Raw genomic sequence first — 57671 nt, forward strand, 5'->3', positions numbered from 1 at the left:
GTTCGACGACCGGCCCGGCGTCGAGGGCGCCTACCTCGGGCTCGGCCTGGACGCCTGGGGCAACTTCTCGGCCGACACCGAAGGCCGCGGCAACGGGTGCCCGGCCGACCAGCGGGCGCCCGAGCACCTGCGGGACGACTTCAACCGCGCGCCCGACAACGTGGTGCTCCGCGGGCCCGGTTCGGGCACCGAGGGCTACTGCCTGCTCGCCACCACCGCCACCGACGAGCAGATCGGCACCGAAGGCACCGACACGCTGTGGGGCACCGACTTCCCCGAGGAGCTGAACGCGGACACGCTCGAGGAGTCCAAGCAGCTCGTGAAGCTGAAGATCACCGACGACCCTCTGCCCGAGGTCACGGTCGACATCGACTTCCAGGACGGCGAAGGCTGGCAGCGGGTCCTGGAGACCACCATGCCGACCGAGGCGCCCGAGACGTTCAAGTTCGGCTTCGCCTCCTCCACCGGCGGCGCCAACGACGTCCACCTGCTGCGCCACCTGCGCGTCGAGACCTTCGAGTAGACGCTCGCGGGAGGGGCCCCGCGGGCCTCTCCCGCGCTCAGTACTCCATGAGCTGGCGGGCGGCCTCGGCGATCGAGCCCGACAGCGAGGGGTAGATCGTCAGGGTCCGGGCGAGCTGCTCGACGGTGAGGCGCTGCTCGACGGCCAGCGCGATCGGCGTGATGAGCTCGGAGGCGCGGGAGGCGACGACGACGCCCCCGGCGACGATCCCCGAGGAGTTCCACGCGAACAGCTTCACGAAGCCCTCGGTGCGGTCGACCATCTTGGCCCGCGGGTTGGACGACAGCGGCAGCAGCACCACCCGGCAGTCGGCCTTGCCCGCGTCGACGTCGGACTGGCTGACGCCCACCGAGGCCAGCTCCGGGTCGGTGAAGACGTTCGCGGCGACGTTGGCGAGCTTGAGGGGCCGCACGGCCTCACCGAGCGCGTGCCAGATCGCGATGCGGCCCTGCATGGCCGCGACGGAGGCGAGGGCGTGGACGCCGGTGACGTCGCCCGCGGCGTAGACGCCGGGGACGTTGGTGCGCGAGACCTTGTCGACGGGGATGAAGCCGCGCTCGTCGACGGTGACGCCGTATTCGCCGAGGCCGAGCTCGCCGGAGTTGGGGATGGAGCCGACGCAGATGAGCGCGTGGCTGCCGGTGACGACGGTGCCGTCGTCGAGCTCGACTTCGACGCCGGTCTCGGTGCGGCGGGCCGCCGCGGCCCGGGAGTGGTTGCGGATGTCCATGCCCCGCTTGCGGAAGACCTTGCCGACGGTCTCGGCGGCGTCGGCGTCCTCATGGGGCATGACGCGGTCCCGCGAGGAGATGAGGGTGACCTCTGAGCCCATGGCGAGGTAGGCGGAGGCGAACTCGGCGCCGGTGACGCCGGAGCCGACGACGACGAGGTGCTCGGGCAGCTCGTCGAGGTCGTAGAGCTGGCGCCAGGACAGGATGCGCTCGCCGTCGACCGGCGCGGACGGCAGCGTGCGCGGCGTGGCGCCGGTGCACAGCAGGACGATGTCGCAGTCCATGTCGTAGGCCTCGCCCTCGAGCGGGGTGACGCGCAGCTCGTGGACGTAGTTGTACTGCTGGTCGACGCGCAGCGCGCCGTGGCCGTAGACGATGTCGACCCCGGCGGCGACGACCTTCTCGGCGATGTCGGCGGACTGCTGGGTGGCGAGGCGGCGGACGCGGCCGTTGACGGCCTTGGCGTCGATGGTGGTGTCGACGGCGCCGACGCCCATCGCGGCGCTCTCGTGGATCTCGGTGAGCACGTTGGAGGCCGCGATGAAGGTCTTCGAGGGCACGCAGTCGGACAGGACGCACGCGCCTCCGGTGCCGGTGGCCTCGATGAGGGTGACCTCGGCGCCGAGCTGGGACGCCACGAGAGCGGCCTCGTATCCGGCGGGACCGCCTCCGATGATCGCTACTCGTGCCACTGTTGCGCCTTTCGGTGTCGGGGATGCCGCTGTGCGGGCAGGTTCCAGGGTATCTTCGAGTCGTGCATCTCTATGCCGCCTATGGCTCGAATCTAGACCCCGCCCGCATGCGGGCGACGTGCCCGCGTTCGCCGCTGGTGGGGACGGGCTGGCTCGAAGGCTGGCGTCTGACCTTCGCGGGCGCCGACCTCGGGTGGGAGTCGGCGGTGGCGACGGTGGTGGAGGCCCCCGGTGAGCGCGTGTTCGTCGCGCTCTACGACCTCGACCCGGCCGACCGCGCGGTGCTCGACGAGCTGGAGGGCTTCAACTCGGGGCTGTACCGGAAGATGCACTTGCAGGCGGTGACGCTGGAGGCGAACCGCCCGGTGTGGCTCTACGTCTTCGAAGGCTTCGAGGGCGGCATGCCGAGCCAGTGGTACCTCGACGAGATCATGCGCGCCGCCGAGTCGGCGGGCGCGCCGCAGGACTACGTGGAGGAGCTGCGCAAGCGCCCGACCGCGGAATGACGTGAGGTGAAGGAGGCGGCGGGTTCCCGCCGCCTCCGCTTCCGTCTCAGAACGCCGGGCTGGCGGCCGCGGCGAGCGCGGTGTGGACCATGACGCGCACGCCGTGGGCCAGCGCGGTCTCGTCGATGTCGAAGTTGCCCTGGTGGATGTCGCACGCCACGCCGGGGCGGCCGACGCCGAGGCGGGCCATCGCGCCGGGGACCTGCTCGAGGTAGTAGGCGAAGTCCTCGCCGCCCATCGACATGGGGGCCTCGGCGACGGCCTGCTCGCCGAGCGCGGCGGCGGTGGCCCCGGCGAACATCGCCGAGGCGAGCCGGTCGTTGACCACTGGCGGGACGCCCCGCCGGTAGTCGATCTCGCATTCGACGCCCGCCGAGCGGGCGACCGAGCGGGTGATCTCCTGGACGAGGTCGGGGATCATCTGCCAGGTCTCGCGGCCCTGCATGCGGATGGTGGCGCGCGCAAGGGCCTCTTCGGGGATCGCGTTGGCGGCCTCACCGGCCTGGACGGCGCCGAAGACGATCGCGACGGCCTGCCTGGGGTCGATGCGGCGCCCGACCAGGGCGGGCATGTCGACGATGACGCGGCCCATCGCGTTGATGATGTCGGTGGTCAGGTGCGGCCGGGAGGTGTGGCCGCCGCGCCCGCGCATGCGGATCTCCATGACGTCGCAGGCGGCGGTGAGGGGGCCGTTGCGCACGCCGATCTGCCCGGCGGTGAACTGCGGGTCGCAGTGGAGGGCGAAGATCGCGGCGACGTCGGTGAGCGCGCCGTGCTTGATCATGGTGGGCGCGCCCGAGGGGAACTGCTCCTCCGAGGGCTGGAAGACCAGCCGGAAGCGGCCGGGGAGCTCGCCGCGCGCGGACAGCTCGCCGAGGACGCGGCCGACGCCGATGAGGATCGCGGTGTGGGCGTCGTGGCCGCAGGCGTGGCACACCCCGTCGACGGTCGAGCGGTACGGGACGTCCTTCGGGTCGTGGATCGGCAGGGCGTCCATGTCGGCGCGGACCGCGATGACCCGGTCGCCGTCGCCGATGTCGCAGGTCAGGCCGGTGCCGTCGGGGATGAGTTGCGGCTTGAGCCCACCGGTGGCCAGGCGCGCGGCGACGTAGTCGGCGGTGTCCTGCTCGTGCCGCGACAGGCGCGGGTTGGCGTGGATGTGGCGGCGGTCGGCGACGAGGTCGTCGTAGTGGGCGTCCAGCCAGTCGTCGAGGAATTCGGGCAGCGATGTTGGCATGGCGGGCGGCTCCGATGCGGTGGGACCAGGTGAAGCGCCGAGCGCGGGCAGCGCAGCGGGTACCAGGAGGCGGGGCTCGGGCGACTTCGCACCGGACAGTTGGGCCTCATTGGATTTGGTGGCTGTTCCCATTTCGACGACATTCTCCGCAGTGAGCGTGTACATTCCTTCGCGCCTCTCAATTCGCATCAGTGAATCAGCGCCAAAGGAGACCGATTGGGCAAGCTTAAACCCGATCGCTCTCCGTCGCGGCGGACGCCGGGTTGAGCGACGCCGCCGCACCGATCCGCATAGGCGTGGCACACCGCTCGCCGCGGAAACGAAACATATTGGCACTCAGCGTGATCGATGACTGCGCGCATGGTGGCGCGCCAGCTGCTGACCGTACGTCCGAGGACGCCGTTGTGGTGCATAACGCTTGCCGAGACCAAAAGTTACGGGCTCTGATCCGAATTTCAATGACCGGATGCGCGCCACTTGTCCGCCGCAGCGCGCCCTCGACCAGTATTTACCCTGTTCGCAATGGCGTCATCAGACAGATTGTGCGCTTCCGCCATTCAGTGACAATGGGACTACAAACTGTCGGCGGGGACGTATCGACCCCATTCCTCCGCCAGTGTTCCGCATACCTCACCGACCGTGGCGCCCGCGGCGAGCGCGGCTTTCAGAGGGTGGAGGACGTTGTCCGCGCCCCGGGCCGCATCGCGCAGCGCGGCCAGCGCCGCCTCCACGGCCGCGGCGTCGCGGGCGGCCCGGCGGGCGCGGAGCCGCTCGACCTGGGCGGCCTCGATCGCGGGGTCGACCTTGAGCGGCTTGTAGGGGGCGTCGCCGCCGTTCGCGGTGTAGGCGTTGACGCCGACGACGATCTGCTCGCCGGAGTCGATGCGCTTGGCCGTCTCGTAGGCGCTGCGCTCGATCTCGCCCTTCTGGAAGCCGGCCTCGATCGCCTCGGTCGCCGAGCCGTGCGCGAACACCGCGTCGATGAGGCTCTCGGCCTCGGCCTCGATCCGGTCGGTGAGCGCCTCGACCGCGTAGGAGCCGGCGAAGGGGTCGACGGTCTCGCACAGGTCGGTCTCGGCGGCGATGACCTGCTGGGTGCGCAGCGCGAGCCTGGCAGAGGCGTCGGTGGGCAGGGCGATGGCCTCGTCGTAGGCGTTGGTGTGCAGCGACTGGGTGCCGCCCATGACGGCGGCGAGCGCCTGGACGGTGACCCGGGCCAGGTTGACCTCGGGCTGCTGCGCGGTGAGCTCGACACCGGCGGTCTGGGTGTGGAAGCGGAGCTTGAGCGAGCGCGGGTCGGACGCGCCGAAGCGCTCGCGCATGATGCGGGCCCACAGGCGGCGGGCGGCGCGGAACTTGGCGACCTCGGTGAGGATCGCCGAGCGGGCCACGAAGAAGAACGACAGGCGGGGGGCGAAGGCGTCGACGTCCAGACCGGCGGCGAGCGCGCAGTTCACGTACTCGATGCCGTCGGCGAGGGTGAACGCGAGCTCCTGCGCGGGGGTGGCCCCGGCCTCGGCCATGTGGTAGCCGGAGATCGAGATCGTGTTCCACCGCGGCAGCTCGGCGGCGCAGTACGCGAAGGTGTCGCTGACCAGGCGCAGGCTCGGCGCGGGCGGGAAGATGTAGGTGCCGCGCGCGATGTACTCCTTGAGGATGTCGTTCTGGACCGTGCCGCGCAGCTCGGCGGGGTCGACGCCCTGCTCCTCGGCGACGAGCTGGTAGAGCAGCAGCAGGACCGCGGCGGGGGCGTTGATGGTCATCGAGGTGGAGACCTCGCCGAGCGGGATGCCGTCGAACAGGGCCCGCATGTCATCGAGCGAGTCGATCGCGACGCCGACCTTGCCGACCTCCCCGGCGGCCTCGGGGGCGTCGGAGTCGTAGCCCATCTGCGTCGGCAGGTCGAAGGCGACGCTCAGCCCGGTGGTGCCGTGGGCGAGGAGGTCCCGGTAGCGCCGGTTGGACTCGGCGGCGGTGGCGAAGCCGGCGTACTGGCGCATCGTCCAGGGCCGGGAGGTGTACATGGTGGGGTGGATGCCGCGGGTGTACGGGAACGATCCGGGCTCGCCGAGCCGTTCGGGCAGGTCGGCGTCGAGGTCTTCGGGGCCGTAGACGGGTCGGATCTCGACTCCGCCGCGGCCTTGCGTGGGCGGCTGCATCCCACCGATCCTAATGGCTCGGGGAGCGGCGCGGGAGGCTCGATTTCGTGAACAGGGCGCACCGAGTGAGGGCCCGGCATGCGGACCGTGGCGACGACACGGCAAACTAGTGAAGAGCCCTCGCGAGGAGTTGCCGAATGACGTATTCAGCAGACTACGGACGCGGCGGTCCCAATGCTTGGGAGGACCCCCGCTCCGGGCGCGTGCCGCCCCGGCGGTACTCCCCTGATCCCGCTGAGGCCTATGGCGTCTCGGGCGACGCCGACTCATCATACGGCGCGGCCCCGTCAGAGCCGCACCGCTCCCCCGGCGGCCGCTTCGTCGACAACGCCGCCTACGACAGCGCTTCCCACAGCAGTGCTTCCCACGACGGCGGCTCCTACAACCGGGACCCGTACGGCGGCGGCTCGGGCGCCTACCGACAGCAGCGCTCCTACGGCGGCGACAGCGGCGGTCACGGCAACTACGGGCAGAGCTTCGCCGTCGGCGAGGACGACTACGGCCGCCAGGCCCAGTCGTCCTTCGGCTACAACAGCCCCGGCGGCCACCACGCCTCCCCCGGCGACACGGTCGGCGACCGGTACCGGCTCATCGACCTCGTCGGCAAGGGCGGCAACGGCTCGGTGTGGCGGGCCGACGACACGGTGCTGCGGCGCGAGGTCGCGCTCAAAGAGGTGTTCCTGCCGCCGGACCTGCCGCCGGGCGAGCGCGAGCAGCTCATCGAGCGGTCCAGGCGCGAGGCGCAGATCGCCGCCACGCTGTCCCACCCCTCGGTCATCCGCGTCTTCGACGTCGTCGAGCACGGCGGGCTGCCGTGGATCGTCATGGAGCTGCTCCAGGCCCGCAGCCTCGCCGAGATCCTCACCGCCGACGGGCCGCTGCCGCCGCGCGTCGCCGCGAAGATCGGCCTGGCCCTAGTCGGCGCGCTCCAGGCCGCGCACGAGGCGGGGATCATCCACCGCGACGTCAAGCCCGGCAACGTCCTCATCTCCGTCGACGGCCGCTGCGTCCTGTCCGACTTCGGCGCGGCCCAGATGAACCAGGCCTCCGGCGGCACCACGCCCGGCAAGGTCCTCGGCTCGGCCCACTACATCGCGCCCGAGCGGGCCGTGGGGCAGCCGGCCGAGCCGGCCAGCGACGTCTTCAGCCTCGGCGTGACGCTGTACGCGGCCGTCGAGGGCCGCCCGCCGTTCGACCGCGGCGACGCGGTCTCGACGATGCGCGCCGTCGTCCAAGACCCGCCCGAGAGCCCCCGCCACGCCGGGCCGCTCACGGCGCTGCTCGGCGGGATGCTCGCCAAGGAGCCGCAGCAGCGGTACCCGCTCGCGCAGGTCCGCCAGGAGCTGGCCGGGCTGCTCGCCGGGCCTCTCGCGGGCAACACCGGTCCCATGCCCGCCGGGAGCGCGCCGCCGCGCATCAACGAGCCGACCAGCGGCTACCGGGAGGTCGCCTCGCCGGAGCGGCCGCGGCCGCCCGCGCGCGAGCCCGAGGAGGCCCCGCGGGAGCGGCCCGGCACCGGCGGCACCGGCACCGGCAAGAAGATCGCGATCGCGGCGGTGTGCCTGGTCGTCGTCCTCGGACTGGGCTACCTGGTGTACCGCTGGCAGTTCGGCGGCGACGACGGCGGCACCGCCGCCGAGGACCCCGGCCAGGCCACCGAGGAGGCGCCCGCCGAGAGCGGCGCCCCCGACGAGGGCGGCGGCGAGGACACGAGCACCGAGCCGAGCTTCGAGACCGCGGCCCACGAGGGCGACGGCTTCAGCGTCAACTATCCGTCCACATGGGGCGAAGGCTTGGCGCAGGACGACTTCGTCACCTACTTCAACACCGAGGACGACACCCAGTGGGTGCGGTTCTACTCCGGCTCCGACCGCGGCGCGGGCGACCCCGAGGGCTACCTCGCCGACTTCTACGAGAACGGCCTGGACGACACCACCGACCTCGAGCAGCTGCGGCTCGAAGACGTCGAGTTCGGCGGGATGAGCGGCGCCGTCCTCGAGTACACCGGCACCGACATCGAATCGGGCGCCGAGCGGCACTCCATCTGGGCCATCGTGGACGCCGGGGACGGGACCGCCTTCGGCGTCTTCATCGCCGGGCCCGCCGACTCCTGGGAGCTGTCGCAGCAGGTCTACGACGAGGCGATGCGGTCGTTCCAGACCGGGTGATGCCGCACCGTGCGCAACAGGCGCCCCGGGCGCACCGGGTGTGCGAGGATTTCGGCATGGAGTCCTCGCAGACACGTGAACTGACCGGCGATCTCGACGCGCTGCGCGCCGAGGCGCTCACCTGGATCACCGACGACCCCGACAAGAGCGACCGCGACGAGCTCTACCGGCTGCTCGACGCGCTCCCCGCGTCCGAGGCCGAACTGGCCGACCGCTTCGCCGGCCGGCTCCGCTTCGGCACCGCCGGGCTGCGGGGCCCCTTGCGGGCGGGCCCGAACGGCATGAACCGGGCGGTGGTCCGCGCCGCCGCGGCGGGGCTCGTGCGCTGGCTCGACGCGAAGGGCGAACCGGGCCCGGTCGTCGTCGGCTACGACGCGCGGCACCGCAGCCGCGAGTTCGCCGTCGAGACCGCGCGCGTCGTCACCGGCTCGGGGCGCGTCGCCCTGGTCATGCCGGGGCCGCTGCCGACGCCGGTGACCGCGTTCGCGGTGACCAGGCTCGCGGCCGCCGCGGCGGTGCAGGTGACCGCCAGCCACAACCCGCCGCAGGACAACGGCTACAAGGTCTACCTGGGGCGGGCTCTGGGCGGCGAGCTCGGGGCGGGCGCGCAGATCGTGCCGCCCGCCGACACCGAGATCGAGGCCGCGATCGCCTCGCTCGGGCCGCTCTCGGAGATCCCGCTCGGCGACGACGGCGAGGTCCTCGGCGAGGACATCGTCGAGCAGTACCTGGCCGCGGTCGCCTCCGTGGTGGACCCGGACGACCCGAAGCGCCTCGCGTCGGTCGCCACGCCGATGCACGGCGTGGGCGGGCGGACGCTGGTGCGGGCCATGGAGAGGGCCGGTTTCCGGGCGCCGGTGCTGGTGGGCGAGCAGGCCGAGCCGGACCCGGACTTCCCGACGGTGGCCTTCCCGAACCCCGAGGAGCCCGGCGCGATCGACCTGTTGAAGGCCCTCGCAGCCGAGGAGGGCGCTGACGTGGCGATCGCGCTCGACCCGGACGCCGACCGCTGCTCGGTGGCCGTGCCGACCGGCGACGGCACGTGGCGGCAGCTGACCGGCAACGAAGTGGGCGTGCTGCTGGCCGACCACTGGATGCGCAAGGGCCACAGTGGGACGTACGCGACGACGATCGTCTCCACGACGCAGTTGCAGGCCATGTGCAAGGCGCGCGGCTTCGGCTACGAGGAGACCCTCACCGGCTTCAAATGGCTGGCGAGAGCCGGGGCGGATCTGGCGTTCGCCTTCGAGGAGGCCTTGGGCTACTGCGTGGCGCCGGAGTTCCTGCGCGACAAGGACGGGATCTCGGCGGCGCTGGTGGTGTCGGAGATCGCGGCGGGGCAGGCGGCGAAGCTGTCGACGCTGGCCGACCGCCTCGACGAGCTGGCCGAGGAGTTCGGGGTGTACGAGACGGGGCAGCTCTCGATCCGCGTGGAGGACTTGAGCGAGATCGACGCGTGCATGAAGCGCCTGCGGGCCACGCGACCCGCGGAGCTGCTGGACGAGCCGGTGACCGAGTGGGTCGACCGGCTGCCGGACGCCGACGTGGTCACGATCAGTACTGCGAACGCCAGGGTCGTGGCCCGCCCGAGCGGCACCGAGCCGAAGCTGAAGGCCTACCTGGAGGTCCGAGAAGACGCCGGGGACGATCTGGAAGCGGCGAGGGAACGCGCAAGGGCGTCCCTGGCGGCATTGAGAGCGGAGGTGGCGGGCCTCCTGGGCGTCCCGCACTAGCACACGAACACCGAAACGGGCCGAGCGCGTTAGCGCTCGGCCCGTTTCTTTCACGTGAATGTGACTGCTCGCATATTTTGCCGATTTGCCATCACTTTTCCTCATACGAACGAGTTAGCCCCGCTGTCAACCGATCACCGCTGATGGCAAATCTAGAATCAAAGAGGAGGAAGCGGGACGCCGCCTCAATATCGTCTTGAAGGCGTTGCAGGGCGATTCCGCGAAGATCTTGGAGACGATCATGGCGAAGACCCCGTACAAGTACCACTCGGTCTGGGCGGACAGCCTCCGTGAAGAGGGCCGTAACGAGGGCAGCCTGCGGGAGGCCCGGAAGTCATTGCTGGTGGTGCTCAGCAAACGCTCCCTGGGAGTAACGCCCGTGCAGCGCGAGCGGATCGAATCCTGCGAGGACCTCGACCAGCTCGAGACGTGGCTTGCCAATGCAGTCACCGCCGCCTCCGGCGTCGACGTCTTCCGCTGATGGGCGGGTATCCCTACCACGAGCTCTATTACCAGAGCCTCCAACGGAAAAGCGACCTCAAGCGCACCAGGAAACGGCTGCTCGAAGGTCTCGACGCCCGTTCGGTGGCGACCACTTCAGAGCAGCGGCGACGCGTCAACCTCTGCGAGGATCTGGAGCGGCTGGAACGGCTGCTGGACAAGGCCTACGCCACGGATATAGGTGCCGACCTGTCCACCGAACTGAACGACCTGCCCGAACTTCCCCCCGTTCCCGAGTGGATGGCTGCATGGGGGACAGGATCTGGCAGGCGGATTGGACGGACGGCTTCCTCGAAGGCTTCCGGCTCAGCTCCAGAGGAACCGAGGAGGAGGCTCGGCTGTACGCGGAGCAGGAGCTCTTGGACCTGCAGCTCATGGCCCGGCGACTCGGGGCCACCGACAGGGGCTGGCGCTACATCAAGGGCTGCGGGGACCTCGACCAGGTGCGGGAATGGCGGTCCGTAGTTCCGAATGCCGACAGCCTGGAGGAGATCTTCGGGTTCGACATCAATGACCTCGCGGAATGGCCGCGATCGGACTGATCGGAACGGCGCGGGGGCGGACGCCCGCCCCCGCGCCGTCTGCTCAGAAGCGGCGATAGGCGCCGAATTGGCGGTCTCCGGCGTCGCCGAGGCCGGGGACGATGTAGGCGCTCTCGTTCAGGCCGGGGTCGACCGCGGCGGTGGTCATGCGCATCGTTATGCCAGAGGCGCTCAGCCGCTCGATGCCCTCGGGGGCGGCGAGCACGCACACCACGGTGATGTCGGTGCAGGCCCGCGAGGCGATCATCTCGCAGCAGCGCAGCAGCGAGCCGCCGGTGGCGACCATCGGGTCGAGCACGATCACGTGCCGCTCGGACAGGTCGTCGGGCAGCGACTCCATGTAGGCGTACGGCTCGTGGGTCTCCTCGTCGCGGGCGAGCCCGACGAAGCCCATCGAGGCGTCCGGGATCATCGCCAGCGCCGCGTCGGCCATGCCGAGGCCCGCTCGCAGCACCGGCACCAGCACCGGCGGATTGGCCAGCCTGTAGCCCTTCGCGGGGGCCACCGGAGTGCGGATCGCGTACTCGGCGACGGCGACGTCGCGGGTGGCCTCGTAGACGAGCATGCTGGTGAGCTCGTGCAGCGCGGCCCTGAACCGGGGGGAGTCGGACCGCTCGTCGCGCATGGCGGTGAGCCTCGCGGCGACGAGCGGGTGCTCGACGATCTGTACATCCACGGTTCCCAACCTTAACGGCCGGGCCTCCGAGCTAATGTGAGCTGGTCGGCACACGAAGGCGACGCGAATCGCGGGGACGGATATCATGGGGTTATGAGTGATCGGGTCATGGGATCAATTCTGAGCGGCGCCGAGGCCGTCGCGTTCGCGCGCTCCCTGCCGGGCGTGGACGCCGTCGGCCTCGAGGCGCGAGCGGCCGGCCTGGGCACCCGCTCGATCAAGAAGGAGTCGAAGGCGCACGCGATCGACCTGGCCATCGGCATGATCGACCTCACCACCCTCGAAGGCGCGGACACGCCGGGCAAGGTCCGGACGCTGTGCGCCAAGGCGGTCCGTCCCGACGGCGACGCCCCGCCGGTCGCGGCGGTGTGCGTCTACCCGGCGATGGCCGCCACCGCGGCCGAGGCCCTCAAGGGCTCGGGCGTCAAGGTCGCCTCCGTCGCCACCGGCTTCCCCGCCGGGCAGGTCCCGCTCGACGTCAGACTCGCCGACACCGAGGCGGCCGTCGCCGCCGGGGCCGACGAGGTCGACATGGTCGTCAACCGCGGCGCCTTCCTCGCCGGGGACCTGGAGCGGGTCTTCGACGAGATCAGGGCCGTCAAGGCCGCCTGCGGCGAGGCCCGCCTCAAGGTCATCCTCGAGACCGGCGAGCTGGTCACCTACGACAACGTCCGCCGCGCCTCGCACCTGGCGATGCACGCGGGCGCCGACTTCATCAAGACCTCCACCGGCAAGGTCGGCGTGAACGCCACCCTGCCGGTCACGCTGCTGATGATGCAGGCCGTGCGCGACTTCCGCGCCGCCACCGGCGTCCAGGTCGGCGTCAAACCGGCGGGCGGCATCCGCACCACCAAGGACGCGATCAAGTACCTGGTGTGCGTCAACGAGGTCCTCGGCGAGGACTGGCTCTCGCCGCACTGGTTCCGCTTCGGCGCCTCCAGCCTGCTCAACGACCTGCTCATGCAGCGCCAGAAGCTCACGACCGGCCACTACTCCGGTCCCGACTATGTGACGGTGGATTGACGATGTTCGAGTACTCGCCGGCCCCCGAGGCGGTCCGGCCCGACATCCGGGAGCACTACGGCCTGTTCGTGGACGGGAAGTTCGTCGACGCCGAGGACGGATCGACGTTCAAATCCGTCAACCCCGCCACCGAGGAGACCCTGTTCACGGTCGCCGAGGCGGGCGAGGCCGACGTGGCCTCGGCCGTCGCCGCGGCCCGCCGCGCCTTCGAGACCGTGTGGGGGCCGATGAGCGGCGCCGAGCGCGGCAAGTACCTGTTCCGCATCGCCCGGCTCCTCCAGGAGCGCTCGCGGGAGTTCGCCGTCGCCGAGTCGATCGACAACGGCAAGCCGATCAAGGAGACCCGCGACTTCGACGTCCCGACCGCGGCCCAGCACTTCTTCTACCACGCCGGGTGGGCCGACAAGCTCGACTACGCCGGGCTCGGTCCCGATCCGCGGCCGCTGGGCGTGGTCGGGCAGGTCATCCCGTGGAACTTCCCGCTGCTCATGCTCGCCTGGAAGATCGCCCCGGCGCTCGCCTGCGGCAACACGACGGTCCTCAAGCCCGCCGAGACCACGCCGCTGACCGCGCTCATGTTCGCCGAGCTGTGCCAGGAGGCCGAGCTGCCGCCGGGCGTGGTGAACATCCTGCCCGGCGCGGGCGCCACCGGAGCAGCGCTCGTCCACAGCCCTGTGGACAAGATCGCCTTCACCGGTTCGACGGCCGTGGGCCGCTCCATCGCGAAGGCCGTCGCCGGCTCGAAGAAGCGGCTCACGCTGGAGCTGGGCGGCAAGGCCGCCAACATCGTCTACGACGACGCGCCGATCGACCAGGCCGTCGAGGGTGTCGTCAACGGCATCTTCTTCAACCAGGGGCACGTGTGCTGCGCCGGTTCGCGTCTGCTGGTGCAGGAGTCGATCGCCGAGGACGTCCTGGAGCGCCTCAAGGACCGCGTGGCGACGCTGCGCGTGGGCGACCCGCTCGACAAGAACACCGACGTCGGCGCGATCAACTCCGCCGAGCAGCTGACGCGCATCGAGGCGCTCGCCGAGACCGGCGCGGCCGACGGCGCCGAGGCCTGGCAGCCGGAGTGCGAGCTGCCCGAGCGCGGCTTCTGGTTCCGGCCCACCGTCTTCACCGGTGTCCAGCAGTCGATGCGCATCGCCCGCGAGGAGATCTTCGGGCCGGTGCTGTCGGTGCTGACCTTCCGCACCCCCGACGAGGCGATCGCCAAGGCCAACAACACTCCGTACGGCCTGTCGGCCGGGGTGTGGACCGAGCAGGGCTCGAAGATCCTGTGGACGGCCGAGCGGCTGCGCGCGGGCGTGGTGTGGGCCAACACGTTCAATCGGTTCGATGCGGCCAGCCCCTTCGGCGGCCTGAAGGAGTCCGGTTACGGCCGCGAGGGCGGCCGCCAGGGGCTGGAGGCGTACCTGAATGTCTGAGCAGAGCAAGCCGAAGCGCACCGGGTCCAAGCGCGCCGCCGCTCCCGCGCGCCTGCGCGTCAAGAAGACCTACAAGCTGTACGTGGGCGGGAAGTTCCCCCGTTCGGAATCCGGAAGGAGCTACGCCGTGACCGGTCCGGACGGCGCCGAGCTGGCGAACGCGGCCCTGGCCAGCCGCAAGGACGCCCGCGACGCCGTCGCCGCCGCCCGCAAGGCGCAGCGGCCGTGGGCGGGCCAGACCGCCTACCTGCGGGGGCAGATCCTCTACCGGGCCGCCGAGATGCTGGAGGGCCGGGCCGGGCAGTTCGCCGAGGAGCTGGCCGAGGCCACCGGCGCCGAGCCGCACGCGGCGCTCGGCACCGTCGAGGCGGCGGTCGACCGCCTCGTGCACTACGCGGGCTGGACCGACAAGGTCGCCTCGGTGCTCGGCGGCGCGAACCCGGTGGCCGGGCCATACTTCAACCACACCAAGCCCGAGCCGCTCGGCGTCGTCGCCGTCGTCGCCCCGCAGGACGACCCGCTGCTGGGCCTCGTCGAGGCGGTCGCCCCGGTCGTCGCGACCGGCAACACCGCGGTGGTCGTCGCCAGCGAGGACCGGCCGCTGCCCGCGATGAGCTTCGCCGAGGTCCTGGCGACCTCGGACCTGCCCGGCGGGGTGGTGAACCTCTTGAGCGGCAAGGTCGCCGAGATCGCGCCGCACCTGGCGAGCCACGCCGACGTCAACGGCGTCGACCTCGGCGGCGTCGGGGACGAGGCGCTCGCGGCCGAACTGGAGGCCGCGGCGGCCGGGACGCTCAAGGTGGTGCGCCGCCCCGGCGCGGGCGGCTCCTCGCTGGACCGGGTGCGCCGCTGGGTGGAGTACAAGACGGTGTGGCACCCGGCGGGGATGGCCGCCGGCGTCGGAGGCGGCTACTAGGAGGCCGCCCGGCCACGAGCCGGGCCCCGGGCCTTCGGGCTACCGGTCTCCCTGCTCCCATTTGGCGACGAGCGCTTCGGCGGCGTCGAGGAACGCGTCGATGTTGCCTGAGATGTTCGGGTCGTAGCTGGTCAGCCTTCCGACCACGATCGCCTGAGTGGACAGGACGTCCTCACTTGAGAAGCGCTCGAAGAGGTGCTCCTCTCCGGCGGTCGCCCGGAGGACGCCTTCGACGGTCCAGGAGTCGAACGAGATACCGGCCGCTTTGTAGTCACGGCGGATCCTGTCCACGAACGCCGCGATGGACTGCGGCGTGAGGTCTCCTCGGAAGTGGTCGTCCAGCAGCACGGCGAAGAGGGCTGCGTGAAGCAGGCGGTAGCCGCCCCAGTCCCGATCCGGGAGGGCATCGCTGAGCTCTTGCGCTCGGTCGATGTCACCGGTTGCGAATGCCTTGAGCTGTTCGCGCTGCTCAGGCGTAGTGCTCGGCATCGCTCCCTCTTCCTGCGACGGGGTTGCTGTCGGTCCGGATGTTACAGCGGTCCGGAAGTTCGTATCAGCGCCTCGGTGTCGACCGACGGAAGAGCGAGGGCGGCGGGCAGGCCGGCGGGACGGCTGCGGCATGCCTGTACCGAGTCGGTGACCGAGCAGGGATGGTTCCATGACCGGGCTGTTCAACATCGTCGTGAACGATTCGACGCTCCCGGAAGGACGTTCCTGTGGACACCCCCGATCACGGCACTGGCAGCCCAGGCAATCCCGGCGGACCCGGCGACCCCGGTCATTCAGGCGGCTCCGGCGGCCCTGGCGATCCCGGCGGATCCGGACCCGGTGCCGGGCCGTGGCCGCTCGCGGCTTCCCAGTGGCCTGCTCCCCAGTGGCCCCGACCGGTCCCGCCGCCCACCGCCGCCCGCTCGCGGGGACGGCTCTGGTTCTGGGCCGCCTACACGACCATCGTCACCGTCGCCGCGGTCGCGGCCGTCTTCGTCGTCGTGTCGTCGCAGCCGGACGTCGGCGAGCTCTCCAGCGACCCGGCCGCCGCCATCGCCGGCGCCCCGGCGATCGAACTGAGCTACACCTACACCGCGCCCGACGGCACGGAGTCCACCGGGCGGTTCACCATCACCGACGACGGCCACGCCACCGGCACCGTGCTCGACCAGTTCGCCGGCGCCGCCACCGTCCACACCACGCCCGACGGGTCCGCGGTCCTGGGCGACGAGGCCTGGTGGCAGCGTCGAGCGCCCTCCCAGTCCGGAGCCGTCAAAGACCAGTGGGTGCAGCCGGACGCCGGGACGGCGCTGCCGATCGACCCGGCCGCCGAATTCGACCCGACGTCCCTGGCGGAGCTCATACGAGCGATCGGCGAGCAAGGGACCGTCGACGCGGACATGACCATGTCCCAAGGCGTGCCGGTGGTCGCGACGACATGGCGGGACTGGACCCTGGTCCGCACGGACGCCCACCCGAGCGAGCTGCTGTCCCTGTCGGGCCCGCTCGACTCCGAGCTGTTCCACACCGCCGCCGCGCCGGACGCCACCGGCGAGACCGAGGAGGCCGCCCCCTCGATCTGGGACGGCGAACCGGTCGACACCGTTCGCGCGCAGGCCGTCGCCACCGACCTCGGCAACATCGTGCTCAAGGACGTCATACCCGGCGGTCAAGAGGTCAAGCAGCGCGTCCGGGAGGAGACCGGCCGCACGTTCAACGGCCAGAACGCCGATCCCGGCTCGACCGAGGCCACCGAGGCCCCCGCCGAGGCGCAGCCGCTGCCGCCGCTCACCGACTTCCCCGTGACCGCGCCCGAGTTCACCGCCGTCATCAACGCCCCGTACTGCACGACGCCGACCTGCCCGGTCTCGGCGACCGTCACCAACGTCGGCGACGGGCCGGGCACCGCGCAGGTCACCATGAGCGTCATCCCCGGACTGTCCCCGGTGACCGACGTGCTCGGCCCCATCGATCCCGGCAAGTCGGAGACCACGCCGACCAAGAGCATCCCCAACCCGGCGCCAACGCCCGCCCCCGGCCAGACGAGCACCGGGACCGCGCAGGTGCTGGTCTCGATCTACTCGCCCGAGATCGGCGGTTCCACTCCGGAGCGGTACAACTCGCTGGTCGAGAAGCTCGGCGGCCCGGAGCAGCAGCCCGCGCTCGACCGGGTGCTGGCCCCGCTCGCCGAAGCCGCGAAGACCACGATGGTCGAGGCCATGCACCGGATGCTCGACGCCGAGACTCCCGTCGACGACACGCTGACGGCGGCCGAACAGGCCGTGGAGGCGGACCCCGCGCACGGGAACTACTCCGAGATCCCGCTCGTCCAGCGCCTCGCCGCCGCCGGTGACCGCTTCACCTCGTGGGGCGCGGTCTCGCAGCAGCTGGCGAGCGTCGACCCGGTCGAGCTCCCCGCCTACCTGCCGGGCATCACCACCGCGGTCGAAGAGCTGGCGAACCCGGCCGCCCCGACCGTGTCGCTCACCTACCTCCCGACCGATCTTCCGGCCGAGATCCCGGCCGAGGCGGCGGCCCCGATGGACGCGGTGGTCGTCAGCGACTACCCCGAAGAGCAGCCGACCAGATGCACCGGCATCACCGCCGTACCGGATGCGGATCCGGCCGCCGGCATCGCCCGGGCGATCGCGAACGCCGCCGAACAGGCCGAGGGCTGCACCGTGTACGCACGGCTGGTCATACCGCGCACCGACCGAAGCCTGTGGACGGCGACGAGTCCCGAGCTGGAGGCGTGGCTGCAACCGGCGACCGGTCTCATCTGCGACGGCGGCGACCCCGCCTTCGAAAGTCTCACCCTGGTCAACGGCACCGGCACTCACCAGTGGCCGCTCTCCTCCCTGTGCGCTCTGGCCTCGGCGCCGAGCACGCAGGAGATCATCGAACGGCTCAACGGCATGGGGCTCGAAAAGCCGGTCCTCACCGAGCTGGCCGCCAAGAACCTCGTCACGCTGAGCCCGGACGATCAGATCACCGCGATCAACTGGCGCGATCCCGAGCGCGACTGCACACCGACCTACACCGACGGCGGCGTCAAAACCGACGAACCCGCCAGCAGCCCGAATTATCACGACGGCCCGAAAGCGGTCTTCGCCTCCGCATATCTGTGCAAACCGCTGCGGAAGGGCACGCCCGCAGGCCAATTCGTCCTGTGGGACTGGCCCAAGGACGAAAGCGGTCTGGCCGCCGAATCGAAATCCGTCATCTACCACCGCTGTCACCTGGTCGCCAGGGAGCTCGGTGGGTACGGCAGCACCGAGGCCGATCTCGGCAACCTGGTCACCTGCTTCTGGGGGACCAATCAGGCGATGCGAAACGGTATAGAGCGGTTCGCTCGCCGACAGGTGGCGCAAGGCGAGCACCTCTTTTACCTGTCGGTGCCGCAGTTCGGAGGCCCGGACGGCGAGTTGAGCGGCATCCGCGTCATCGCGGTCGGCAACAAGGGCTACTTCAGCGACGGCTGCTACACCAACGAGTTCTTCGATCCGACGGTGATCGCGGACTCCGCCTGTTGAGGCACCGCGCGGCACCGCTCTCGCGCCGTCGGCCGTCCGGCGCGAGAGCGGCCCCCAGGGGCGGCTTCCGACACGCGTGAGCTGTGGTCGTAGGCTGTTGCACAGCCGACGACTACGGGAGGAACGCGACATGGCAGCCGCATCCGACGATCGGGCCCGGAGCGCCGAGGCCGACAAGCTCTGGAACGAGACCAGTGTCGACCCGGTGGAGATCCACCTGGGCAAGGACTCGGGGTACACCCTGCGCGCCTACCGCATGTCCGACACCCTCCCCGCAGCTCCCGCCTCGGGCCCCGCCGAGGACGCCGAGCAGGAGGAAGAGGTCGTCGAGCTCAAGGAGCGGCCCGAGCGCGAAGCGCAGCCCGACGTCGCCGAGAACCCCGAGGACGAGGACCACGAGGCGCCGCCCGAATCGGACTTCCTCGACGAGGAGGAAGAACTCGACGCGCTCGACGCCGTCCCCGAGGAGGTCCCGCTCTTCCTCACCCGCAAGGGAAAACTACTGCTGTTCCGCGACACCGAGTCACTGGTGCGCTACGTCAAGGAGTCGGACGACAACGATCTGGCGGTCATCGAGGAATACGCCGACCTCCAGAAACGCATTTCCACCAGCGCCATTGCATGTGACGAAGACGACACTTATGAATTGGACCTGGTGACCGCGAATCTGCGCGGCGGTCACGACTCGTGGGAGCCCGAGCTGCTCATCAAGGCCGCCGAGATCGGCCGCGACCTCGGCTATGCACTGCGTCTCGAGTCGGTCGTCAGCGCGCTCGCGCCCGGTTCCCCCTTGGACGACATGGACGAGGCCTTCCGCGTCATTGTGGACGGCGGGATGCGAGGCATGCTCGCCAAGCGCCGCCTCCGCAAGACCGGCGCCGAGCAGGCGGCGATCGCCTGGCGGGGCGTCATCGCCAAGATCAACGGTGCCGTGGACTGGCGCGGTGAGGCCGAGTAGCGGCGCCACCCCTCCCCCGACTCCTCCTCCGACCCCTTCGAGGCGCCGAGCGAGCCACGGTGCCGATCCGGTCACGACTCGACATCACTCAGTAATTCCATAAAGGACTCGCACAAATCCATAAGCCCGCCGCCTGACGGTTTTGCGTGCTATACCCGCAATTCCTATGATGACCCGCACTCGCCTCCGGCTTGCGGATCAGAGTATTCTGCGCAAAACTGATAACGGACTTATAAACGGGCCGGGCGAAAGTCCACGCCGACAGGGTTGGTGTCCGCGCGGACTCGCCCTACGAGAGGAGCTCTGCGGGTGCAAGTTTTCTGCGGCATCACCACGGACCAGCAGTCCGACGGGACCCCGTCGGGCCACAGCGACACCATGTGCGCCGTCGCCCTCGTCGTCGCCGGAGGCGGCCTGCTCGCCGCCGACACCTTCGGCGACGATCCGCGCGGCTGGGTCCGATTCGCCGGCCTGCTCGCCCGCCAGACCCAAGGCTCCCCGCTCTCCATCGCCGTCGACGGCGAGGTCGGCCAGCTCGCCGAGTTCGCCGCCGCCGCCGGACACCTCGTCGTCCAGGCCTCCAGCCCCGCCGCCCGCTCCAAAGACGCCCTCGACGACGCCATCGCCCTCGCCCGCGGCCTGGCCACCGGCGAGATCCAATGCGCCCAACCCTTCGCCCCTCGCAGCGAGGTCGCCTCCCTGCGCCCCATCCTCGACACCGTCTCGGCCGCCTCCCGCGCCCGCCACGACGCCGCCGAGGCCCTCACCTGCCTGCTCCGCGCCGTCTTCCCCGCGGCCCTGGCCGCCTGGGACGACCCGAGCGAGGCCAACGCCGTCGCGATCCTCACCCGCCTGCCCCAGCCCGGCGCGCTCCAGTCGATCTCCACCGAGGAACTGGCCGCCGACCTGGCGACCGTGGCCGACCCCGGCCAGGTGGCGGCGATGGCCGGAGCCCTGACCGAGGCGATCCGCGAGATCGGCGGCGGCGACGACCCCTCGGTCGCGCCGTCCGTGTCCTCCACCGCCGAGGCCGTCTCCGCCTGGGACCGCTCACTGGAAGGCCTGATCGGGCTCCTCCAGGCCAAACGGCCCCGACCCGAGGTCCAGGCCGCCCCGGCGCTCGAACGCACCGAGAGCAGGCGCAGGAGGCGCTCCGCGGAGCCCCCGGAGGTCGAGCCCCAGCAGGCCGAGACCCGCCTGGTCGACACCCACCGGACCGACACCCATCGAACAGTGCGGCTCCCCGGCGACCTCCCCGACCGCGAGAGCCTGCGCGCCCTCGACCCGGCCTCGCAGCTCCACTCCATCGTCCAACCCGACCTCGAGGCCACGCAGGTCCTTCCAGACGAGCCGCCCGTCGAGCACGACGGCTCGACGACGCGCAGCATCCGGCGCCGCCGCTCAGAGCCCGCCGAACTCCCCCAGTCCGAACCGGTCCTCGAAGGACGCCGCCACCCGTGGCAGCCCAAGGAGGAGACCTTCGAAGACCTGTCGGACCTCGCGAGCCTCGCCGGCGACGACGACGGCCTGCTCATCTTCGGCCAGGCCAAGAGCGCCTGGTTCAAACGCCCCGAGAGCGAAGAGCCCGAACCGGAGAGCTGGAGCCTGCCCGGCGACGACGGCTGGCGCACCGCCCGCCACGTCACCGAGGCCCCCGAAGCCGAGGAGGCCACCACCGCCTCCGGCCTGCCCAAGCGCAAACCGCAGGCGAACCTGGTGCCCGGCTCCGTGGTCGCCGACGACGTCGGCCGCTTCGACGAGCCGATCGAGCGCGACCCGGAGCTGCTGGCGCAGAACACCTCCGGCTACTTCAAGGGCTGGGGGCGGGCCCGCGGCGGCCCGCGCGCCACGATGGCGTCCCGCCAGGCTGAGAGGATGGCGAGCCGATGAGCGCGAACCTCGGCGTCTACGAGCGCTCGCTCAGCATGCTGCTGGGCTCGCTCGTGGCCCGCACCCCGGGGCTCTCGCACGCCGTGCTGGTGAGCGTGGACGGGCTGCCCCTGGCGGTCTCCTCAGGGCTCCCCAAGGAACGCGCCGACCAGCTGGCCGGCATCGGCTCGGGGCTGCTGTCGATGGGCGAGGGCGCCGGCCGGGCGATGAACCACGGCCCCACCCAGCAGGTCATCGTCGAGATGGCCGAGGGCGTCCTCCTGGCCGCCCCGGTGGGCCCCCAGATCTGCCTGACGCTCCTCGCGGTGTCCCGGTGTGACCGCGAGCAGCTGGGCTACGAGCTGGGCCAGTTCACGATGCAGGTGGGGCCGCTGCTGAACGAGGCCCTGACGAACACCGGGTCGATCCCGAAGGTCGTCTAGCGAGCATGCGTCGAAGGCCCCGAGGCTTCGCCTCGGGGCCTTCGACATCGGTCCAGGTGGGTCGGGTCAGCCTAGACTTGCCGCCTGTTCTCGTCCGCCGGTCCGGGTCAGTGCTCGGCCCAGGAGGCCGGGAGCCGTGGGCTCACCCGGGCCGGGTCTCTACCCGGCTGCGTCGCTAACCGACACCGACGGTGCGGGTGCGGCGCATCGACAGGACGTACTCGACGAGCTTGATCAGGACTTGCTTGGTGGACTCGCGGTTGCGCGCGTCGGTGTACATCAGCGGCACGTCCTGGGAGACCTGGAGCGCGTCGCGGATGTCCTGGAGGTCGTGCAGCTGCTTGCCGTCGAAGCAGTTGACGGCCACCAGGTACGGAAGCTTGCGGTGCTCGAAGAAGTCGATGACCGAGAAGCAGTCCGCCAGGCGGCGCGTGTCGACCAGGACGATGGCGCCGATCGCGCCGCGGACCAGCTCGTCCCACATGAACCAGAACCTGGTCTGGCCGGGCGTGCCGAACAGGTAGAGGATCAGGTCCTGGTCGATCGTGATGCGGCCGAAGTCCATCGCCACGGTCGTCGTGGCCTTGTCGGGCACGAGGTTGTTGTCGTCGACGCCTTCGGAGGCAGAGGTCATGATCGCCTCGGTCGTCAACGGAGTGATCTCGGAGACCGAACCGACCAAGGTCGTCTTGCCGACGCCGAAGCCGCCGGCGATGACGATCTTGGCAGAGGTCACGCGAGAGGTGTCTGCGGGTGAGTTCATTAGGGTCTAAAGCCTCCTGAGTCCACTGAGAACGCGCTCGAGGAGTTCGGTTCCGACCGATTCATCGGCACCGGGATCGTCGCTGAATCCAGTCGGTTCGTGCACTGCCAACAAGCCATCGGCCGCCATGTCGGCGACCAGCACGCGCGCCACGCCCAAGGGCACTTCCATGCGGGCGGCGATCTCCGCCAGCGACTGCAGCCTGCCACCGCAGAGATCGACGATCACCTTCTGCTCGCGTCCGCCGAGGAACTGCCCCGAGCGTCCGCGTGCGGTGGTCTCGACCAGCGCTTCAAGGGCGATCTCCAATTGGGGTCGCGTGCGGCCGCGCGTGACCGCATACGGCCTGACGAGTGAGCCGGTCGGCTCATCACCACCGAGGACCATTATCCACCTCCAACCGCCGCCGCCGGATCCCACAGTCCGGCGATCGACAGCCATGTCAGTTTTCCGTAAACCGCCGCCTGGGGCGACAGCGGTTCCGTCGCCTGGGGGGACGACGGAGGGGTTGTTCAGTTCGTCCCACTCGCGCTGCTAACCGCAAGTGGAGCCTACCGTGCCGGAGCCTCGCGCGCCAAACCCGTCCGCGGCCGGGGCCGGCCGCCGGGCGGAACCGCGCGCGGGGCACGCGGCCCGTCAGCTGCGCGCCGACGGGGTCAGGGCCTGGCCGACCCTGTCCACGAGCAGAGCCATCTCGTAACCGACCTGGCCCACATCGCAGTTCTTCGAGGCCAGTACGGCGAACGAGGATCCGTCGCTGATGGACATCAGGAACAGGAATCCGTGGTCCATCTCGACGACCGTCTGGAGCACCGCGCCGCCTTCGAAGCAGCGCGAGGCCCCCTGAGTGAGGCTCACCAGACCCGAGGTGACGGCCGACAACTGGTCGGCCCGGTCCCGCGGCAGGTCCCGTGAGGACGCCAGCAGCAGACCGTCGGCGCTGACCGCGACGGCGTGCGCCACTCCGGGCACGCGCTCGGCGAAGCCCGCCAGCAGCCAGCCCAAGTCCTGGACCGAAGTTCCACCAGTGCTCATCGTTTGCGCTCCTTAGCGTCTGCCGTGTTGTAGCTCAGCGACTCAGTTACCGTCATTGCCACGTCCTCGCTGCACCCCACGGTGATAGGCCGACAGCAGTCCCCGAATGCCTTCGGGGTTGCGCTTCTGCGCGCTGACAGTCTCCTGTGATTCCTCCACGCCGCCGGGGACGAGGCGTTCCATCGGGCGGCGTTTGGGGAGTCCCGCCGAGGTGGTCTCGTCGGAGGTCTCGGCGAAGGCGTTGTCGACTCGGCTCCAGCCGTCGTCGGCGGCGGTCCGCCAGGCGTAGGAGGAGGAGTCGGCGTCCGGCTCGGTCTGGAGGCGGCGGCGCTCCAGTCCGGACTCGGCCGGGCTGTGGGTCTCGGCCGCCGGCCGACGCGCGGGCTCGGGCTCCTCGGCTGTCGGGGGCGAGTAGTGCATGTTCGCGCCTTCCGTGGGCTGCGGAGAGGACTGCGAGGCCGCTTCCCATGCGGGGGCGGTGGGCTCGGCCTCTTCTGCGTCCTCACCGTAGCTCGGTTCGGGCTCCGGCGTCACCTTCGGCGCGTCGTCGACGGCCTTCGGGGCGGGCGTGACCGCCTTGAACCAGGCCGACTCGACCTCGCGGAAGATCGGCAGCTCCGTCGTCGCGTCGAGTGCCGAGACCCGGTCGGACCGCATCGACTTGCGCGGCGCCTCGGTGCCCGAGCCCGCGGCGGTCTCCGGCCACGACGGAGGCGCGGGCTCTTCGGCCTGCGGGGCGGCCTCGAGTTGGATCTTCGGCAGCGCGACGTGCTCCGAGGAGACGATCTCGCCGGTGACTTCCATCACCTTGCCGTTGGCGCGGCGCTCGTCGGCCAGCCCGCCGGGCCGGAACATGAAGCCCGGCTCGGGATCCTGGACGGCGTGCTCGCCGGTGAGCGGCTCGGCGTGGCTCGGCTGCCGCGGCGGCGCCGACGGCTCGCTGGGCCGGAAGGAGGGGGGCGGCGCGCTGTGCTGCTGCGGCGGGGACTGGGGGCTCGGCGGGGCGACGGTGTCGAACAGCCCGGCGGGGCTCTCGGGGACGCGCGGCAGGGCGCCGGTGTCCGGGCCCATGCCCGACATGAGCTCGCCGCGCGGGCCGGACTCGCCGAGGACCGGCGGCTCGCCGCCGTCGGGCCGGGAACGCTCGGGCAGCCTCGGCTCGGACAGGACCGACTCGCCGAGGACGACCTCGGCGACGGTGCCGCGCTGCTCGCCGGGACGCAGCTCGACGCGGACGTTGTGGCGCTTGGCCAGGCGCGCGACCACGACCAGGCCCATCATGCGCGAGGAGGCCAGGTCGATGACGTCGGCCGACTCGGACAGCTGCCGGTTGATCTCCTCGATCTGGGCCTCGGGCATGCCGATGCCGGCGTCGGCGATGCGGACCCGGATGGCGCCCATGGGGCTGTCGGCGGTGCGCATCTGCTCGGCCTCGACCAGGACCCCCGACTCGGGCGGGGAGAACGCGGTGGCGTTGTCCATCAGCTCGGCGATCAGGTGGACCAGGTCGTTGACCGCCGCGGGCTTGATCTCCCGGTCGGACTCGAGGCGGCCGAACTCGATGCGGGTGTACTGCTCGACCTCGGACTGGGCGGCCTGGAGGATGTCGCCGATGGGGGCCGGGTGCCGCTCCTGGCGGGTGGAGTCCGCACCGGCGAGGACCAGGAGGTTCTCGTCGTTGCGGCGCATGCGGGTCGCCAGGTGGTCGAGCTGGAACAGCTCGGCCAGGCGGTCGGGGTTCTCCTCGCCGCGCTCGAGGTGGTCGAGGTGGCCGATGAGCCGGTCGACCAGGTTCTGGGAGCGGCGGGCGAGGTTGATGAACATCTGGGAGACGTTGGCGCGCAGGGCCGCCTGCTCGGCGGCGATGCGGATCGCCTCGGTGTGGACGATGTTGAACGAGTGGGCGACGTTGCCGATCTCGTCGCGCTGGTCGATGTCGATGACCGCGCCGGTCTCGGCGGCCACCTCGTCCGGGGACCGGCCCGCGATGGTCTCGGCGTCGCGCATCTGCGCCACCGCCTGGGGCAGGCTGACGTGGGCGACGTCGAGCGCGCCCTCGCGGAGCCGACGCAGGCCGTGGTTCATGTTGCGGGCGATGACGAGGGCGATCACGGTCGCGACGACGAAGGCGGCGAGGATGAGGACGGCCTCCAGCAGCAGCTGGAAGATCTGCGCGTCCCGGTCGGAGCGGGCCTGCTCGAGGACCTCGTTGGACTCCTCGTCGATGTAGTTCAGGCCGTTGTCGAGGATCGCGTCGTAGGCGGCGATGATCTCGGCGTTGACCGTGAGCGGGGTGGTCGTGCCCGCGTTGACCGTCACGTCCTCGAAGTCGAGCGCGGCCTGCGCCTCGGGGGTGCTCAGACCGCCGGGGCGGTAGAAGAAGGCGAGCTGCTCGTCGCGGCTGGCGATGGTCTTGAACTCGGCCTCGGCCTGGACGCGCAGCTCGGCGAAGCCGACGAAGCTCTTCCAGCGGGTGCTGTTGAAGAACTCGTTGCCGTCGCCGACGTTGACGGCGATGGCGCGCTCCTCTTCGAGCTGCTCGAGGACGATGGTGGCCGAGGCGATCGCCTGGAGCTGGCGGGCGATCTCGGGGTCGTTGACGATGCGGGCCGAGACGTCGGTGATCGTCACCAGCTCGGAGACCAGGCGCTGGAAGGCGCGGGAGGTCGCGTCGATCGAGGTGGTGTCGGGGTCTTCCTCCGCCGCGGCGCGGATCTCGAGGAGGCCCTCGTACTGGGTGTCGACGGCGGCGATGCGGTTGGTGATGTCCTCGGAGATGTCCGGCAGCTGCTCGGCCTGCTCCTGGAAGGCGGTGAGGGCGTCGTCGGTGCGCGTCGCCTGGGCGTCGACCGCCGCGCGGTCGTAGTCCGCCGGGTCGATGTCGGCGACGTAGCCGCCGCCGCTGCGCAGGTGGGTGATGAGGAGGCTGCGCTCGCGCTGGAGCTCGTAGCGGAGCTCGGCGGTGACGGTGTTGAACTCCACCAGGCTCACCATGTCGTCCGACTCGAATACGCGGTCGGCGAGGTCGTAGAGGCGAAGACCCGCGACGGCCACGAGGACGAGGAGCGGCACCAGGAGGATCAGTCCGAGTTTGGACCTGATTCGCATGTCGGCGATGCGGGGCAGACCCAACGGCCCTCGTCGAGCCGCTGAACCCGCTCGGTTCGAGCTGCGCTTGCTCACCTTGTCTAGCCTCCTGGGGTGGTCCTCTGTGTCAGACCGGCGCCGGGCATGTGGGCCGGTTCTGTCTCGGGCCGACGGCGCGCGCCGGCTGCCTTCCGGCCGCCGGGACGCGGCGGAGTCGGCATGTGAAGCCCAGCAGATTCCATCATGACGAAAGAGGGCTCCGAAATCCAGGGGCGTACTGGAGTTCCCAAGTCGACGACGTTACCGACGACTCCCGGACACGATCCAGTCTAAACCACATAATTTCGGACACATGCATATGCCGTATTCATCTGTTCAGACCGCAAATCGAGCCGCACGGCCGACCGGGCCTGCCCTGTCGTAGGGTGTTCGGTGCGCTAGCCGGGCGGAGGGCGCGGAACGCTCTGATAGGACACCCCGGAATCGGAGATTCGCACATTTTGTCCGACGGCCCCGGTCGGGCATGGGGCAATGTGGTCTCCGAGCGCATCGAGACAGCGCACTGAGAAGAGGACGCCCATGGAGACGTACGACCTGTCGGCCGCACTCGAGCACCGTCACTTCACGTACGGCCGGCTCACCCAGGCGACGGGCCTCGCCTTCGCCGGGGCCGGGTCGTTCCCGGGACCGGCCGCCGCCCGCCGCGCCCGAGGCACCGCCACGGCGGCCGGCCGGACCTGCCCGGCGTCCTCGGCGTTCGGCGGGATCGGCGAAGCCAGTGGCTCCCATGACGCACTTCATCGCGATGATCGGCTTCAGCGTCGTCGGCTCCCGGATCGCCTACGACGTGAAACCGACCGCGGCCTCCTTCACGCCGGCGGTGCTCGCCGTCGGCCTCGGAGCGGCCGTCACGGGGACCGGGCGCGCTGGCTGGCCGCGCCTGGCCCTGGGCGGCCCGGTGTGCGGCGCGGGCGTGGTCGGCATGCTCCGCGCCGGGGTGGCGTCGACGAGCGCCAGCGGCTCGACGGGCCGAGCGGTCGTCGGCGTGGATCCCTTGGCGCTCTTGCCGCCCGGCCTGCCGTCGGCGACGGTGGCGATCGTCGGCCCGGGGTTCGGGGTGCCGCAAGCGCCGAACCCCGAGCATGAGGCCGGTGGGACGGAGCCAACGGTCCGTCTGGCAAGCGCCACCAGACTGTAGTCGTATAACGTTTCGAATCGCGCAGATCGCAAAAGTGAAACATTCCAGTTACGGGTGTCGACCTTGGGAGGAAGACCGCGGATGGAACACCTCAATCACTTCGCCTATGGGTGGATCAATCCCTTCATGGGTTTCGGGTTCGCATTCGCCGGTTCGCTGCTGGCGCTGATGTGCATGACGCAGGCGCGCAAGCAGTCCGGGTCCGTGCGGGCCACGGCGAGGCGGGTCCGGTGGATCACGCTGGCGGCGCTCGCGCTGGGCGGCACGGCGATCTGGATGATGCACTTCACGGCGATGATCGGCTTCCGGGTGACCGAGTCGGACATCGCCTACGACCCGATGATCACGTTCGTGAGTCTGGCGGTGTCGATCGCGTCGGTCTTCTTCGGACTGGCCGTCGCGGGCATGGGGCAGCGGAACACGGTCGCGAAGATCCTGATCGCGGGGCCGCTGACCGGCCTCGGCGTGGTGTTCATGCACTACTCGGGCATGGCGGCGATCAACATCTCCGGCGAGATCACGCACGAGCGCACCTACTTCTGGGCGGCGGTGGTGATCGCGGTGGTGGCGGCCACGGCGGCGCTGGCGTGCGGGATGTACCTGGACGGCTGGAAGTGGCACATGGCCGCGGCGGTCGTGATGGCCTCGGCGATCTCCGGCATGCACTACACGGGCATGGCGGGCGTGCGGGTGGAGCTGACCGACCGCGGACGGAACGCGGTGGACGGGATCGACCCGATCATGCTGATCCTGCCGATCCTGGGCGTGGCGACGGTGTGCATCATCGTGCTGCTGTTCGCCTTGATGGGCGCGACGCCGAAGACCGTCTCGCGCCGGGAGCAGCTGGGCATCTCCATCGACGAGGACGGCAAGAAGTCCGAGGTGGCGCCGGTGCCGCCGGACGTCGCCAAGGCCCGCCGCTCGGCCGCGCCGGGAGTGCGGCGGGGAGCCGTGCCGCAGCAGGCCGGCGCGGTGCGCCAGCGGCAGTACTCCTCGTGGGGCGCGGGCGCGAACCACGACCGATGAACCGGGGCGGGCGCCGACCGCGCCCCAAGGCATAGACGAAACCATATGCGAAGCGGCCCTTGCCGAGGGCCGCTTCGCATATGCCTTATATATAGGGTCCGCTACGCTCCGCCAAGGGTTCGTGCCTCAGCGGCCTCGGCTTCCGGGTGCGGGCCGCCCGCGGCGCCGGGCCCGTCCGGCGGAGGCGGAATCCCGGGCGAGCGCATGGCGAAGGGCCGGGAGCCCCGCGGCTCCCGGCCCTCGCTCGTGCCTTGGCCGGCTCAGACGCCGGCGTAGGAGTGCAGGCCGTCGAAGACCAGGTTCACGGCGGTCAGGTTGAACAGCATGACCGCGTAGCCGAGGATCGCGATCCACGGCGCGTTCGCCTTCGCCGACCGCCCGGAGACCCTCGCGTGCAGGTAGGCCGCGTACACGACCCACGCGATGAAGGCCCAGACCTCCTTCGGGTCCCAGGCCCAGTAGCGGCCCCACGCGAAGTGGGCCCACACCGCGCCCGCGAAGATCCCGAAGGTCAGCAGCGGGAACGCGAACACGTGGATCTTGAACGTCAACCGCTCCAGGGCCGTCGCGTCCGGCAGGCGCTCGGCCACGTTGAGGGGGAAGCGGATCGCCTTGCCGTCCGAGACGTTCCGGTCGTAGCGGCGCTTGAGCAGGTGCAGGATCGCGAACACGCAGCCGATGAGGAGCGCGCCCGAGGCGGCGATCGCGGCGGTGACGTGGATGACGATCCAGTACGAGTCCAGCGCGGGCACGAGCGGACCGGCCTCGGTGTAGACCCGCACCGAGGTGCCGAGCACCATCGTCACCGCGAAGGTCGCGAACAGGCCGAGGCGGCGCGGGACGTGCCTGGACGAGACCAGGACCAGCCAGGTGATCATCCCGGCGAGGGCCACGCCGACGGTGTACTCGAACATGTTGCCCCACGGCCACCGTCCCGTGTAGACCACGCGGGTGACGATCGACGCGGCCAGCGCGGCCGTGCCGAGGTAGGTGAGGACCAGGCCGAGCCGTCCGGCGCCGCGCGCGGCGGCCGGGGTGATGGGGGCTCCGGCGGCGGGCTCGGAGGCGCGGTCCTTGGCGGCCCGGTCGACCACGGCGTTGCCCGCGGCCACCAGTTCCTTCTCGCTGACGCGCTTCTCGGCGCGCCTGTCGAAGGCGTATTCGAGCGCGTAGGCGAACATCGCCGACGCGTAGACGAGGATGGTGGCGACGAACAGCGCGTTCGCCGCTTCAGCTCCGGTCATGACGTACTCCCGATGGATGCTTCGGAGTCGGTTCTGGGCTTGGGCGGCCGGAAGTCGGGCGCGATGTCGGCGGTCAAGGCGTCGCACTCCTCTTCCAGGCCGTCGTAGTCGTTGCGGTTGAGGCCGGCGACCTCGACGGAGCCGTCGGGGTTCCACCGGATCCAGTACCGCCTGCGCCGCACCGTCAACGCCGGCAGCAGCGCCCCGATGAGGATCACCGCGCCGACGAGCACGATGGGGCCGCCGGGGTCGTAGCGGACCTGGAGGACGGCGTACTGCTCGACGCCGTCGAAGGTGAGCGTGGAGCCGTCGTCGAGCTCCATCGTGTCGCCGACGCCGATGACCTCGGCCTCGTCGTTGAGCTGTTCGAGCTCCCCGGAGGCGACCTGCTCCTCGTTGACGCTGTAGACCGACTCGGGCAGGCCGTCGCCCATGCCGAGGTCGCCGCGGTAGGCGGTCAGGGCCAGGACGGGGTTGTTCAGCTCGGGCTCGCTGCCGAGCAGCATCGCCGTGGAGTCGTCGTAGGTCGGCACGAGGATCGCGTCGAAGCCGACCTCGGCGCCTGAGTCCACCTCGCCGGTCTCGGGGTTGAAGTTCGCGTCGGGGAACTTGAAGGCGCCCTCGGAGTTGAGGGCGGCGTCCATGGACAGGAACGGCTGGTGCCTGGATTCGCTGTTGCCGTACCGGTCGGTGTAGGTGACCACGGCGGTGTAGCCGTGGCCGATGAGGAAGACGTTGGCGCCGTCGATGTTCAGCGGGTGGTTGACGCGCAGGTTGTAGGCGTCCTCGTCGCCGTCGACGGTGTAGGTGACTTCGGCGTCGTAGGACGTGGGGCCGCCGTCGGTGAACTCGGCTTCGAAGTCGTCGAGCTGGAGGCAGAAGCCGGGCAGGCTGGTCTCCGAGACGTAGGCGCCGAGGCCGTACTCGTCGTACTGCTGGAGGTTGTTGCAGAACGCCTGGTCTTCGCCTTCGGAGAGGATCCGGTTGCCGTACCAGCTGAACAGGCTCCCGACGGCGACGCCGACGAGGACGAAGATGATGCTGGCGTGGAACAGCAGGTTCCCGCTCTCGCGCAGGTAGCCCTTCTCGGCGGCGACGGTGACGGCGCCGTCGTCGGCCTCGCGTCTGACGGTCCGGAAGCGGTGCTGCTTGAGCGCGGCCCTGGCCCTGGTCTCGTTGACCTCGCCGTCGAGGCGGCGGTGGTAGGGCAGGATCTCCATGCGCCTGGGCGCCTCGGGCGGAGCGGCGCGCAGGGCCTTGAGGTGGACGCCGAGCCTGGGGACGACGCAGCCGATGAGGCTGATCATGAGCAGCAGGTAGATCGCGGAGAACCACGGCGAGGTGTAGACGTCGAAGGCCCACAGCCGGTCCAGGAACGGCGCGAGATCGGGGTGCTCGGCGTAGTAGCCGTCGACGTCGGTGGGGCTGATCGAGCGCTGCGGGAACGTCGAGCCGGGGATCGCCGCGAGCGCGAGCGCGAGCAGGAGCAGCAGCGCGGTGCGCATGGAGGTGAGCTGGTGCCACCAGCGGCGGGCGAAGGAGCGGATCTTCTTCTTCACAGCCAGATCTCCCCCGCTCCGACGGTGGCCCTGAGCCAGTTGGTGAACTCGGTCCAGGCGCCGGTGACCAGCATGAGGCCGACGACGATGAGCATGGCCCCGCCCGCGATGGAGATGGCCCTGCCGTGCCGCTTCATGAAGTCCAGGGCCTTCGCGAGGCGGTGCATGCCGACGGCGAAGAGCACGAACGGCAGGCCGAGTCCGAAGCAGTAGGCGATCATGAGGCCGACGCCGCGGGCGGTGCCGTCCTGGATGACCGCGAGGCTGGTGATCGCGGCGAGCACCGGCGAGGTGCACGGGATCCACGAGAGCGCGAAGACCGCGCCGAACAGGGGCGCGCCGGCCAGGCCGACGGCGGGCCGCCAGCGCGGCGCGAAACCGCGGTCGGCGGGTATGAGGCCGATGAACATGAGCCCCATGGCGATCATGAAGACGCCGACGACGGCCTCGAGTGTGGAGCTGTTGGTGAGCAGGGCCCGCCCGGCGCTCTGGAGGGCGAAGACGACGGTGGTGTAGACGGCGGTGAACCCGGCGACGAACAGGAGCGAGCCGGTGAGGATGCGGCCTCTTCTGCTGCCTGCGGCAGCGTCGCTGCCGCCTCTGCGGTGTGCGGCGAGTTCCTCGCCGGAAAGGCCGGTCACGTAGGAGACGTAGCCGGGCATGAGGGGGAGCGTGCACGGCGAGGCGAAGGACACCAGGCCGGCCAGCGCGGCGATGCCGAGTGCGAGGAGGAGCGGCCCTGAGGCGGCGGTTTCGGCGGGGTTCACTGTTCGAGCACCTGGTTGACGTCGGCGATGAGGGTCTCGGCGTCCTTGAAGTCCTCCCGCCAGACGCTGAAGACGCGCTGCTCGCGGTCGATGACGAACGTGGCGGGGATCGTCGTCGGGGAGATGTCGTAGTCGACGAACTGGAGGGCGATCGCGCCGCTCGCGTCGTCGAAGGACGGGTAGGTGACGCCGTAGCGCTGCTCGAAGGCGAGGGCGGCGTCGACGGTGTCGCGGATGTTGACGCCGACGAACTCGACGTCCCGGCCTTCGCTGCTCCCCTGATTCTGCTCCGCAAAGTGCTCGTGGGCCTCGACGAGGTACTCGGCCTCGGAGCGGCACGGCGGGCACCACGAGCCCCAGAAGTTCATGACGACGATCGAGCCGGCCCAGTCGGCGGTGTCGAGCGGCTCGCCGGTGAGGCTCTCGCCGGTGACGACGGGCGCCTCGGGGCGGTCGCCGGGGTCCTCCCAGCGGTAGTTGGAGCCGTCGCCGGAGACGAAGCGGTCGCGGTTGATCTCGTTGACCCGGTTGGTGTCGTCGCCGCCCGTGCAGGCGGCGAGGCCGAGCAGCGGGACCGCCGCGAGCAGCGAGCGCCGCGGCAGCGCCGTGCGAGTGTGCGTCCGGGGCCCGCCAGGCATGCTCAGGCTCCCTTGGCCCGTCGTGCCGCCTCGGACTTGAGCAGCAGGTGCGCGGCGGGCTCGGAGTACTCGACGCGGACGAGCTCGGCGCCTTCGTAGACGAAGCTGGTCAGGGACGCCAGTGAGCACTCGCGGTTGCGCGGGTCGTGCCAGAGCCGTCTGCGCTCGGCGAAGCGCCGGGCGATCCAGATCGGCAGCTGGTGGCTGACCAGGACGGCCTCGCAGCTCTCGGCGGCGACGCGGGCGGCCTCGACGGCGACCGTCATGCGCCTGGCGATGTCTAGGTAGGCCTCGCCCCAGGACGGCTTGAACGGGTCGCGCAGCCGCCACCAGTACCTGGGGTGGCGCAGGGCGCCGTCGCCGACGCCGATTCGTTTGCCCTCGAAGGAGTTCCCGGCTTCGATGAGGCCGTCGTAGGTGACGGTGTCGGTCTGGTGGGAGGCCGCGATCGGCTCGGCGGTCTCCTGGGCGCGTTGGAGCGGGGAGGCGCCGACGTGCACGATGTCGCGCCCGGACAGCTCCTCGGCGACGGCCAGCGCCATCTCGCGTCCGAGGTCGGACAGCCCGAATCCGGCGATCCTGCCGTACAGGATCCCGTCCGGATTGTGGACTTCACCGTGCCGGAGCAGGTGAACGATGGTCTTGGAGCCGCTCATGACCGCACCCTAGCCGCCGCTTCGGCGGCCTGTGGGAGGACCTGTTCGATGTGTGACAGGGCTTCCTCGTCCATCGCGGCGGAGACGAACCAGCATTCGTAGGCGCTCGGCGGCAAGTAGACGCCGCTTTCGAGCATGGCGTGGAAGAACGCCCCGTACGCCTCGGTGTCCTGGGCGGAGGCGTCGTCGAAGTTCCGGACGGGTCCTTCGGTGAAGAACACGCTGAACAGGTTCGAGGGCGCCGAGACGCAGTGCGGCACGCCCGCCTTGGCGAGCGCCTCGCCCGCCATGCGGGCGAGGGCCTCGGCGGTGGCGTCGAGCCTGCGGTAGACCGCCTCGTCGCAGGCGCGGAGCGTGGCGAGCCCGGCGGCGACGGCGAGCGGGTTGCCCGAGAGGGTCCCGGCCTGGTAGACGGGCCCGGCGGGGCTGACGAGGTCCATGAGCTCGGCCCGGCCGCCGAAGGCGGCGGCCGGGAGGCCCCCGCCCATGACCTTGCCGTAGGTGTAGAGGTCGGCCGGGGCGGCCAGGCCGCCGGGGCCGACGCGGAAACCGGTCATGACCTCGTCGGAGATCAGGAGCGCGCCGTTCGCGCGGGCGATCTCGTACAGCCGCTCGTTGAAGCCTTCGAGCGGGGCGACGGCGCCCATGTTGCCGGGCAGGGCCTCGGTGATGACCGCCGCGACGGCGCCGGGGTGGGCGGCGAAGGCGGCCTCGACGGCGTCTGCGTCGTTGTAGGGGACGACGATCGTGTCGGCGGCGGCGGAGGCGGGCACGCCGGGCGAGTCGGGGTGGCCGAGCGTGGCGACGCCCGAGCCCGCGGCGGCGAGGAAGTAGTCGGCGTGGCCGTGGTAGCAGCCGGCGAACTTGACGATCTTGTCGCGGCCGGTGGCGGCGCGCGCGAGCCGGACGGCGCTCATGGTGGCCTCGGTGCCCGAGGACACGAGCCGGACCTTCTCGCAGGGGGTGCGCGAGACGATCTCCTCGGCCAGTTCGATCTCGCCGAGGGTGGGCGCGCCGTAGGAGGTGCCGCCCGCGGCGGCCCGGGCGAGCGCGTCCACGACCTCGGGGTGGGCGTGCCCGAGGATGAGCGGGCCCCAGGAGCCCACGAGGTCGATGTAGGTGTTGCCGTCGACGTCCCTCATGCGGGCGCCGCGGGCGTCGGCCATGTACACCGGGTGGCCGCCGACGCCTCGGAAGGCGCGGACCGGGGAGTTCACGCCGCCGGGAATGACCCTGGCGGCGCGTTGGGCATAAGTTGCGGAAGTGCCGATGTCGAGCGGCTGCGGTTTCGCTTCGGTCACCGGATCAGCCTCTCACATCCGCGGGAGGGCGCGGACCGGTCCGGCTCCGGCGATGCGCGCGACACGTCCCCGTGCCGGGGCGACGGGCGCCCCGGCCGATCGGGGACCGCGGTCGTTCGGCATGGCACGGCACGGCGCGTCGCCGGAGCCGGGTGGTCCTCTCAGCGGGCCCGCACCAGGTCGAGGTCGAGCTTGACGACGTTGGCGATCCGGCGGGCGAGGCTCGGCGGCACCTGCGCCGGCTCGCCTCGGCCGCACAGCAGCCACCGCAGCGGCGTCGGCACCCGGTACAGGGCCTGCTCCATCGCGGGCCGCTCGATGACGACCAGGGCGACGTCGACGAGTTCGACGAGGGCCTCGAGGCTGCCGTCGCGCTGGCGGCACAGGTCCAGGACCTCGTCGACGGTGGCGCCGTCGCCGCGCGCGGCGAGTTCGAGCAGCACGGCCCGGGCCGGGCCGGAGATCATCGCGACCGCCTCGTCGATCGCGGCCCGGAACCGTCCGCCCGCGTCGAGCACGGCGACCGGGTCGTCCCGCAGGCGCCGCAGCGCCGTCTTCGGGGAGCCGAACGCGGTGACGTCGGCCAGCGCCCGCAGCGCGGGCACGAAGCCCTCCACCGAGGCGGCCAGACCGCGGCAGTCCGCGGCGGTCCAGGCCGCGCCGCGGTCCTCGCAGAAGCCCGCGAGCATCGCGGCGGCCACGTCGATCGGCGGCGGTTGCAGGGCCCGCTTGGCCTCGCCCGGCAGTTCGAGCGGGCGGACGCCCGCGGCGAGGATCGTCACCTCGGGGCATTCGCGCAGGAGGCGCTCGACGGCCGGGCCGTGGGCCCGTTCGACGTCGTCGAGGACGATGAGCGCCTCGCGGTGCCTGAGGTGGTCGATCGCGGTCTCGAGCGCGCGCCCGAACGCGTCGACGGGCCGCCCCACGGCCTGGAGCAGCGCCGCGCCCAGGTCCTGGCCGGGGCGGCAGTACCGGACGCCGTCGGCGTGGAGCGGCACGCGGCGCCTGGCCCAGGCTCTGACCAGCGTGGTCTTGCCGCATCCGTCGAGGCCGGTGACGGTGACGAGGCGGTGGGTGGCGAAGGCCCGGTCCAATTCGCGGTACTCCTCGGGCCGGTCGACCGGGGCCTTGAGGTCGGCGGGCAGGTTGTGGCGGTGCGGGCGGATCGGCGGCGGCGGGAACTCGCTGGGGAGCCCGGGGGCGCGCAGCTGCACCAGTTCGGTGGTGCCGGGCAGGCCCCGCAGCTCGAAGAAGCCGAGGCGTTCCAAGGACCGCCCGCCGAGCCCGGCCGCGGCGGCGAGCTGAGCGGAGGCGAGGATCTGGTCGCCGTGCGCGGCCGAGCAGATCCTCGCGGTGCGGTGGACCTCGGGCGTGGCATAGCCGCCCGCCGAGGGCCAGGCCTCGCCGGTGTGGAGCCCCATGCGCACCCGCGGGCGGATCGGCCCCTTGCCGAGTCCGAGGTCGGGCCAATCGGCGCGTCTGAGGGCGGTCTGGATCTCGACGGCGGCCCTCGCCGCGCGGGCCGCGTCGTCGAAGGCGACGAAGAACGAGTCGCCCTCGGTCTCGATCTCGGTGCCGCGGTGGACCCGCAGGACTTCCCGGATGAGCGCCCTGTGCCGGTGCAGGACGACCCGGTAGGGCTCGGCGCCGAGCCCCGAGGCGAGCCGGGTGGAGCCTTCGATGTCGGTGAACATGAACGTCACCTCGCCGGCGGGGAGCACGTCGGTGGCCGCCGCCGTCGGCCGGTGAGCTGTCGAATCGCAATTGCCGGGCAGAGAATAGGCTGTGTTTGTCGCGTGCAGTGCCGTTGTCGTATCCACGTGTCGATCAACTTTCGTTCAGCCCCCGTATGCCGGGCTGCGGCGCGCTGCTGCGCGCATACGCGGCCCTGCGGCCTCACAGTGTCTCCCCCATCTCAGTCGGTTACCGGATGTGATGGGCAGTCAGACGCCGCACGACCGGCTGGGTCGCATTCGGCGGCGGCTGCGAGGCTGTTTCGCCCGCGGATCTGCTCGTGGCAACCATGGATCCCATAGGAGAACGATCATGGACGCCCCTGGTCGCGGCCTGGCTCGTCTGAAACAGCATTGTTCGCCGGAAAGCACCTGCCGCGCGGCGGAATGTGGAGAATTGTTCGCGGACAGGCGTTGCCCGGGTGGCGGGCATAGGGAATACTCGCCTTCAGTGCCGGTGCCGGTGTCATCACGGTCGCCGACGCCCTGGTTCGAGTCTCCGGGCGGCGCACATCGCCGTGCCGGTCGTGGCACCCGGCCCGGGTCTCCGGGCGGCGCACATCGCCGGAGGACAGAAAGGGATACTCGCTTCCGTGTGGTTCGCACTTCTGCTCCGAAAGCTCCTCCTGCTGCCCTGGAAGGCCCTCAAAGCGGCCGGCCGCGGCATCCGCGCCTGCGCCCGGGCGCTGCGCACGTCCGCGGGGCGGCTCGCCGTCCAGTGCGCCGTGACGGCCCTGGCGGTCGCCGCCGCCCTCGCCGCCGGGTACTACCTGGTGCCCTCGGCGGGGCCGGCCTGGTCGTTCGGCACCGAGCCCGAGCCGACGCCCGAGGAGCGCCCGCTGGTGCTCACCCCCGAGGACGCGCCCGCGCCGGGGCTGCCGGTCGAGACCGACGAGGCCGCAGACGGCGGCGCGAGCCCCTCGGACGCGGCCACCTCGCCCATCGGGGAGGCCGTGAACGACATCGACACGTGGGCGCGGGGCCTGGCCCACCTCGGCATCCCCGAGCGGGCCCTGGTCGCCTACGGGCGCGCCGAGCTCGTCTCGGGCGTGCAGAACCCCGGCTGCAACCTGTCCTGGACGACCCTGGCGGGCATCGGCGCCACCGAGACCAGCCACGGCACCACCGGCGGCAACCGCATCACCGCCGACGGCACCACCCTGACCCCGATCGTCGGGCCCGAGTACAACGAGCAGGGCCCCATGCAGTTCCTGGAGACGACGTGGGAGGTCTGGGCCGCCGACGGCAACGGCGACGGCGTGGAGGACCCGCACAACATCGACGACGCGACCGTCGCCGCCGCGAACTACCTGTGCACCGGCGGTCGCGACCTGACCGACCCGGCGGACTGGTACGACGCCGTCCACAGCTACAACCCCGTCGACGTCTACGTGCAGAAGGTCTACACCCGCGCCGACGACTACGGCCAGAAGAGCACGGCGGCGGCATGACCGCCGGAACGCACCGGGGCTCCACAGAGTAACCTGAGAGTTTCGCGCGGTGACAATGCCGTCGAGCCTCCGCGGCGCCGCACAAGGCGCCGAGGGTTCCCGGCGGCGACGATATCGGGTAAGGATTGAGAGATGCCCCTGAAGCAGCTCGCGCCCAGCGAGATGACCGCCGATGACATCCGCGACTGGTGCTCGGTGCTCAACGACATGACCGCGGCCGACATGCCCTCCGAGCCGCGGTGGAGGACCGAGCGGCTCCACGACTACCTGGTCGGCACGCTGCCCGACGACCAGCGGTGCCTGTTCCTCTACCGTGACGACGACGGCGACCTGGTCGGCCACGCCAGTCTCATCATGTTCGGCGGCGAGCAGGCGGGCACCGCCGTGGTCGAGCTGTCGACGAGGCCCAGCGCCCGCGGCAAAGGCGTGGGCAAGCGATTGCTTCTCGAGGTCGCCCGGTGCGCCGCCGCCCACGGCTGCCGCGCCCTGTCCGTCGAGGTCATCGCCACCACTCCGGCCGTCGGCTTCTACGACCGGCTCGGTTTCGAGCGGGCCGTCGTCGAGCAGCGGCACCTGCTGCGCTGGACGGAGATCGACTGGGAGAAGATCGAGCGCGCCGCCGGGCGCCTCGCCGCCGGATACCGGCTCGAATACCACGCCGGAGGCGTCCCCGAGCGCCTGCTCGACTCGTACGCGAGCGTCAAGGCCAACCTGCGCACCACCAACGACCCGGTCGTGGTGGTGCCCGAGTGGCGCGGCTCGGCCCAGGCCGACCGGCTCCGCGACTCGCTGGCCACCCTGGAGCGGCGCGGGATGCGCTCGCACATCGTCGTGGCCATCGCCGAGCCGTACGGCAACGTGGTGGGGCTGACCGAACTGGTCGTCTCGGCGCAGCGGCCCACCCGCGCCGACCAGTACGACACCGTCGTCGACCCCGAGCACCGCTCCTACGGCCTCGGGATGTCCATGAAGGCCAGAATCCTCACCGAGCTGCGCAAGGCCGAGCCGCAGCTGGTCGACGTCCAGACGTGGACGATGGAGACCGCCGACGACGTGCGCTGGATCAACTCCGAGCTCGGCTTCGTCCACGACGTCGACTGGTACGACTACGAGACCGATGTGGACGAACTCCTGAAGCGCATCGACGGCTGAGCGCAGGTCGTCCGCGGCGGTGACGGGCGGTTCCCCCTGCGCCCGAACGGGAGGCATGGCCGCTCGGCCGTGCGACCTCGCCTCCGCGAAGCGGGCTCCCGTCGAGTGAAACGTGTTCGCCTGGGAGCGCTGCGTTTGCCGAAACTCAATAGACTGCATTCCATGTACCCCAATACCGTGCCCCCGATCGCCGGTGGACCGGGCGGGCCGCCACCCCACGTGCCCATGGAAGGCGAGGCCGGCTACGAGCGGCTCGTCATCGTCGTCGGCGACAACGGACTGACGCTCCGTTTCATCAAGAACCTCACCGAGCGCTTCTCCTACCGAGTCATAGCGCTCATCAAACCCGGCCCGGGCGCCCAGCGCGACGAGATCCGCAAGGAGGCCGAGACCAATCCGCGCCTGCGCGTCATGGAGCGCGGCCGCATCACCTCCGAGTCCATCAGCGACGCCGGCCTCGTCGAGGCCTACGCCGTCGCCCTCATGGCACAGGACGACGTCGCCAACCTCCACCTCGCCCTGGAGATCCGCGAGATGTCACACTACCTGGGCGACCGGACCCTGCCCAAGCTCGTCATCCGCATGTACAACCGGCAGCTGCGCGACCGCATCAGGCTGCTGCTCGGCGACGAGGGCGTCTACGTCGAGTCCGACGCCGACATGGTCGCCCGCACCTACGCCGCCGCCGCGCTCCAGCAGATCCCGCCCGGCGACATCGACATCTGGGACCGCCGCCTCTACCTCACGCGCGAGCCCGAGGAGCGCGCCCAGGCGCAGTGGGTCGTCGCCAGCGGCAACGGCAGCGGCGTCGAGATGCTCACCGAGGACCGCGAGGAGTCGGTGCGGGTGCTGTGCCTCGACCCCGAGCGGCCGGGCCGCTGGTTCAGGAACGCCCCCGAGGCGGCCGTGCGGTTCCTGCGCCGGAGCATGCACGGCCTGCGACGCACCGTGGACACGAAACTGCGGATCGCGGCGATCGCGCTGATCATCGTCATGTCCGGCGGCTTCTGGACGCTCACCCACTACGCCAGCGTCGCGAACCCGGTGGAGAACGGCTGGGACGCGCTGTACATCATCACGCTCATGGCCGGCGGCGGCATCGATCCCGAGATGGGCGCCGATGCGTGGGTCAGGGTCACCCACGCCGTGGTCGTCCTCTCCGGGGCGCTCATCATCCCCGTCGTCACCGGCGCGATCGTGCAAGCGCTCGTCGCCAGGCGCTACGCGCTCGCCGAGGGCAGGATCGTCGACACGGTGCGCGACCACGTCATCGTCGTCGGGCTCGGCAACCTCGGCACGCGCGTGGTCGAGAAGCTGCGCGAGCGCAAGATCCCGGTGGTGGCCATCGAGAAGGACCGCGACGCCGTCGGCATCCAGGCCGCCCGCGCGGCGGGCGCGCAGGTGCTCCTCGGCGACGCCTCCCGACCGGAGACACTGCGCGAGGCCGAGATCAAGTACTGCCGGTCCCTGGTGGCAATGGCCAAACAGGACTCGCAGAACCTCGAGACCGCGCTGTCCGGACTGGAGTGCAAACCGGACCTGCGCACCGTCCTGCGCATCTACAATCCGGAGTTCGCGGCGCTGGTGCGCCGAAACCTCAACACGAACACCTCCCCGCGGGACGCCTCCCGGCACGCCTCGTACAGCGCCCCCGAGGTCGCCGCGGCCTCGTTCGCGGCGGCGCTGACCGAGGACGAGATCCTCGAGACGATCCCGGTGCGCGGCCAGATCGCCTACATCTGCGAGGTCGGCGTCGGCGCCGACTCGCCGCTCGACGACGCCCCCGCCCACGCGGCCACCGCGATCGGCTCCCACCGGCTGCTCGCCGTCAAGCGCGACACCGGCGGCATCCGCTGGAACCCCGACGCGGCCTTCAGGATCCAGGCCGGCGACAAGCTCCTGATCCTGGCGATCCGGACGGGTCTGGAGGAGAGCCTGCACCTGTGCCGCCCCACCCCCCTCATACCGATCTGAAGCGCCGCAACTTCTCTCCGGCTCGCTCGTTGAACCTCCGACACATCTCTCGTGAAAGGGGCCCTCGGTGGCGGCAGCAGTGCGGAATCATGAGCCGGGACGGGACCGGGGCCGGGTGCCGGCCCGCCGCGGGCGCCGCAGGATCGCCCTGGCGGGCGCGGCCGGGGCGCTCGCCCTCGGCACGGCCGCGGTGGTGGTCCCCCACGCGCTCGCCGACGACGAACCGCTCGGCCTGGGCGAGGCGGTCGAGCGCCTCGACGTCGACGAGGCGGCGCTCGGCCTCCTCGAGATCGGCGAGATCGTCGAGACGGCCGAGTCGCTGACCTACGCGGACGAGACCACCGTGCTCGAGTTCTCCGACCCGGACGCCAGCTACGTCAAACTCCACTTCGAGCGGATGCTGCTCACCGGCGGCGACTACGTCACCGTCTCCAGCCCCGACGGGTCCGAGTCGTACCGCTACGACGACTCGCAGATGAGCCGGTGGGCCACGTCCATCACCGGCGACACCGCGATCGTCGAACTGCACAAGACCGGCGGGGACGCGGTGTCCGACGCTTTGGGCGCCGTGGTCGACAAGGTCGCCTACGGCTTCCCCGAGGACGTCGTCGACGAACTCGTCGACGAGAAGAACCACCGGGCCAGGCCCGCCGAGAGCCTCTGCTCGGACGACGACAAGAAACCCTCGGCGTGCTACGAGAACTCCTACCCGGACATCGTCGACCACACCGAGCCGGTGGCGCGGCTGCTCATCGACGGCACGGTGCTGTGCACCGCGTTCCGCGTCGGCGAGGAGAACCGGATGCTCACCAACAACCACTGCTTCTCGGAGTCGTGGGAGGCGCAGCGCACCGAGGTGTGGTTCGGCTACACGTGCACCAGCTGCGCGGGCGGCGAGGCGACCGAGCCGGTCAAGGTCTCCGGCGACCACGTCCTGGCGACCTCGGAGGACCTGGACTACACGCTGTTCAGCGTCGACGACTTCGCGGCGGTCGAGCGCTTCGGGCACTTGACGCTGTCCGACGACCGGGTCGGGCGCGGCGAGGCGATCTACATCCCGCAGCACCCGGCCGGGCGGCCCTCGGAGATCGCCGTGGAGTCGACGGTCGACGGCGGCAACTGCGTGGTCGACGAGCCGGTCTACGACGGCTATGTGGCCGACAGCGACGTCGCGTACTACTGCGACACCGAGTTCGGCTCCTCGGGCTCGCCGGTGCTGTCGCGGGACACGCACGAGGTGATCGCGCTGCACCACTTCGGCGGCTGCCCGAACTCGGGCGTGAACGCCTCGCTCATCGAAGACGAGATCGGGTACCTGATCTGAGAGCCCACGAAGGCCGGATCGGGCGCCCGATCCGGGTTTGGCTGCGAGTTAGAGGGCTCTTAGCGTCGCCTTAGGGCTCGCGGCGCGACGCTGGTGCGCATGAACAAGAAACTGCTACTCGCAAGCACGGGCGCCGCGGTCATCGCCGCGGCGGGATTCGGATCGATCGCGCTGGCACAGGACGACACGCCGTCCGAGCCGACCGCGGAGCACACCAGCGGGCCGAGCGGCGAACTCGACGCGGTCCCGGACGACGCCACGGCCGGAGACGGCCAGGAGCTCTTCGAGAGCGAGGGCGGCACGGTCCTCGCCGAGTGCACCGCCGACGGGCCCGAGCTCGTCTGGTGGGCGCCTGCCGAGGGCTACACCGTCGACGACGTCGAGGCCGTCCCGTACGAGGACGACGACGGCCGGGACGACGATGACGACCGCGACGACGACGCCGAGGTCGAGTTCACCAACGGCTCGCTGGAGGTCGACTACGACGTGACCTGCGCCGACGGGCAGCCGCAGGCGAACGTCACGACCGACGACGAGTCCGATGACGACCGCGACGACGACGATGACGACGACGACCGGGACGACGACTCCGACGATGACGACGGAGACGACGGAGACGACGACCGGGACGACGACGATGACGACGACCGCGACGAGGACTGACACTCCTGGGGTATGGCGGGGCGCGGGCTTGCAGCCCGCGCCCCGCCGCTTTGCCGTGCGCTCGGCACGAGGGCGGCGGCTTCGGGAACGGCTCAGGGCCGGTCCGGCACCGGTCCTCGCGGCGCCGGGGGGAGTTCAGGTCGGTCCGGGGTCGGCTCGTCGAGTGCGAAGTGCGTGGCGGCGGCTTCGGGAACGGCTCAGGGCCGGTCCCGGGTCGGGCCATGGCCGTCGAGTGGGAGGCACCCGACGGCGTCTTCGGGAACGGCGGCCCGGACGGTCCGCGGCGCTCGGCCGCGGCCCGGGTCACTCGGCCCGGAGTCGCGTCACGATCGTGGAGCTCTCCTTCATGCTTCCGACTATCGTCGAGCCCTACTTCATGCTTCCGACTATCGTCGAGAAGTGCGACCTCACCCGGTCGTCGCTCGGGTCGTCGTCGGGCGTCCAGTGGACCGACATGCGCTCGTAGACCGTGTTGCGCTGCGCGGGAACGCGGTCGGCGGTGCGGATGAGCGCGATGAGCTCCGAGAGCCGCGAGCGGTGCCGCGCGCCCGCCGAGGAGATCACGTTCTCCTCCAGCATGATCGAGCCGAGGTCGTCCACGCCGAGGTGGAGGCTCAGCTGTCCCGCCGCCTTCCCGGTGGTCAACCACGACGACTGGAGGTGCTTCACGTTGTGGAAGTACAGGCGGGCCGTCGCCAGCAGGCGCAGATACTCCATGACCGTCGCCTGCGTGCGGCCCTTGAGGTGGTTGTTCTCCGGCTGGTAGGTCCACGGGATGAACGAGCGGAAGCCGCCGGTGCGGTCCTGCACGTCGCGGATCATCCGCAGGTGCTCGATGCGCTCGTGCGCGGTCTCGCCGGTGCCCATCATCATCGTCGCCGTGGATTCGAGCCCCAGCTCGTGGGCGGTCTCCATGATCTCCAGCCAGCGCTCGCCCGACTCCTTGAGCGGGGCGAGGGCCGTGCGGGGCCGCGCGGGGAGCATCTCCGCGCCCGCTCCGGCGATCGAGTCGAGCCCGGCGGCCTTGATGCGCCCCACCGCCTCCTCGATGTCGGTGCCCGAGACCTTCGCCATGTGGGCGATCTCCGAGGGCCCGATGGAGTGGATCGCCAACTGCGGGTACTCGCGCTTGACCGCGCTGAAGAGCGTCTCGTAGTACTCGACGCCGAACTCGGGGTGGTGGCCGCCCTGGAGCATCACCTGGGTCGCGCCGAGCTCGACGGCCTCGCCGCAGCGGCGCAGGATCTCCTCCAGCGAGTGGTCCCAGCCCTCCTCGTGCTTCGGGGCCCGGTAGAAGGCGCAGAACTTGCACGCGGTGACGCACACGTTCGTGTAGTTGATGTTGCGGTCGATGATGTAGGTGACGATGTTGTCGCCGATGACGCGCCTGCGGACGGTGTCCGCGGCCTCTGCCAGCGCGTGGAAGGGGGCTTCGGTGTAGAGCAGTTCGGCTTCCTCGGCTCCGATGCGGCCGCCGTCGGCGGCTCGGGCGAGGACATCGTCAATCTCGGCCATGGACGAAGCGTATCCGGAGAACCGGGCGCGGCACAGCTCCCCTGTTCGCGGTGACCGACAAGTCTCCTCGGCTGCGGCGGCACGGTCCCGGCGGCAAGGCCGCGGCCGTCTCGGGCGCCGCTCGATCGGGCTTCGGCGGACCCGACAGCCGCGCTCTGCGGCTCGGGCCGTCAGTCGACGTAGTACAGCTCGGTGTGGATCTCGGCGGCGCCGGCCGTCTCCAGCACTTCCTTGACGCCGAGGACCATCTCGTACGGCCCGCACAGGAACCACTCGTCGATCTCGGCCGGATCGACCAGGCCCGCGAGGACCTCGCGGAGCCGTTCGGGGGTGAGCCGTCCGGTGAGCAGCGGGCTCGCGCCTTCAGAGCGGGTGCGGACGTGGTGGAGCCTGAACCGCTCGCCGTGGCGCCGCTCCAGTTCGGCGAGCTCCTCGGCGAACATGGTGGACTCGCCGGTCCGGTTGGAGTACAGGACCGTCACGGTCGCCCCGGCGTCAAGGGCCGCGGCGGCGATGGACAGGATCGGGGTGATGCCCGATCCGGCGACGATCGCGCCGTAGTGGCGGGCCGGGTCGGGTTCGGTGCAGAAGACGCCGAGCGGCGGCAGCACTTCGAGGACGTCGCCGGGGGCGAGGCTGGCCTTGGCGTAGGCGGAGAAGCTGCCCTGGGGGATGAACTTGATGCCCAGCCGCAGCGTGCCGTCCTCGGCGAGTTCGCGCGGCGTGGAGGCCAGCGAGTAGGAGCGGCGGACCTCACTGCCGTCGTCCTCGACGCGCTGGAAGGTGATGTGCTGGCCGGGCTTGAAGGCGAAGGCCTCGCGCAGTTCCGGCGGCACGGCGAGGGTGACTTCGAGGGAGTCCTCGGTGAGAGGCCTGACCCGGCCGACGGAGAGCTTGTGCCACGCGGGGCGCTTGCGGCGCTTGTTGAGCTCGACGGTCATGCGGTGCCCTCTCCAGCGGGAAAGAATTCGGGGCCGCCCTCCTGCATGGGGGCCACATCCGTATAACCGGCGGCGCGCGAGGCGAATTCCCGCAGACCGTCGAGGTGTCGGTCACTCAGCGTGAACTGGAGGCGGTCGAAGTACTCGGCGAGCGCGGCGGGCGCGAACGGCTCCCAGCGGGCGGCGGAGGCGACGACCTCGTCGATCTCGGCGCGGCAGCGCCGCACCGACTCGCAGAACGCCAGGTGGACGTCCTTGACCAGACCGGGGTGGGCCTCGGCGTACTCGCGGCGGACGGCCCACACGGCGAAGACCATCGGCAGGCCGGTCCAGTCCTTCCAGGCGTCGGCGAGGTCGACCACGTGGTTGCCCCCCGGGTCGTGGTGGACGCGGAGGGCCTCGTCGCCGATGAGGACGGCGGCGTCGGCGCCGTCCAGGGCCGAGGCGAGGTCGGGCGGCGTGGTGGCGAATTCGGGGGTGAGGCCGTGCCGCTGCTCGAGGAGCATCCGCGCCAGGAGGACGCCGGTGCGGGAGGTGGAGGTGAGCGAGACCTTCGGCGAGGCGGGGAGCTCGGCGAGCGGGGTCTTGGAGACGAGGTTGACGCTGAGGACCGGGCCGTCGGCGGCGACGGCGATGTCGGGCACGAGCAGGAGCCGGTCGGCGTGCCGGAGGTACTCGACGAGGCTGATCGGGCCTATGTCGAGGTCGCCGTCGACGAGGCGGCGGCTGAGCTCGTCCGGCGGGGCGCGGTGCAGGTCGACGTCGAGCAGCGCGCCCGACCTGGCCAGTCCCCAGTAGATGGGCAGGCAGTTGAGGAAAGCGATATGACCGACCCTGGGGCGCCGTGCGTTGTTCACAGACTCGACCGTAGCCGGTCGCGGGGGCGTTCGGCGCCGACGGCGACACCGCGGAGACGTGGGCCCCTGCGGGGTGCTCTTCGCGGCTCAGTCCTCGTCGTCGACGGTCTCGACGATCGTGACGTCGGCTTCGCCGACCTCGCCGTCATTGGAGACGAGCGCGCTGAGGCGGTCGAGGACCGCCTCGTCGTCGCTGGTGAGGACGATGGCGTCCCCCGGGCGGACGTCCATGGTCAGGACCTGGAGGATCGACTTGGCGTCGTGGCGGCCCTGGCCGGCCTTCGCGATCAGGACCTCGGCGTTCGACTGCGCCGCGGTGTCGACGAAGACGGTCGCGGGCCGGGCCTGGATCCCGACTTCAGTGGTCACTTTCACACGGCGTTCCGCCATGTCTGCCACCCCCACTCTCGGCGAAGCGTTCGGGCCATGCGTTCGGTTCAGCACCAGCATGGCCCGAGACGGGGGCGGATGGGCGACTTTCCGGCCTTTCGCCGATTTCACCCCGTTCGCAGGGCGGGACCGGCCGGTCAGGCCGACGAGTCCCCTTCGTCGGTCTTCTGGCCGCCGTAGACGGTGGGGCGCGGGAGCGGGATGTGCTCGGGCAGCTCGCCGCGGTCGACGATGAAGTTCTTGACCCTCGCGCGGCCCGGCTTGAACGAGCCCGAGTCGCCGTGGTCGTCGGACGGCGGCCACGACTCCGGCGGGACCTTCGCGACGCCGGCGCGGTTGGGCTTGCTCGAGGGCTCCTCGAAGAGGCTGATGTCGGGCGCGTCGACGATCTTCTTCGCCGAGACCGATTCGGCGGCGGCCTTGGGCGCGGGGCCTTCGGCGGGGGCCTGCGCCGCCGCGGACCGCTCCTCCTCGGAGGCTTCGCCAGACGGCTCGGCGGCCGGTTCCTCGGCCCGCGCTCACCGGCCGGCTCCATGGACGGCGGAGTGATGGCCTCCGGCGCCGGTTCGGACTCGTAGTCCGGCGGGGCGGCCTCCGACATCGGTGAGTCGACGCCTCCGGTCGGGAACGGCCGACCGGGCTCGGGGTTCGGGACCGGCTCGGGCGGCGGGACCGGGCCGGGCTCGGGCTCGGGGAGCGGCGGCGCTGGATCGGGACGGGGCTGCGGCTCCGGTGTCGGCGGCGGGCCGGGCGGGGGCACCGGCTCCGGGCGCTCCGGTTCCGGCGCGGGCTCCGGTTCGGGCCTGTCGGGCTCGGGAGCCGGATCGGGGCCGGGCTCGCGGTCGGCGGCCGGGGCCTCGGTGTGGACGGTCTCGGCGGCCTCGACGCTGCCTTCGGGGTGCTCGTCCGCCTCGTCGGAGCGGTGCACCACGTCGACGGTGTCGTGCTCGTCGGTCTCGCTCTCGGGCTCGGCTTCGACGGCGACGACGGCGGGCTCGGCCTCACCTTCGTCGACGATCACGGCCGCGGGCTCGGGTTCTCCCGGCGCTGATTCCTTCGGCTCGGCGTCGTCCTTCGCCTCGGCGGGCTCGGCTTCGGGCTCGCTCTCGCCTTCCGGCGCGGCGGCCTCTGCGGCGGTCTCGCCTTCGGCTTCGTCCTCGGGCTCGTCGTCGGTCTCGGCCGACGGCGGCGCGGGCGGCAGGGACTCGCCGGGGACATCGGCTCCGAGGTCGGCGAGCGCGGCCTCGTCTTCGTCCGAGAGGTCGACGGAATCGTCGAGCACCTCGGGGTCGGGGAGCTCGTCCCACAGGGCGCCGTCCCCGTCCTCGTCGACGGGCGCCGGGGCGGGAGTCGAGGCGGCCTGCGCCGCGGGCGCCGGGGCGGCCTGCGGCGCGGGCTCGGCGGCGGCCGGTTCCGGCTCGAGGTTCACCTCGGGGACCGGCGGCGGCGAAGGAGGCGTCGGCATCAGCGGCGGCGCGGGCTGCTGCGGGCTCGCCGCCGGAGGCGGCGCGAACGGCGGCTGCACGGGCGCGGACCGCACCGGCGAGGGGTGCGCCTGCGGCATGGGCGGCGGCGAAGGGGGCGCGGCCGGTGTCACCGGCGGCAGCGACTGCGACTGCGGGGGCAAAGGCGCCTGCGGAGCCGCCTGCATCGGCTGCGCCTGCGGGGCCGGTGGCGGGACCGGCGCGGAGCCGGAGGCCTGCTGGGCCATCGGCGGAGGCGGCATCGTCGCGGGCGGCACCGTCATCGGCGGGCGGACGGCGGCCGAGCCCGAAGCGGGCGGCGGCTGCGGCGGCTGGTAGGGCGCCTGGCCGCCCATCGGCGGAGGCGGCGGGACCGCGGCGTGGCCCTGCGCGTGGTTCTGCACATGGCCCTGCGGCGGTGGCGGCGCCTGACCCGGCTGCGCGTACTGCGGGGCCGCGGGCGGCGCGTACGACGGCGGCGGCGGGTACTGCGGCTCCGGCGGGAAGCCCCCGATCGGCGGCGGCAGCGGAGCTCCGCACTGCGAGCAGCGCCGAAGCCTGGACGTCAGGCGCTGACCGCAAGAGCTACAGCTGTTGTCGTCCACGGGAGCCTCCTCGGGGATGGAGCATTGCATTGCAGCGGGCTAGCCACCATCGTGCCATCACCGCCCCGCCCCCGGTATCCGCCTTCGGATAACTCGCCGGAAGTCTCACCCGTCTCAGGTTCCCGACTGAGCGTCCCCGAAACCGGGTCGGAGGCGCTCGGGGTCGGCTCGTCGGGCGATTCGTCCTCAGTGGGCGTGGGCTCGTCGGGGCTCGGCGTCGGATCGTCGTCCGGGGTCGGCTCGTCGTCCGGCGTCGGCGAAGTCGACGGGCCGGGGTCCGGGTCCAGCGTCTCGCCGTCGGTCGGCGAGGGGTCCGGCTCATCGCTCGTGCCGTCGTCGCCGGAAGGCCCGCCGCCGCCCGAGGGCTCGTCGTTGTCGTCGCCGCCGTCGGTCTGGATCGCGTCGACGACGCGGTGCGCCCCGGCGAAGTTCTCGAACCAGATGCTGCTGATCTTCACCACGTCACCCGTGCGGGGGGCCTGCACCATCTTGCCGTCGCCGAGGTACATGCCGACGTGGTAGACCGACTGCCACTCGCCGGGGCTGTCCCACCAGAACAGCAGGTCGCCGGGGAGGAGCATCTCGGTGTCGACCGGCTTGTCGCGCGTGAAGTTGAACTGGTCGGCGGCCACGCGCGGGATCGTGACGCCCGCGTAGGCGTAGGCCGACTGGGTCAGCCCGGAGCAGTCGAAGGTGTCCGGTCCCTCGGCGCCCCACTCGTAGGGCTTGCCGAGCTGCGCGAGCGCGTACTCGACGGCCTCCTTCGCCTCGGGGGCGGCGTCCCAGCCGTCGACTTCGGAGGAGAAGTCGTCGGAGTACTCGGCGGCGGCCTCCTCGCGGGCCCGCTCGATCTCCTCGAGCTCTTCGGCGTTGTCCGCGATGAGCTGGTCGAGTTCCGCCTGGGCGGCGGTGAACGCCTCGTTGAGCGCCGTGTAGCGGCCTTCGGCGCGCGATGCGGACGCGGCGGCGGCGTCGTAGGCGGCGTGGGCGACGGACTCGGCGGTCTCGGCGTCGTCGACGGCCTCGGCCAGGCCCGGCAGGTCCCATTCGCTGCCGAGCGGGGTCAGGCCGGTCAGGTCGGGCAGCTCCGTGTCGGGCACGCCGGACATGTCGGTGTAGGCCTGGCCGGCGGCGAGGTCGAGCGCGGACTGCGCGGCCTCGAGCGCGTCGGCGGACTCGGACCAGTCCGCGGCGGCCTCGGTGAGGCGCTCGGTGCGGGAGAGCCACTCCTCCTCTGCGGCGGTGGTCTCCTCGGCCAGCTGCGCGACCTCGATACTGGCGTCGTTGATCTGGTCGGCGAGGGGCCCTCCGGCGGTCTCCGGATTGGTGACCGGTGTCTCCGCGGAGCTCTCGCCGAGCGGCCTCGTGCCGTCGTCGGGCACGGTGACCCCGGGCTCGCCGAACGCGGGCATGGCGCCTCCGAAGAGGACCGTAGCCGCACCCGCGGCCGCGAGCACACTGACGCCCAACCGTTTAACGCGCATATCAGGTGTCCTTCTGTGGGGGTTGCCACGGTCACTCTACCGAAGGTGTGCCACGCTCGGGTTAACCGCGGTCGAATCGTCGGGGTCTGTGCCGTCACGTGCGGCTCGTGCGGCGGCCGCCGCCGGTGACCTCGGCGCTACGCTGGCCGTACGAATGTCTTGGCTCGCAGGCATCGCCGGGTCCGCCGATCCGCGGCTCGCCGGCGCCGTGAGCGACCGGAAGGGATGGAGGCGCCATGGACGACACCGCGGCGTTCAAGGCCGGCATCGAGGAAAAGCTCGCGGCCGGCGAGCGGCTGGACTACGACGACGGCGTCGGGCTCTACGAGACCGACGACCTCGCCTGGCTGGGGCGCCTCGCGCACGGGGTGCGGACCGCCAAGAACGGCGACCGGACCATGTTCAACGTCAACCGGCACCTCAACCTGACCAACGTCTGCTCCGCGTCCTGCGCGTACTGCTCCTTCCAGCGCAAGCCCGGCGAGGCCGACGCGTACACGATGCGCGTCGAGCAGGCCGTGGCGCTCGCCGAGCAGATGCGCGACGACGCGCCCACCGAGCTGCACATCGTCAACGGCCTCCACCCGACGCTGCCGTGGCGCTACTACCCGCGCGTGCTGAGCGCGTTGAAGGAGACGCTGCCGCAGGTCAACCTCAAGGCGTTCACCGCCACCGAGGTCCAGTGGTTCGAGAAGATCTCCGGCCTGGACGCCTCCGAGATCCTCGACGAGCTGATCGAGGCCGGGCTGGAGTCGCTGACCGGCGGCGGCGCCGAGATCTTCGACTGGGAGATCCGCCAGCACATCGTCGACCACGACTGCCACTGGGAGGACTGGTCGCGCATCCACCGCCTGGCGCACCAGAAGGGCCTGAAGACCCCGGCGACGATGCTGTACGGGCACATCGAGGAGCCGCGGCACCGCGTCGACCACGTGCTGCGGCTGCGCGAGCTCCAGGACGAGACCGGCGGCTTCGCCGTGTTCATCCCGCTGCGCTACCAGCACGACTTCCACGACTCCCAGGACGGGAAGATCCGCAACCGGCTCCAGGCCCGGACCACGATGGCGAGCCCGGCCGAGTCGCTCAAGGTCTTCGCGGTCTCCCGGCTCCTGCTCGACAACTTCGACCACGTCAAGTGCTTCTGGGTCATGCACGGTCTGGACGTGGCGCAGCTGTCGCTGTCCTACGGCGCCGACGACCTCGACGGCTCGGTCGTGGAGTACAAGATCACCCACGACGCCGACGACTACGGCACGCCCGACAAGATGAGCCGCGAGGACCTGCTCGAACTCATCCGCGACGCCGGCTACCGGCCCGTCGAGCGCAACACGAGGTACGAGGTGGTGCGCGAGTACGACGCGCCGCAGACGATCGCCGAGCGCCGCGCCGAGCCGCAGTCGGTGAGGTTCTAGTGGCGGCCCCGTCCGGCGAGGCGGCCGACAAGCCGCGGATCGAGACGCTCGGGCAGCTGATCGGGACGGTGCTCGCGTACGTCGTCATGGGCGCGATCGCGCTCGCCGTGGTCGATCTGCTGTTCGTCATGGTCGCCGGCGGGGACTTCGGGCGCATCTCGGGGTGGGTCGCGGCGGTGCCGAGCGTGTTCGTGTTCACCGAGCAGTTCCGGCGCTACGAGGGCGGCTCGAGGTGGGCCGTCGTCATCATCGGCGTCGTGCTCGGCCTGGGCGCCGGGATCGCCTCGACGCTGCTGCTGCCGCCGACGTGGCCGTCGCTGGCCACGGGCGGCGTCGGCGGCCTGGTGGCCGCCCTGGCGTACTCGGTGCTGTGGTACGCAGGGATCAAGATCTACGGAGAGGAGCGGCCATGAATCCGGTGGCCAAGTACTTCCTGGCCCGGCTGGGGCTGTTCGCCGCCATCGCCGCGCCGCTGAGCTTCGTCATGAACGTCCTGCTCGCGCTCGCGATCGGGCTGCTCGGTTCGCTGGTGCTGTCGACGTTCCTGATCAAGGGCATGCGGGGCGAGATGATCGACCACATCGACGCGCGTGTGAAGGAGCGCCGCGAGGAGAAGCAGCGGCTGCGCGCGGAGCTGAAGGGCGAGGAGCCGAAGAGCGAAGAACCGCAGGGCGAAGAGCCGACAGTCGAAGAGCTGAAAAGCGAAGAGCCGAAGAGCGAAGAGGTGAAGGGGGAGGCTTAGGCCTTTCCAGCGGCTTGGTACCGCTCACTCACTGCTTCATGAGCTCGGTGCAGATCTGGAGCGTCTCGGCCGCGCCCGCCTCGAGCGCCTTGCCGTAGTGCTTGAGCCAGGCCCGGACCCCGTCGGGGGTGCCGGTGGACCAGGAGCGCTGCGCGCCGACGTACTCGGGGTGCCGGTCGAGGTGCCCGGCGTTCATGGTGACGAGCAGCCTCGGGTCGAGTCCCTTGCTGGCCAGCGCGAGCCGGGCCGCGCCGCGGGCGACGATGTTGTTGGCCACGGGGAACGGCTGGACGGCGAGGAGCTCGCCGTGGACCACCGCCGCGGTCAGCGCTGCCGGTATCTCCTTGGTGGGGCTGGCGACGAGCGCGCACATCGCGTCGATGCGGGCCGAGCCGGAGCGGTCGACCTCGATGCGGCCGGGCTCGAAGCCGTGCCCGGCGTCGGGGAAGTCGCGGGAGGCCAGCAGGTGCAGTTTCGCCAGGACGTAGCGCGGCGAGGCGGCCCACAGGTCCACCATCCCCGGGAGCGCCTCGACGACGCGCAGGGCGCCGGAGACGATCGGGTCGGTGAAGTCGCCGGCCCGCAGGCGCTCGACGTCGCAGTCGTAGCCTTCCAACGCCAGGTTCGCCGACGCGTCGTGCAGGGCCACCTCGGCGGCGACATGGGCGTTGTCACCGCGGAGGGCCTCGTGCCAGAGCATCCTGTCGACATTGGCTCTGGCGTTCTCAAGGGCGTCGGCGACCTCGGAGAGTTCGAGGAGAGGCGCGAGAGGATCCACGGGCGGAACCTTACCGGTTGGAGGTGAAGCTGATACGCCCCACCGGGCGGGCATGAGGGCAGTGACAAATGGTACAGACTCAGTCGCCGATGCGCTCGCCTCGATTGAGCGCCGTTCGGTGATCGAACGGACACGGACGGTCGAGTCGGCGTCCGTCGTCCCCGGTGGGGCCGGGCGGCCGGGCGGTCCCGGAGGCGGGGTGCGGGCGGAGCGGCGCGGCGGGTGTCACATGAGGCGGGGCCGCGGGCTTCGGGAGCGGGGCGTGGAGCGGTGCCGTTTCGGTCTGGGCGAACTGCTCGGCGAGCCGGGCGGCCGCTCGTCGACCGCTCGCCTCCCGTTCGGCGACGCCGTGAACGTCACCGCTTGTCAAGGACTGAGTTCGCGGTAGTGTAACGGGCAATAGACCTGCCTCACAGTACCGCGCTGTAAGGAGCGAATACCCGTGACCGAAACCCCGCAAGAGACGCTCGCCAACCTCCTGTCGGAGGACCGCACGTTCCCCCCTCCCCCCGAATTCACCCGAACGGCGAACGTCACGGAGTCCGCCTATGACGAGGCCGCCGCCGACCGGCTCGCGTTCTGGGAGACGCAGGCCCGGCGCCTGGACTGGGCGAAGGAGTGGGAGCAGACCCTCGACTGGTCGAACCCGCCGTTCGCGAAGTGGTTCCTCGGCGGCGAGCTCAACGTCGCCGTCAACTGCCTCGACCGGCACGTCGAGGCCGGGCTGGGCGAGCGGGTCGCGATCCACTTCGAAGGCGAGCCGGGGGACACCCGCACCGTCACGTACGCCGAGATGCTCGACGAGGTCAAGCGCGCCGCGAACGCGCTGACCGAGCTCGGCGTCGAGGCCGGCGACCGGGTCGTGATCTTACATGCCGATGATCCCCGAGGCGGCCGTGGCGATGCTGGCGTGCGCGCGCATCGGCGCGCCCCACTCGGTGGTCTTCGGCGGCTTCAGCGTCGACGCGCTGTCCAGCCGCATCGACGACGCCGGGGCGAAGGTGGTCATCACCGCCGACGGCGGCTTCCGCAAGGGCAAGGCGAGCGCGCTCAAGCCCACGGTGGACGCCGCCGCGGACCGGTGCCCGACGGTCGAGAAGGTCCTGGTGGTGCGCCGCACCGGCGAGGACGTCGTCTGGTACGACCGCGACCTGTGGTGGCACGAGATCGTCGCCGCGGCCTCGGACGAGCACGAGGCGCGGGCCTTCGACGCCGAGCACCCGCTGTTCATCCTCTACACCTCGGGCACCACCGGCCGTCCGAAGGGGATCCTGCACACCTCGGGCGGGTACCTGACGCAGACCTCGTACACGCACCACGCGGTGTTCGACCTCAAACCGGAGACCGACGTGTACTGGTGCACCGCCGACATCGGCTGGGTCACCGGGCACTCCTACATCGTGTACGGCCCCATGGCGAACGGGGCGACGCAGGTGATGTACGAGGGCACGCCGGACACGCCGCACCAGGGCCGGTTCTGGGAGCTGGTCGAGAAGTACAAGGTCTCGATCCTCTACACCGCGCCGACGGCGATCCGCACGTTCATGAAGTGGGGCGACGACATCCCGGCCCGCTTCGACCTGTCGAGCCTGCGCGTCCTCGGCAGCGTCGGCGAGCCGATCAACCCCGAGGCGTGGATGTGGTACCGCGAGCACATCGGCGGCAACCGGTGCCCCGTCGTGGACACCTGGTGGCAGACCGAGACCGGCGCGATCATGGTCTCGCCGCTGCCGGGCGTGACGGCGGCCAAGCCGGGCTCGGCGCAGCGCCCGCTCCCGGGCGTGACGGTGGACGTGGTCGACGACGAGGGGAAGTCGGTGCCGAACGGCGGCGGCGGCTTCCTGACGATCCGCGACCCGTGGCCGTCGATGCTGCGGACCATCTGGGGCGACGACGAGCGGTACTTCGAGACGTACTGGTCGCGCTACGAGGGCATGTACTTCGCGGGCGACGGCGCCAAGCGCGACGACGACGGCGACATCTGGCTGCTGGGCCGCGTCGACGACGTCATGCTCGTCTCGGGGCACAACATCTCGACCACGGAGGTCGAGTCGGCGCTGGTCGGCCACGAGACGGTGGCCGAGGCCGCGGTCGTGGGGGCGACGGACCCGATCACCGGGCAGGGCATCGTGGCGTTCGTGATCCTGCGCGGCGCCACCGAGTCGAGCCCCGAGCACCTGGCCGAGCTGCGGAGCCACGTCGCGAGCACCTTGGGGGCCATCGCGAAGCCGCGGCAGGTCATGGTGGTCTCGGAGCTGCCGAAGACCCGCTCGGGCAAGATCATGCGGCGGCTCCTGCGCGACATCGCCGAGGACCGCAAACTGGGCGACGTCACCACGCTCCAGGACAGCTCCGTGATGGCGCGCATCAAGGAGGGGCTGAAGTCCCGCTCGGAAGACTGAACTCGACATGTGATCTATGACACGCGCAGCGTGTCCTGTGTCGGAAGATCAGCCGGAGGCGGCGCGGCCCGGGGCCGCGCCGCCTCCGGCGTGTTCCGAGCGCCTCTCCTCCAAGGCCGCTCGGACGGACGTCCCGGGGCCGCTCGGCGCCGCGCTCGGGCCCCGGTGCGGTCCGGCGTCGCCACCGCCGGGCGTGACCTCGTACGCTTTTGCTCGTGAACCGCAGGAACTTCGCCGACAGCACCGCGCTCAAGCAGGGGCCGTGGACCCACCGCCACATCGACGCCAACGGCTCGCGATTCCACATCGCCGAGGCCGGAGACGGACCCCTGGTGCTGCTGCTGCACGGCTTCCCCGAGTTCTGGTGGGCCTGGCGCCACCAGATCCCGGCGCTCGCCGACGCCGGGTTCCGCGTGGTGGCCGCCGACCTGCGCGGCTACGGCGCCTCGGACAAGCCGCCGCGGGGCTACGACGCCTACACGATGGCCGCCGACGTCGTCGGGCTCGTCCGGGCCCTGGGCGAGCGGGACGCGACCGTCGTCGGCCACGACCTCGGCGGCATCCTCGGCTTCGCCGCCGCCGCGTTCCACCCGCAGCAGTTCCGCTCGCTCGTCGTCGTCGGGGCCGCCCACCCGCTGCGGCAGCGGGCGGCGCTCGCGGTGGACCCCAAGGGGCAGCTCTCGGCGTCCAAGCACCTGTTCGCCTTCCAGATGCCGCGCTACGAGCACAAGCTGACCGCCTGGGACGCGCGGAAGGTCGCCGACCTCATGTACTGGTGGTCGGGGCCGAGGTGGCGCGGCACGAACGACTTCCAGGCGTACGTGCGGGCGTGCAGGGACGTCATCCAGATCCCGCAGGCGGCGTTCTGCGCCCTGGAGGCGTTCCGGTGGCCGTTCCGCACGGCGATGGGGCTGGCGGGCAGGCGGTTCGTGAAGCTCCTGCAGCGGCCGACTCCGGTGCCGACGCTGCAACTGCACGGGGCGATGGACACCTGCGTGCTGCCGCGCACCGCTCAGGGCTCGGGCCGGTACATCCACGGCCGCTACGAGTGGAAGCTGATGGAGGACATCGGGCACTTCCCGCAGCAGGAGGCGGCCGAGACCGTCACCAAGGAGATCATCCGCTGGGCCGACTGAGCGGAGCACTCCACGAAACGGCGAGGCCGCTAGCCGGTCGGCCGGTTTGCAGGGCAGGATGGGGCGGACCCATCTACCGGAAGGCGATTCCATGACCGAGGCTTCCTTCGCCCTGCGCGGCGCGACCATCGTGCCCGTCACCGCCGCCCCCGTCGAGGGCGGCACCATCCTCGTCGAGAACGGCCGCATCAGCGCCGTCGGCGGCCCCGAGCTGCCGGTGCCCGAGGGCGTGCCCGTCACCGACGCGGCCGGCAAGTGGATCGTCCCCGGCCTGGTCGACGCCCACACCCATCTCGGCGTCCACGAGGTCGCCGAAGGCTGGGCGGGCAACGACACCAACGAGATGACCGACCCCAACACCGCGTACGTGCGGGCGCTGGACGGGATCAACCCCGCCGAGCCCGGCTTCGCCGAGGCCCTCCAGGGCGGCGTGCTCGCCGCCTGCGTCAACCCCGGCTCGGGCAACGTCATCGGCGGCGAGACCGTCGCCGTCAAGACCGTCGGGCGCTACGTCGACGAGATGGTGCTGCGCTCCCCCGCGGGCGTGAAGTCCGCGCTCGGCGAGAACCCGAAGCGGGTCTACGGGGAGCAGAAGAAGACGCCGTCGACGCGCCTGGGCACCGCCGGGGTGCTGCGGCAGGCCTTCGTCGAGGCCGAGAACTACCGGCGCGCCGAGAGCCCCGAGCGGGACCTCAAACTCGAGACGCTCGTGAAGGTCCTCAACCGCGAGATCCCGTGGCGCCAGCACTG

Annotated in this window: 49 protein-coding genes and 1 pseudogene (2 of these 50 only partly in view); 28 read left to right on the top strand and 22 right to left on the bottom strand. The window is 71.2% G+C overall.

What is annotated here, in order from left to right:
* Window positions 1–523, top strand: partial view of an L-type lectin family protein gene (locus tag YWW_RS0109045; protein WP_155830050.1) — the 3' portion only. Its footprint begins 473 nt before the window's first position; the window shows 523 of its 996 coding nt (coding positions 474–996); its start codon lies off the left edge, out of view; its stop codon occupies window positions 521–523.
* A gap of 37 nt (window positions 524–560) precedes the next feature.
* Here the strand turns inward: YWW_RS0109045 and YWW_RS0109050 are convergent, their stop codons facing one another.
* A complete protein-coding gene (locus tag YWW_RS0109050) occupies window positions 561–1994 on the bottom strand; it encodes an NAD(P)H-quinone dehydrogenase (RefSeq protein ID WP_081687314.1) in 1434 nt (477 codons plus the stop codon).
* A 14-nt stretch (window positions 1995–2008) separates the two neighbouring features.
* Here YWW_RS0109050 and YWW_RS0109055 point away from each other — a divergent pair, with 14 nt between their 5' ends.
* Entirely contained in the window at window positions 2009–2452 is a 444-nt protein-coding gene (locus YWW_RS0109055; protein ID WP_026929871.1) for a gamma-glutamylcyclotransferase family protein, read from the top strand.
* 46 nt (window positions 2453–2498) lie between these two features.
* On the opposite strand, the gene YWW_RS0109060 is transcribed toward YWW_RS0109055, so the two are convergent.
* Together YWW_RS0109060 and YWW_RS0109065 are read right to left on the bottom strand one after the other, a co-directional pair.
* On the bottom strand, window positions 2499–3689 hold the full coding sequence (locus YWW_RS0109060) for an amidohydrolase (protein ID WP_051325575.1): 1191 nt from the start codon (window positions 3687–3689) through the stop codon (window positions 2499–2501).
* Between the two features lie 572 nt (window positions 3690–4261).
* Window positions 4262–5848 (bottom strand): acyl-CoA mutase large subunit family protein, encoded by a 1587-nt coding sequence (locus tag YWW_RS0109065; RefSeq protein WP_035704279.1) that lies wholly within the window; start codon window positions 5846–5848, stop codon window positions 4262–4264.
* 137 nt (window positions 5849–5985) lie between these two features.
* Here YWW_RS0109065 and YWW_RS36845 point away from each other — a divergent pair, with 137 nt between their 5' ends.
* From YWW_RS36845 to YWW_RS0109085, 4 genes are all read left to right on the top strand, one after another.
* Window positions 5986–8016 (top strand): serine/threonine-protein kinase, encoded by a 2031-nt coding sequence (locus YWW_RS36845; RefSeq protein ID WP_081687317.1) that lies wholly within the window; start codon window positions 5986–5988, stop codon window positions 8014–8016.
* A gap of 56 nt (window positions 8017–8072) precedes the next feature.
* Window positions 8073–9749 carry a phospho-sugar mutase gene (locus tag YWW_RS0109075; protein WP_035704282.1) on the top strand — a complete coding sequence of 559 codons (1677 nt, stop codon included), beginning with the start codon at window positions 8073–8075 and terminating at the stop codon, window positions 9747–9749.
* Window positions 9750–9945: 196 nt separating this feature from the next.
* Window positions 9946–10230, top strand: a complete 285-nt coding sequence (locus tag YWW_RS0109080) for a hypothetical protein (RefSeq protein WP_026929875.1) — start codon at window positions 9946–9948, stop codon at window positions 10228–10230.
* A gap of 268 nt (window positions 10231–10498) precedes the next feature.
* A complete protein-coding gene (locus tag YWW_RS0109085; RefSeq protein ID WP_026929876.1) occupies window positions 10499–10792 on the top strand; it encodes a hypothetical protein in 294 nt (97 codons plus the stop codon).
* 43 nt (window positions 10793–10835) lie between these two features.
* Here YWW_RS0109085 and upp read toward each other — a convergent pair whose 3' ends face one another.
* A complete protein-coding gene (gene upp / locus YWW_RS0109090) occupies window positions 10836–11468 on the bottom strand; it encodes a uracil phosphoribosyltransferase (RefSeq protein ID WP_026929877.1) in 633 nt (210 codons plus the stop codon).
* A gap of 93 nt (window positions 11469–11561) precedes the next feature.
* On the opposite strand from upp, the gene deoC reads away from it, so the two are divergent.
* From deoC to YWW_RS0109105, 3 genes are read left to right on the top strand one after another with little or no spacing between them, the layout of a single operon-like run.
* A complete protein-coding gene (deoC, locus tag YWW_RS0109095; protein ID WP_245595383.1) occupies window positions 11562–12491 on the top strand; it encodes a deoxyribose-phosphate aldolase in 930 nt (309 codons plus the stop codon).
* Window positions 12492–12493: 2 nt separating this feature from the next.
* Window positions 12494–13918, top strand: coding sequence for an aldehyde dehydrogenase family protein (locus tag YWW_RS0109100; RefSeq protein WP_026929879.1), 1425 nt, complete (start codon window positions 12494–12496; stop codon window positions 13916–13918).
* Complete coding sequence (locus YWW_RS0109105; RefSeq protein ID WP_026929880.1) at window positions 13911–14834, top strand: aldehyde dehydrogenase family protein; 924 nt, start codon at window positions 13911–13913, stop codon at window positions 14832–14834. The genes YWW_RS0109100 and YWW_RS0109105 overlap by 8 nt, the downstream gene beginning before the upstream one ends.
* A gap of 39 nt (window positions 14835–14873) precedes the next feature.
* Here the strand turns inward: YWW_RS0109105 and YWW_RS0109110 are convergent, their stop codons facing one another.
* A complete protein-coding gene (locus YWW_RS0109110) occupies window positions 14874–15323 on the bottom strand; it encodes a hypothetical protein (protein WP_026929881.1) in 450 nt (149 codons plus the stop codon).
* 227 nt (window positions 15324–15550) lie between these two features.
* On the opposite strand from YWW_RS0109110, the gene YWW_RS36850 reads away from it, so the two are divergent.
* The 4 genes from YWW_RS36850 (at window position 15551) to YWW_RS29270 (ending at window position 21625) form a co-directional block, all read left to right on the top strand.
* Window positions 15551–18355 (top strand): hypothetical protein, encoded by a 2805-nt coding sequence (locus YWW_RS36850; protein WP_026929882.1) that lies wholly within the window; start codon window positions 15551–15553, stop codon window positions 18353–18355.
* A gap of 130 nt (window positions 18356–18485) precedes the next feature.
* Complete coding sequence (locus YWW_RS0109120; protein WP_051325577.1) at window positions 18486–19313, top strand: hypothetical protein; 828 nt, start codon at window positions 18486–18488, stop codon at window positions 19311–19313.
* Window positions 19314–19622: 309 nt separating this feature from the next.
* Window positions 19623–21203 (top strand): hypothetical protein, encoded by a 1581-nt coding sequence (locus YWW_RS0109125; RefSeq protein WP_026929884.1) that lies wholly within the window; start codon window positions 19623–19625, stop codon window positions 21201–21203.
* Window positions 21200–21625, top strand: coding sequence for a roadblock/LC7 domain-containing protein (locus tag YWW_RS29270; protein ID WP_035698328.1), 426 nt, complete (start codon window positions 21200–21202; stop codon window positions 21623–21625). The genes YWW_RS0109125 and YWW_RS29270 overlap by 4 nt, the downstream gene beginning before the upstream one ends.
* A gap of 175 nt (window positions 21626–21800) precedes the next feature.
* Here YWW_RS29270 and YWW_RS0109135 read toward each other — a convergent pair whose 3' ends face one another.
* The 4 genes from YWW_RS0109135 to YWW_RS0109150 form a co-directional block, all read right to left on the bottom strand.
* Complete coding sequence (locus tag YWW_RS0109135) at window positions 21801–22388, bottom strand: ATP/GTP-binding protein (protein ID WP_035698325.1); 588 nt, start codon at window positions 22386–22388, stop codon at window positions 21801–21803.
* Between the two features lie 6 nt (window positions 22389–22394).
* Window positions 22395–22775: a DUF742 domain-containing protein gene (locus YWW_RS0109140; protein ID WP_026929886.1), complete on the bottom strand. Its 381-nt coding sequence runs from the start codon at window positions 22773–22775 to the stop codon at window positions 22395–22397.
* 249 nt (window positions 22776–23024) lie between these two features.
* A complete protein-coding gene (locus tag YWW_RS0109145) occupies window positions 23025–23423 on the bottom strand; it encodes a roadblock/LC7 domain-containing protein (RefSeq protein WP_026925472.1) in 399 nt (132 codons plus the stop codon).
* Between the two features lie 42 nt (window positions 23424–23465).
* Window positions 23466–26531: a sensor histidine kinase gene (locus tag YWW_RS0109150; RefSeq protein WP_155830052.1), complete on the bottom strand. Its 3066-nt coding sequence runs from the start codon at window positions 26529–26531 to the stop codon at window positions 23466–23468.
* A gap of 766 nt (window positions 26532–27297) precedes the next feature.
* On the opposite strand from YWW_RS0109150, the gene YWW_RS35825 reads away from it, so the two are divergent.
* On the top strand, window positions 27298–27708 hold the full coding sequence (locus tag YWW_RS35825; RefSeq protein WP_026929888.1) for an MHYT domain-containing protein: 411 nt from the start codon (window positions 27298–27300) through the stop codon (window positions 27706–27708).
* Window positions 27709–27789: 81 nt separating this feature from the next.
* Window positions 27790–28734: an MHYT domain-containing protein gene (locus YWW_RS29280; protein WP_051325578.1), complete on the top strand. Its 945-nt coding sequence runs from the start codon at window positions 27790–27792 to the stop codon at window positions 28732–28734.
* A 260-nt stretch (window positions 28735–28994) separates the two neighbouring features.
* On the opposite strand, the gene ccsB is transcribed toward YWW_RS29280, so the two are convergent.
* The 7 genes from ccsB to YWW_RS33920 form a co-directional block, all read right to left on the bottom strand.
* Window positions 28995–29978 carry a c-type cytochrome biogenesis protein CcsB gene (gene ccsB / locus YWW_RS0109165; protein ID WP_026929889.1) on the bottom strand — a complete coding sequence of 328 codons (984 nt, stop codon included), beginning with the start codon at window positions 29976–29978 and terminating at the stop codon, window positions 28995–28997.
* Window positions 29975–31537 carry a cytochrome c biogenesis protein ResB gene (gene resB, locus YWW_RS29285; RefSeq protein ID WP_245595384.1) on the bottom strand — a complete coding sequence of 521 codons (1563 nt, stop codon included), beginning with the start codon at window positions 31535–31537 and terminating at the stop codon, window positions 29975–29977. The genes ccsB and resB overlap by 4 nt, the downstream gene beginning before the upstream one ends.
* Window positions 31534–32304 (bottom strand): cytochrome c biogenesis CcdA family protein, encoded by a 771-nt coding sequence (locus YWW_RS0109175; protein WP_026929890.1) that lies wholly within the window; start codon window positions 32302–32304, stop codon window positions 31534–31536. Before YWW_RS0109175 ends, resB begins: the two co-directional genes overlap by 4 nt.
* Window positions 32301–32942, bottom strand: coding sequence for a TlpA family protein disulfide reductase (locus tag YWW_RS29290; protein WP_035698323.1), 642 nt, complete (start codon window positions 32940–32942; stop codon window positions 32301–32303). Before YWW_RS29290 ends, YWW_RS0109175 begins: the two co-directional genes overlap by 4 nt.
* Window positions 32943–32944: 2 nt before the next feature.
* Window positions 32945–33598 carry a histidine phosphatase family protein gene (locus YWW_RS0109185; RefSeq protein WP_026929891.1) on the bottom strand — a complete coding sequence of 218 codons (654 nt, stop codon included), beginning with the start codon at window positions 33596–33598 and terminating at the stop codon, window positions 32945–32947.
* Window positions 33595–34899 carry a glutamate-1-semialdehyde 2,1-aminomutase gene (gene hemL / locus YWW_RS0109190; protein WP_051325579.1) on the bottom strand — a complete coding sequence of 435 codons (1305 nt, stop codon included), beginning with the start codon at window positions 34897–34899 and terminating at the stop codon, window positions 33595–33597. The genes YWW_RS0109185 and hemL overlap by 4 nt, the downstream gene beginning before the upstream one ends.
* Window positions 34900–35060: 161 nt before the next feature.
* Entirely contained in the window at window positions 35061–36719 is a 1659-nt protein-coding gene (locus YWW_RS33920) for an adenylate/guanylate cyclase domain-containing protein (protein WP_342673569.1), read from the bottom strand.
* 506 nt (window positions 36720–37225) lie between these two features.
* Between YWW_RS33920 and YWW_RS33925 the strand changes: the two genes are divergently transcribed.
* The 5 genes from YWW_RS33925 (at window position 37226) to YWW_RS33930 (ending at window position 43196) form a co-directional block, all read left to right on the top strand.
* Window positions 37226–38083, top strand: coding sequence for a lytic transglycosylase domain-containing protein (locus YWW_RS33925; protein ID WP_051325580.1), 858 nt, complete (start codon window positions 37226–37228; stop codon window positions 38081–38083).
* Window positions 38084–38215: 132 nt separating this feature from the next.
* Entirely contained in the window at window positions 38216–39235 is a 1020-nt protein-coding gene (locus tag YWW_RS0109205; protein ID WP_026929894.1) for a GNAT family N-acetyltransferase, read from the top strand.
* 162 nt (window positions 39236–39397) lie between these two features.
* Window positions 39398–41209, top strand: a complete 1812-nt coding sequence (locus YWW_RS0109210) for a potassium channel family protein (protein ID WP_155830056.1) — start codon at window positions 39398–39400, stop codon at window positions 41207–41209.
* A 67-nt stretch (window positions 41210–41276) separates the two neighbouring features.
* A complete protein-coding gene (locus YWW_RS0109215) occupies window positions 41277–42533 on the top strand; it encodes a trypsin-like serine peptidase (protein ID WP_155830058.1) in 1257 nt (418 codons plus the stop codon).
* 99 nt (window positions 42534–42632) lie between these two features.
* Window positions 42633–43196: a hypothetical protein gene (locus tag YWW_RS33930; protein ID WP_051325581.1), complete on the top strand. Its 564-nt coding sequence runs from the start codon at window positions 42633–42635 to the stop codon at window positions 43194–43196.
* 369 nt (window positions 43197–43565) lie between these two features.
* Here YWW_RS33930 and mqnC read toward each other — a convergent pair whose 3' ends face one another.
* The 4 genes from mqnC to YWW_RS29320 all read right to left on the bottom strand — a co-directional run bounded on the left by mqnC (window position 43566) and on the right by YWW_RS29320 (window position 46959).
* Complete coding sequence (gene mqnC, locus YWW_RS29310) at window positions 43566–44711, bottom strand: cyclic dehypoxanthinyl futalosine synthase (RefSeq protein WP_035698319.1); 1146 nt, start codon at window positions 44709–44711, stop codon at window positions 43566–43568.
* 170 nt (window positions 44712–44881) lie between these two features.
* Window positions 44882–45652, bottom strand: a complete 771-nt coding sequence (locus YWW_RS29315) for an FAD-binding oxidoreductase (RefSeq protein ID WP_035698433.1) — start codon at window positions 45650–45652, stop codon at window positions 44882–44884.
* Window positions 45649–46509: a menaquinone biosynthetic enzyme MqnA/MqnD family protein gene (locus YWW_RS0109235; RefSeq protein WP_026929897.1), complete on the bottom strand. Its 861-nt coding sequence runs from the start codon at window positions 46507–46509 to the stop codon at window positions 45649–45651. Before YWW_RS0109235 ends, YWW_RS29315 begins: the two co-directional genes overlap by 4 nt.
* A gap of 87 nt (window positions 46510–46596) precedes the next feature.
* Window positions 46597–46959: an HPr family phosphocarrier protein gene (locus tag YWW_RS29320; protein WP_342673570.1), complete on the bottom strand. Its 363-nt coding sequence runs from the start codon at window positions 46957–46959 to the stop codon at window positions 46597–46599.
* A gap of 802 nt (window positions 46960–47761) precedes the next feature.
* Between YWW_RS29320 and YWW_RS33935 the strand changes: the two genes are divergently transcribed.
* Window positions 47762–47950: a hypothetical protein gene (locus YWW_RS33935; RefSeq protein WP_026929899.1), complete on the top strand. Its 189-nt coding sequence runs from the start codon at window positions 47762–47764 to the stop codon at window positions 47948–47950.
* A 511-nt stretch (window positions 47951–48461) separates the two neighbouring features.
* Window positions 48462–48701, top strand: coding sequence for a hypothetical protein (locus tag YWW_RS33940; protein ID WP_026929900.1), 240 nt, complete (start codon window positions 48462–48464; stop codon window positions 48699–48701).
* A 226-nt stretch (window positions 48702–48927) separates the two neighbouring features.
* Here the strand turns inward: YWW_RS33940 and YWW_RS0109260 are convergent, their stop codons facing one another.
* Window positions 48928–50451: a C40 family peptidase gene (locus tag YWW_RS0109260; protein ID WP_081687320.1), complete on the bottom strand. Its 1524-nt coding sequence runs from the start codon at window positions 50449–50451 to the stop codon at window positions 48928–48930.
* Window positions 50452–50687: 236 nt separating this feature from the next.
* Here YWW_RS0109260 and mqnE point away from each other — a divergent pair, with 236 nt between their 5' ends.
* Genes mqnE through YWW_RS29330 form a run of 3 tightly spaced genes read left to right on the top strand, consistent with a single transcriptional unit; the run spans window position 50688 to window position 52605 of the window.
* Complete coding sequence (gene mqnE / locus YWW_RS0109265; protein WP_026929902.1) at window positions 50688–51863, top strand: aminofutalosine synthase MqnE; 1176 nt, start codon at window positions 50688–50690, stop codon at window positions 51861–51863.
* Window positions 51863–52276 carry a hypothetical protein gene (locus YWW_RS0109270; RefSeq protein ID WP_026929903.1) on the top strand — a complete coding sequence of 138 codons (414 nt, stop codon included), beginning with the start codon at window positions 51863–51865 and terminating at the stop codon, window positions 52274–52276. The genes mqnE and YWW_RS0109270 overlap by 1 nt, the downstream gene beginning before the upstream one ends.
* On the top strand, window positions 52273–52605 hold the full coding sequence (locus YWW_RS29330) for a DUF4229 domain-containing protein (RefSeq protein WP_051325583.1): 333 nt from the start codon (window positions 52273–52275) through the stop codon (window positions 52603–52605). Before YWW_RS0109270 ends, YWW_RS29330 begins: the two co-directional genes overlap by 4 nt.
* Window positions 52606–52633: 28 nt before the next feature.
* Here the strand turns inward: YWW_RS29330 and YWW_RS0109280 are convergent, their stop codons facing one another.
* On the bottom strand, window positions 52634–53383 hold the full coding sequence (locus tag YWW_RS0109280; RefSeq protein WP_026929904.1) for a hypothetical protein: 750 nt from the start codon (window positions 53381–53383) through the stop codon (window positions 52634–52636).
* 442 nt (window positions 53384–53825) lie between these two features.
* Between YWW_RS0109280 and acs the strand changes: the two are divergent.
* The 3 genes and pseudogenes from acs to YWW_RS0109295 all read left to right on the top strand — a co-directional run.
* Window positions 53826–55785 (top strand): annotated as a pseudogene (gene acs, locus YWW_RS29335) (acetate--CoA ligase).
* Between the two features lie 215 nt (window positions 55786–56000).
* The gene (locus tag YWW_RS0109290; RefSeq protein ID WP_026929905.1) at window positions 56001–56921 is read left to right on the top strand and encodes an alpha/beta fold hydrolase; all 921 of its coding nucleotides are present in this window, start codon (window positions 56001–56003) and stop codon (window positions 56919–56921) included.
* Between the two features lie 91 nt (window positions 56922–57012).
* Window positions 57013–57671 carry the 5' portion of an amidohydrolase gene (locus YWW_RS0109295; RefSeq protein ID WP_026929906.1) on the top strand. It continues 478 nt past the right edge of the window, so 659 of the gene's 1137 nt are visible here — the first part of the coding sequence; its start codon is at window positions 57013–57015; its stop codon lies off the right edge, out of view.

Source organism: Glycomyces tenuis DSM 44171 (assembly GCF_000427885.1).
Lineage (GTDB): Bacteria > Actinomycetota > Actinomycetes > Mycobacteriales > Micromonosporaceae > Glycomyces > Glycomyces tenuis.

Excerpts from the sequence above, each read along its gene's own strand:
- YWW_RS0109060 (WP_051325575.1), bottom strand. The coding sequence starts at position 3,689 with ATGCCAACATCGCTGCCCGAATTCCTCGACGACTGGCTGGACGCCCAC.
- YWW_RS0109065 (WP_035704279.1), bottom strand. The coding sequence starts at position 5,848 with ATGCAGCCGCCCACGCAAGGCCGCGGCGGAGTCGAGATCCGACCCGTC.
- YWW_RS36845 (WP_081687317.1), top strand. The coding sequence starts at position 5,986 with ATGACGTATTCAGCAGACTACGGACGCGGCGGTCCCAATGCTTGGGAG.
- YWW_RS0109075 (WP_035704282.1), top strand. The coding sequence starts at position 8,073 with ATGGAGTCCTCGCAGACACGTGAACTGACCGGCGATCTCGACGCGCTG.
- YWW_RS0109085 (WP_026929876.1), top strand. The coding sequence starts at position 10,499 with ATGGGGGACAGGATCTGGCAGGCGGATTGGACGGACGGCTTCCTCGAA.
- deoC (WP_245595383.1), top strand. The coding sequence starts at position 11,562 with ATGAGTGATCGGGTCATGGGATCAATTCTGAGCGGCGCCGAGGCCGTC.
- YWW_RS0109100 (WP_026929879.1), top strand. The coding sequence starts at position 12,494 with ATGTTCGAGTACTCGCCGGCCCCCGAGGCGGTCCGGCCCGACATCCGG.
- YWW_RS0109105 (WP_026929880.1), top strand. The coding sequence starts at position 13,911 with ATGTCTGAGCAGAGCAAGCCGAAGCGCACCGGGTCCAAGCGCGCCGCC.
- YWW_RS0109110 (WP_026929881.1), bottom strand. The coding sequence starts at position 15,323 with ATGCCGAGCACTACGCCTGAGCAGCGCGAACAGCTCAAGGCATTCGCA.
- YWW_RS0109120 (WP_051325577.1), top strand. The coding sequence starts at position 18,486 with ATGGCAGCCGCATCCGACGATCGGGCCCGGAGCGCCGAGGCCGACAAG.
- YWW_RS29270 (WP_035698328.1), top strand. The coding sequence starts at position 21,200 with ATGAGCGCGAACCTCGGCGTCTACGAGCGCTCGCTCAGCATGCTGCTG.
- YWW_RS0109135 (WP_035698325.1), bottom strand. The coding sequence starts at position 22,388 with ATGAACTCACCCGCAGACACCTCTCGCGTGACCTCTGCCAAGATCGTC.
- YWW_RS0109140 (WP_026929886.1), bottom strand. The coding sequence starts at position 22,775 with ATGGTCCTCGGTGGTGATGAGCCGACCGGCTCACTCGTCAGGCCGTAT.
- YWW_RS0109145 (WP_026925472.1), bottom strand. The coding sequence starts at position 23,423 with ATGAGCACTGGTGGAACTTCGGTCCAGGACTTGGGCTGGCTGCTGGCG.
- YWW_RS0109150 (WP_155830052.1), bottom strand. The coding sequence starts at position 26,531 with ATGCGAATCAGGTCCAAACTCGGACTGATCCTCCTGGTGCCGCTCCTC.
- YWW_RS35825 (WP_026929888.1), top strand. The coding sequence starts at position 27,298 with ATGACGCACTTCATCGCGATGATCGGCTTCAGCGTCGTCGGCTCCCGG.
- YWW_RS29280 (WP_051325578.1), top strand. The coding sequence starts at position 27,790 with ATGGAACACCTCAATCACTTCGCCTATGGGTGGATCAATCCCTTCATG.
- ccsB (WP_026929889.1), bottom strand. The coding sequence starts at position 29,978 with ATGACCGGAGCTGAAGCGGCGAACGCGCTGTTCGTCGCCACCATCCTC.
- YWW_RS29290 (WP_035698323.1), bottom strand. The coding sequence starts at position 32,942 with ATGCCTGGCGGGCCCCGGACGCACACTCGCACGGCGCTGCCGCGGCGC.
- YWW_RS0109185 (WP_026929891.1), bottom strand. The coding sequence starts at position 33,598 with ATGAGCGGCTCCAAGACCATCGTTCACCTGCTCCGGCACGGTGAAGTC.
- YWW_RS0109205 (WP_026929894.1), top strand. The coding sequence starts at position 38,216 with ATGCCCCTGAAGCAGCTCGCGCCCAGCGAGATGACCGCCGATGACATC.
- YWW_RS0109210 (WP_155830056.1), top strand. The coding sequence starts at position 39,398 with ATGTACCCCAATACCGTGCCCCCGATCGCCGGTGGACCGGGCGGGCCG.
- YWW_RS33930 (WP_051325581.1), top strand. The coding sequence starts at position 42,633 with ATGAACAAGAAACTGCTACTCGCAAGCACGGGCGCCGCGGTCATCGCC.
- mqnC (WP_035698319.1), bottom strand. The coding sequence starts at position 44,711 with ATGGCCGAGATTGACGATGTCCTCGCCCGAGCCGCCGACGGCGGCCGC.
- YWW_RS29315 (WP_035698433.1), bottom strand. The coding sequence starts at position 45,652 with ATGACCGTCGAGCTCAACAAGCGCCGCAAGCGCCCCGCGTGGCACAAG.
- YWW_RS29320 (WP_342673570.1), bottom strand. The coding sequence starts at position 46,959 with ATGCTGGTGCTGAACCGAACGCATGGCCCGAACGCTTCGCCGAGAGTG.
- YWW_RS33940 (WP_026929900.1), top strand. The coding sequence starts at position 48,462 with ATGGGCGGCGGCGAAGGGGGCGCGGCCGGTGTCACCGGCGGCAGCGAC.
- YWW_RS0109260 (WP_081687320.1), bottom strand. The coding sequence starts at position 50,451 with ATGCGCGTTAAACGGTTGGGCGTCAGTGTGCTCGCGGCCGCGGGTGCG.
- mqnE (WP_026929902.1), top strand. The coding sequence starts at position 50,688 with ATGGACGACACCGCGGCGTTCAAGGCCGGCATCGAGGAAAAGCTCGCG.
- YWW_RS29330 (WP_051325583.1), top strand. The coding sequence starts at position 52,273 with ATGAATCCGGTGGCCAAGTACTTCCTGGCCCGGCTGGGGCTGTTCGCC.